Annotated in this window: 68 protein-coding genes and 1 pseudogene (1 of these 69 cut by a window edge); 14 read left to right on the forward strand and 55 right to left on the reverse strand. The window is 43.2% G+C overall.

All coding sequences use genetic code 11. The annotated features are described in order from the left end of the window. Nucleotides 1–400: 400 nt before the first annotated feature. The 8 genes from ubiB to ACH10T_RS00550 all read right to left on the reverse strand — a co-directional run bounded on the left by ubiB (nt 401) and on the right by ACH10T_RS00550 (nt 6,397). Nucleotides 401–1,915 carry a ubiquinone biosynthesis regulatory protein kinase UbiB gene (gene ubiB, locus ACH10T_RS00515; protein ID WP_394807392.1) on the reverse strand — a complete coding sequence of 505 codons (1,515 nt, stop codon included), beginning with the start codon at nt 1,913–1,915 and terminating at the stop codon, nt 401–403. A gap of 122 nt (nt 1,916–2,037) precedes the next feature. After that, on the reverse strand, nt 2,038–2,640 hold the full coding sequence (locus ACH10T_RS00520; RefSeq protein ID WP_394807393.1) for an SCP2 domain-containing protein: 603 nt from the start codon (nt 2,638–2,640) through the stop codon (nt 2,038–2,040). Between the two features lie 75 nt (nt 2,641–2,715). Next, nucleotides 2,716–2,925 carry a hypothetical protein gene (locus tag ACH10T_RS00525; protein WP_394807394.1) on the reverse strand — a complete coding sequence of 70 codons (210 nt, stop codon included), beginning with the start codon at nt 2,923–2,925 and terminating at the stop codon, nt 2,716–2,718. Next, nucleotides 2,900–3,754 (reverse strand): Hsp33 family molecular chaperone HslO, encoded by an 855-nt coding sequence (locus ACH10T_RS00530; RefSeq protein WP_394807395.1) that lies wholly within the window; start codon nt 3,752–3,754, stop codon nt 2,900–2,902. Before ACH10T_RS00530 ends, ACH10T_RS00525 begins: the two co-directional genes overlap by 26 nt. A 194-nt stretch (nt 3,755–3,948) precedes the next feature. Continuing rightward, entirely contained in the window at nt 3,949–4,149 is a 201-nt protein-coding gene (locus tag ACH10T_RS00535; RefSeq protein WP_394807396.1) for a hypothetical protein, read from the reverse strand. 173 nt (nt 4,150–4,322) lie between these two features. Further along, nucleotides 4,323–4,826 (reverse strand): TPM domain-containing protein, encoded by a 504-nt coding sequence (locus tag ACH10T_RS00540; RefSeq protein WP_394807397.1) that lies wholly within the window; start codon nt 4,824–4,826, stop codon nt 4,323–4,325. After that, the gene (locus ACH10T_RS00545) at nt 4,827–5,723 is read right to left on the reverse strand and encodes a TPM domain-containing protein (RefSeq protein ID WP_394807398.1); all 897 of its coding nucleotides are present in this window, start codon (nt 5,721–5,723) and stop codon (nt 4,827–4,829) included. Nucleotides 5,724–5,788: 65 nt separating this feature from the next. Then, complete coding sequence (locus tag ACH10T_RS00550; protein ID WP_394807399.1) at nt 5,789–6,397, reverse strand: LemA family protein; 609 nt, start codon at nt 6,395–6,397, stop codon at nt 5,789–5,791. 394 nt (nt 6,398–6,791) lie between these two features. Here ACH10T_RS00550 and ACH10T_RS00555 point away from each other — a divergent pair, with 394 nt between their 5' ends. Further along, the gene (locus tag ACH10T_RS00555; RefSeq protein WP_394807400.1) at nt 6,792–7,184 is read left to right on the forward strand and encodes a hypothetical protein; all 393 of its coding nucleotides are present in this window, start codon (nt 6,792–6,794) and stop codon (nt 7,182–7,184) included. 183 nt (nt 7,185–7,367) lie between these two features. On the opposite strand, the pseudogene ACH10T_RS00560 reads toward ACH10T_RS00555, so the two are convergent. Continuing rightward, nucleotides 7,368–7,893, reverse strand: a pseudogene (locus tag ACH10T_RS00560) (hypothetical protein); the annotation flags it as partial. A gap of 101 nt (nt 7,894–7,994) precedes the next feature. Next, a complete protein-coding gene (locus ACH10T_RS00565) occupies nt 7,995–8,126 on the reverse strand; it encodes a hypothetical protein (RefSeq protein WP_394807401.1) in 132 nt (43 codons plus the stop codon). 348 nt (nt 8,127–8,474) lie between these two features. Between ACH10T_RS00565 and ACH10T_RS00570 the strand changes: the two genes are divergently transcribed. Together ACH10T_RS00570 and ACH10T_RS00575 are read left to right on the forward strand one after the other, a co-directional pair. Beyond that, a complete protein-coding gene (locus tag ACH10T_RS00570; RefSeq protein ID WP_394807402.1) occupies nt 8,475–8,783 on the forward strand; it encodes a (2Fe-2S) ferredoxin domain-containing protein in 309 nt (102 codons plus the stop codon). A gap of 21 nt (nt 8,784–8,804) precedes the next feature. After that, a complete protein-coding gene (locus tag ACH10T_RS00575; protein WP_394807403.1) occupies nt 8,805–9,440 on the forward strand; it encodes an alpha/beta hydrolase in 636 nt (211 codons plus the stop codon). Between the two features lie 20 nt (nt 9,441–9,460). Here the strand turns inward: ACH10T_RS00575 and ACH10T_RS00580 are convergent, their stop codons facing one another. From ACH10T_RS00580 to ACH10T_RS00605, 6 genes are read right to left on the reverse strand one after another with little or no spacing between them, the layout of a single operon-like run. After that, entirely contained in the window at nt 9,461–10,093 is a 633-nt protein-coding gene (locus ACH10T_RS00580) for a response regulator (RefSeq protein WP_394807404.1), read from the reverse strand. Next, the gene (locus ACH10T_RS00585; RefSeq protein WP_394807405.1) at nt 10,086–11,543 is read right to left on the reverse strand and encodes a response regulator; all 1,458 of its coding nucleotides are present in this window, start codon (nt 11,541–11,543) and stop codon (nt 10,086–10,088) included. The genes ACH10T_RS00580 and ACH10T_RS00585 overlap by 8 nt, the downstream gene beginning before the upstream one ends. A 6-nt stretch (nt 11,544–11,549) precedes the next feature. Continuing rightward, on the reverse strand, nt 11,550–11,996 hold the full coding sequence (locus tag ACH10T_RS00590; protein ID WP_394807406.1) for a response regulator: 447 nt from the start codon (nt 11,994–11,996) through the stop codon (nt 11,550–11,552). Nucleotides 11,997–12,004: 8 nt separating this feature from the next. Next, the gene (locus ACH10T_RS00595) at nt 12,005–12,706 is read right to left on the reverse strand and encodes an ATP-binding protein (protein ID WP_394807407.1); all 702 of its coding nucleotides are present in this window, start codon (nt 12,704–12,706) and stop codon (nt 12,005–12,007) included. A gap of 6 nt (nt 12,707–12,712) precedes the next feature. Next, nucleotides 12,713–13,645, reverse strand: a complete 933-nt coding sequence (locus ACH10T_RS00600; protein WP_394807408.1) for a PAS domain-containing protein — start codon at nt 13,643–13,645, stop codon at nt 12,713–12,715. After that, nucleotides 13,642–13,785 carry a hypothetical protein gene (locus ACH10T_RS00605; protein ID WP_394807409.1) on the reverse strand — a complete coding sequence of 48 codons (144 nt, stop codon included), beginning with the start codon at nt 13,783–13,785 and terminating at the stop codon, nt 13,642–13,644. Before ACH10T_RS00605 ends, ACH10T_RS00600 begins: the two co-directional genes overlap by 4 nt. A gap of 268 nt (nt 13,786–14,053) precedes the next feature. Between ACH10T_RS00605 and ACH10T_RS00610 the strand changes: the two genes are divergently transcribed. The 7 genes from ACH10T_RS00610 (at nt 14,054) to ACH10T_RS00640 (ending at nt 25,124) form a co-directional block, all read left to right on the forward strand. Beyond that, nucleotides 14,054–15,799: a methyl-accepting chemotaxis protein gene (locus tag ACH10T_RS00610; RefSeq protein WP_394807410.1), complete on the forward strand. Its 1,746-nt coding sequence runs from the start codon at nt 14,054–14,056 to the stop codon at nt 15,797–15,799. Between the two features lie 159 nt (nt 15,800–15,958). Next, entirely contained in the window at nt 15,959–16,978 is a 1,020-nt protein-coding gene (locus ACH10T_RS00615) for a YheT family hydrolase (protein ID WP_394807411.1), read from the forward strand. A gap of 91 nt (nt 16,979–17,069) precedes the next feature. Beyond that, nucleotides 17,070–20,591 (forward strand): DNA polymerase III subunit alpha, encoded by a 3,522-nt coding sequence (gene dnaE / locus ACH10T_RS00620; RefSeq protein ID WP_394807412.1) that lies wholly within the window; start codon nt 17,070–17,072, stop codon nt 20,589–20,591. A 363-nt stretch (nt 20,592–20,954) separates the two neighbouring features. Further along, nucleotides 20,955–23,081, forward strand: a complete 2,127-nt coding sequence (locus ACH10T_RS00625) for a PAS domain S-box protein (protein ID WP_394807413.1) — start codon at nt 20,955–20,957, stop codon at nt 23,079–23,081. After that, complete coding sequence (locus ACH10T_RS00630) at nt 23,071–23,895, forward strand: response regulator (protein WP_394807414.1); 825 nt, start codon at nt 23,071–23,073, stop codon at nt 23,893–23,895. Before ACH10T_RS00625 ends, ACH10T_RS00630 begins: the two co-directional genes overlap by 11 nt. A 24-nt stretch (nt 23,896–23,919) precedes the next feature. Then, nucleotides 23,920–24,648, forward strand: coding sequence for a Crp/Fnr family transcriptional regulator (locus tag ACH10T_RS00635; RefSeq protein WP_394807415.1), 729 nt, complete (start codon nt 23,920–23,922; stop codon nt 24,646–24,648). A 176-nt stretch (nt 24,649–24,824) separates the two neighbouring features. Next, nucleotides 24,825–25,124, forward strand: a complete 300-nt coding sequence (locus ACH10T_RS00640) for a hypothetical protein (protein ID WP_394807416.1) — start codon at nt 24,825–24,827, stop codon at nt 25,122–25,124. 132 nt (nt 25,125–25,256) lie between these two features. Here the strand turns inward: ACH10T_RS00640 and ACH10T_RS00645 are convergent, their stop codons facing one another. The 11 genes from ACH10T_RS00645 to bioB all read right to left on the reverse strand — a co-directional run bounded on the left by ACH10T_RS00645 (nt 25,257) and on the right by bioB (nt 34,019). Then, nucleotides 25,257–25,781, reverse strand: a complete 525-nt coding sequence (locus ACH10T_RS00645) for a hypothetical protein (RefSeq protein ID WP_394807417.1) — start codon at nt 25,779–25,781, stop codon at nt 25,257–25,259. A gap of 201 nt (nt 25,782–25,982) precedes the next feature. Beyond that, nucleotides 25,983–26,366: a TM2 domain-containing protein gene (locus ACH10T_RS00650; protein WP_394807418.1), complete on the reverse strand. Its 384-nt coding sequence runs from the start codon at nt 26,364–26,366 to the stop codon at nt 25,983–25,985. A gap of 25 nt (nt 26,367–26,391) precedes the next feature. Further along, complete coding sequence (locus tag ACH10T_RS00655) at nt 26,392–26,604, reverse strand: DUF4177 domain-containing protein (RefSeq protein WP_292994962.1); 213 nt, start codon at nt 26,602–26,604, stop codon at nt 26,392–26,394. Between the two features lie 105 nt (nt 26,605–26,709). Then, entirely contained in the window at nt 26,710–27,309 is a 600-nt protein-coding gene (locus tag ACH10T_RS00660; RefSeq protein WP_394807419.1) for a hypothetical protein, read from the reverse strand. A 263-nt stretch (nt 27,310–27,572) separates the two neighbouring features. Next, complete coding sequence (locus ACH10T_RS00665) at nt 27,573–28,442, reverse strand: DUF4238 domain-containing protein (protein WP_394807420.1); 870 nt, start codon at nt 28,440–28,442, stop codon at nt 27,573–27,575. A gap of 273 nt (nt 28,443–28,715) precedes the next feature. Then, entirely contained in the window at nt 28,716–29,354 is a 639-nt protein-coding gene (locus tag ACH10T_RS00670; protein WP_394807421.1) for a hypothetical protein, read from the reverse strand. Nucleotides 29,355–29,530: 176 nt separating this feature from the next. After that, nucleotides 29,531–30,208: a dethiobiotin synthase gene (bioD, locus tag ACH10T_RS00675; RefSeq protein ID WP_394807422.1), complete on the reverse strand. Its 678-nt coding sequence runs from the start codon at nt 30,206–30,208 to the stop codon at nt 29,531–29,533. Between the two features lie 10 nt (nt 30,209–30,218). Beyond that, on the reverse strand, nt 30,219–31,100 hold the full coding sequence (gene bioC / locus ACH10T_RS00680; protein ID WP_394807423.1) for a malonyl-ACP O-methyltransferase BioC: 882 nt from the start codon (nt 31,098–31,100) through the stop codon (nt 30,219–30,221). Continuing rightward, a complete protein-coding gene (gene bioH / locus ACH10T_RS00685) occupies nt 31,078–31,848 on the reverse strand; it encodes a pimeloyl-ACP methyl ester esterase BioH (protein ID WP_394807424.1) in 771 nt (256 codons plus the stop codon). Before bioH ends, bioC begins: the two co-directional genes overlap by 23 nt. Beyond that, entirely contained in the window at nt 31,845–33,011 is a 1,167-nt protein-coding gene (gene bioF, locus ACH10T_RS00690; RefSeq protein ID WP_394807425.1) for an 8-amino-7-oxononanoate synthase, read from the reverse strand. Before bioF ends, bioH begins: the two co-directional genes overlap by 4 nt. Before the next feature lie 3 nt (nt 33,012–33,014). After that, complete coding sequence (gene bioB, locus ACH10T_RS00695) at nt 33,015–34,019, reverse strand: biotin synthase BioB (protein WP_394807426.1); 1,005 nt, start codon at nt 34,017–34,019, stop codon at nt 33,015–33,017. 131 nt (nt 34,020–34,150) lie between these two features. Here bioB and ACH10T_RS00700 point away from each other — a divergent pair, with 131 nt between their 5' ends. Further along, nucleotides 34,151–34,849 (forward strand): ComF family protein, encoded by a 699-nt coding sequence (locus tag ACH10T_RS00700; protein WP_394807427.1) that lies wholly within the window; start codon nt 34,151–34,153, stop codon nt 34,847–34,849. 25 nt (nt 34,850–34,874) lie between these two features. Continuing rightward, the gene (locus tag ACH10T_RS00705; protein WP_394807428.1) at nt 34,875–35,339 is read left to right on the forward strand and encodes a tRNA (cytidine(34)-2'-O)-methyltransferase; all 465 of its coding nucleotides are present in this window, start codon (nt 34,875–34,877) and stop codon (nt 35,337–35,339) included. A gap of 7 nt (nt 35,340–35,346) precedes the next feature. Here ACH10T_RS00705 and pilQ read toward each other — a convergent pair whose 3' ends face one another. From pilQ to ACH10T_RS00730, 5 genes are read right to left on the reverse strand one after another with little or no spacing between them, the layout of a single operon-like run. Continuing rightward, nucleotides 35,347–37,458: a type IV pilus secretin PilQ gene (pilQ, locus tag ACH10T_RS00710; protein ID WP_394807429.1), complete on the reverse strand. Its 2,112-nt coding sequence runs from the start codon at nt 37,456–37,458 to the stop codon at nt 35,347–35,349. Nucleotides 37,459–37,468: 10 nt separating this feature from the next. Further along, nucleotides 37,469–37,987 (reverse strand): pilus assembly protein PilP, encoded by a 519-nt coding sequence (locus ACH10T_RS00715; RefSeq protein WP_394807430.1) that lies wholly within the window; start codon nt 37,985–37,987, stop codon nt 37,469–37,471. 3 nt (nt 37,988–37,990) lie between these two features. Continuing rightward, on the reverse strand, nt 37,991–38,605 hold the full coding sequence (locus ACH10T_RS00720) for a type 4a pilus biogenesis protein PilO (protein WP_394807431.1): 615 nt from the start codon (nt 38,603–38,605) through the stop codon (nt 37,991–37,993). A gap of 13 nt (nt 38,606–38,618) precedes the next feature. After that, nucleotides 38,619–39,209 (reverse strand): PilN domain-containing protein, encoded by a 591-nt coding sequence (locus ACH10T_RS00725; protein ID WP_394807432.1) that lies wholly within the window; start codon nt 39,207–39,209, stop codon nt 38,619–38,621. Next, entirely contained in the window at nt 39,206–40,267 is a 1,062-nt protein-coding gene (locus ACH10T_RS00730; protein WP_394807433.1) for a pilus assembly protein PilM, read from the reverse strand. Before ACH10T_RS00730 ends, ACH10T_RS00725 begins: the two co-directional genes overlap by 4 nt. Here ACH10T_RS00730 and ACH10T_RS00735 point away from each other — a divergent pair. Together ACH10T_RS00735 and ACH10T_RS00740 are read left to right on the forward strand one after the other, a co-directional pair. Continuing rightward, nucleotides 40,236–40,343 carry a winged-helix domain-containing protein gene (locus ACH10T_RS00735; RefSeq protein WP_394807434.1) on the forward strand — a complete coding sequence of 36 codons (108 nt, stop codon included), beginning with the start codon at nt 40,236–40,238 and terminating at the stop codon, nt 40,341–40,343. The two genes, ACH10T_RS00730 and ACH10T_RS00735, sit on opposite strands and share 32 nt — an antisense overlap. A 194-nt stretch (nt 40,344–40,537) precedes the next feature. Continuing rightward, nucleotides 40,538–42,856, forward strand: coding sequence for a penicillin-binding protein 1A (locus ACH10T_RS00740; protein ID WP_394807435.1), 2,319 nt, complete (start codon nt 40,538–40,540; stop codon nt 42,854–42,856). Nucleotides 42,857–42,879: 23 nt separating this feature from the next. On the opposite strand, the gene hemB is transcribed toward ACH10T_RS00740, so the two are convergent. The 23 genes from hemB to rpsQ form a co-directional block, all read right to left on the reverse strand. Continuing rightward, complete coding sequence (hemB, locus tag ACH10T_RS00745) at nt 42,880–43,887, reverse strand: porphobilinogen synthase (RefSeq protein ID WP_394807436.1); 1,008 nt, start codon at nt 43,885–43,887, stop codon at nt 42,880–42,882. 229 nt (nt 43,888–44,116) lie between these two features. Further along, nucleotides 44,117–44,713: a ribosome biogenesis GTP-binding protein YihA/YsxC gene (yihA, locus tag ACH10T_RS00750; protein WP_394807437.1), complete on the reverse strand. Its 597-nt coding sequence runs from the start codon at nt 44,711–44,713 to the stop codon at nt 44,117–44,119. Between the two features lie 30 nt (nt 44,714–44,743). Beyond that, nucleotides 44,744–45,481: a type III pantothenate kinase gene (locus ACH10T_RS00755; RefSeq protein ID WP_394807438.1), complete on the reverse strand. Its 738-nt coding sequence runs from the start codon at nt 45,479–45,481 to the stop codon at nt 44,744–44,746. Between the two features lie 7 nt (nt 45,482–45,488). Then, nucleotides 45,489–46,478, reverse strand: coding sequence for a biotin--[acetyl-CoA-carboxylase] ligase (locus ACH10T_RS00760; protein WP_394807439.1), 990 nt, complete (start codon nt 46,476–46,478; stop codon nt 45,489–45,491). Between the two features lie 99 nt (nt 46,479–46,577). Beyond that, nucleotides 46,578–46,976 carry a 50S ribosomal protein L17 gene (rplQ, locus tag ACH10T_RS00765; protein ID WP_394807440.1) on the reverse strand — a complete coding sequence of 133 codons (399 nt, stop codon included), beginning with the start codon at nt 46,974–46,976 and terminating at the stop codon, nt 46,578–46,580. Then, nucleotides 46,963–47,967 (reverse strand): DNA-directed RNA polymerase subunit alpha, encoded by a 1,005-nt coding sequence (locus tag ACH10T_RS00770; protein WP_394807441.1) that lies wholly within the window; start codon nt 47,965–47,967, stop codon nt 46,963–46,965. The genes rplQ and ACH10T_RS00770 overlap by 14 nt, the downstream gene beginning before the upstream one ends. Before the next feature lie 39 nt (nt 47,968–48,006). After that, a complete protein-coding gene (gene rpsD / locus ACH10T_RS00775; protein ID WP_394807442.1) occupies nt 48,007–48,633 on the reverse strand; it encodes a 30S ribosomal protein S4 in 627 nt (208 codons plus the stop codon). 10 nt (nt 48,634–48,643) lie between these two features. After that, nucleotides 48,644–49,033: a 30S ribosomal protein S11 gene (gene rpsK / locus ACH10T_RS00780; protein ID WP_394807443.1), complete on the reverse strand. Its 390-nt coding sequence runs from the start codon at nt 49,031–49,033 to the stop codon at nt 48,644–48,646. Nucleotides 49,034–49,081: 48 nt separating this feature from the next. After that, the gene (rpsM, locus tag ACH10T_RS00785; protein ID WP_394807444.1) at nt 49,082–49,441 is read right to left on the reverse strand and encodes a 30S ribosomal protein S13; all 360 of its coding nucleotides are present in this window, start codon (nt 49,439–49,441) and stop codon (nt 49,082–49,084) included. Nucleotides 49,442–49,480: 39 nt separating this feature from the next. Next, nucleotides 49,481–49,594 carry a 50S ribosomal protein L36 gene (gene rpmJ / locus ACH10T_RS00790; RefSeq protein WP_292994911.1) on the reverse strand — a complete coding sequence of 38 codons (114 nt, stop codon included), beginning with the start codon at nt 49,592–49,594 and terminating at the stop codon, nt 49,481–49,483. A gap of 58 nt (nt 49,595–49,652) precedes the next feature. Continuing rightward, the gene (gene infA / locus ACH10T_RS00795) at nt 49,653–49,871 is read right to left on the reverse strand and encodes a translation initiation factor IF-1 (protein ID WP_292994909.1); all 219 of its coding nucleotides are present in this window, start codon (nt 49,869–49,871) and stop codon (nt 49,653–49,655) included. A gap of 17 nt (nt 49,872–49,888) precedes the next feature. After that, complete coding sequence (gene secY / locus ACH10T_RS00800) at nt 49,889–51,220, reverse strand: preprotein translocase subunit SecY (RefSeq protein WP_394807445.1); 1,332 nt, start codon at nt 51,218–51,220, stop codon at nt 49,889–49,891. A 17-nt stretch (nt 51,221–51,237) separates the two neighbouring features. Further along, the gene (rplO, locus tag ACH10T_RS00805) at nt 51,238–51,669 is read right to left on the reverse strand and encodes a 50S ribosomal protein L15 (protein WP_394807446.1); all 432 of its coding nucleotides are present in this window, start codon (nt 51,667–51,669) and stop codon (nt 51,238–51,240) included. A 9-nt stretch (nt 51,670–51,678) separates the two neighbouring features. Then, on the reverse strand, nt 51,679–51,870 hold the full coding sequence (gene rpmD, locus ACH10T_RS00810) for a 50S ribosomal protein L30 (protein ID WP_394807447.1): 192 nt from the start codon (nt 51,868–51,870) through the stop codon (nt 51,679–51,681). After that, entirely contained in the window at nt 51,863–52,405 is a 543-nt protein-coding gene (gene rpsE, locus ACH10T_RS00815) for a 30S ribosomal protein S5 (RefSeq protein ID WP_394807448.1), read from the reverse strand. The genes rpmD and rpsE overlap by 8 nt, the downstream gene beginning before the upstream one ends. Nucleotides 52,406–52,419: 14 nt before the next feature. Next, complete coding sequence (gene rplR / locus ACH10T_RS00820; protein WP_394807449.1) at nt 52,420–52,776, reverse strand: 50S ribosomal protein L18; 357 nt, start codon at nt 52,774–52,776, stop codon at nt 52,420–52,422. Between the two features lie 11 nt (nt 52,777–52,787). Next, nucleotides 52,788–53,321: a 50S ribosomal protein L6 gene (gene rplF, locus ACH10T_RS00825; RefSeq protein ID WP_394807450.1), complete on the reverse strand. Its 534-nt coding sequence runs from the start codon at nt 53,319–53,321 to the stop codon at nt 52,788–52,790. A gap of 17 nt (nt 53,322–53,338) precedes the next feature. Continuing rightward, on the reverse strand, nt 53,339–53,734 hold the full coding sequence (gene rpsH / locus ACH10T_RS00830; protein WP_394807451.1) for a 30S ribosomal protein S8: 396 nt from the start codon (nt 53,732–53,734) through the stop codon (nt 53,339–53,341). A gap of 82 nt (nt 53,735–53,816) precedes the next feature. Then, a complete protein-coding gene (gene rpsN / locus ACH10T_RS00835) occupies nt 53,817–54,122 on the reverse strand; it encodes a 30S ribosomal protein S14 (protein ID WP_394807452.1) in 306 nt (101 codons plus the stop codon). A 7-nt stretch (nt 54,123–54,129) separates the two neighbouring features. Beyond that, entirely contained in the window at nt 54,130–54,669 is a 540-nt protein-coding gene (gene rplE / locus ACH10T_RS00840; RefSeq protein ID WP_394807453.1) for a 50S ribosomal protein L5, read from the reverse strand. A gap of 16 nt (nt 54,670–54,685) precedes the next feature. After that, nucleotides 54,686–55,003: a 50S ribosomal protein L24 gene (gene rplX, locus ACH10T_RS00845; protein WP_394807454.1), complete on the reverse strand. Its 318-nt coding sequence runs from the start codon at nt 55,001–55,003 to the stop codon at nt 54,686–54,688. Between the two features lie 18 nt (nt 55,004–55,021). After that, a complete protein-coding gene (rplN, locus tag ACH10T_RS00850; protein WP_394807455.1) occupies nt 55,022–55,390 on the reverse strand; it encodes a 50S ribosomal protein L14 in 369 nt (122 codons plus the stop codon). Between the two features lie 180 nt (nt 55,391–55,570). Further along, nucleotides 55,571–55,615, reverse strand: partial view of a 30S ribosomal protein S17 gene (gene rpsQ / locus ACH10T_RS00855; RefSeq protein WP_394807456.1) — the 3' end only. It continues 219 nt past the right edge of the window; 45 of the gene's 264 nt are visible here — the last part of the coding sequence; its start codon lies beyond the right edge, outside the window — the gene reads right to left on this strand; the stop codon is at nt 55,571–55,573.

The raw sequence follows: 55,615 nt of genomic DNA on the forward strand, positions 1-55,615 counted from the left end.
CGGCAGAATTTGAAAAGGCGTATTATCGCGAACAGGAAGAGTCAGCTGATGCAACTTGACTCAAGAAAACATGTCTCCGGAAAATCCGGGGCGATTCAATTCAGGTGCGGGTTTTTATTTGCCTGAGGAATCTTGCTGCCAAAATAGCATTTTGGGTGACAAAAAAGTGCATGCCCAGAGAAATTGGGTTTGCGCGTGCCTGCCAATTAATCTAAAACCAAAATTCTTACTTGGCAGCGCATATCTGACCGCTGAATTTCTGAGTATGCTCTAACTAAAGAACGGTCCCGTCATTAATTAATAAATGCCTATGGAACTTCGTTGTCAGGTTCCGAATAAAGAATTAAGGACCGCTGTCAGGTTCTTAAATTTACCCAGAAATAGGTGTGCAATTTGTAAATTACTGGAATATTTGCCAAGCCAGCAATCCAGCCAATAAGATAGCGATGAGTGCCAACAAGCGGTTCTGACGCTTCTCTTCGATGACCAGATCAGTCATTTTTCTTTCCAGCATATCATTGCGATTTTCAGCAAGCGCCTGATGGATCAGGCGGGGAAATTCCGGCAGGATGATTGCCCAATTGGGGGCTTCTTTTTGTATCCGGCTGGCTAATCCGCGGAAACCGAGTTGTTCGGCCATCCAGTTCTCTAAAAAGGGCTTGGCTGTTTTCCACAGATCCAGATCGGGATCCAGATCACGGCCAAGTCCCTCGATATTCAGCAGTGTTTTTTGCAGTAAAACCAATTGTGGCTGGATTTCTACATTAAATTGCCGTGACGCTTGAAATAACTGCAGCAGGACTCGTCCGAAAGAAATTTCTTTCAACGGTTTGTCAAAAATCGGTTCACAGACAGCGCGTATGGCGGATTCAAAATCGTCTACCCGGGTATCTTTGGGTGCCCATCCAGCCTCCACGTGTGCCTGCGCAACTCGTCCATAATCACGGCGGAAAAAAGCCAGAAAGTTTTGTGCCAGATAATTTTTGTCTTCATCGCTGAGTGTTCCCATAATGCCAAAATCAACCGCGATATACTGGCCAGTTGCGCCAACAAAAATATTTCCCGGATGCATGTCGGCATGGAAATAGCCATCTCTGAACACCTGCGTAAAGAATATTTCAACGCCGACACGCGCCAGTTGCGGGATATCAATACCTTGTTCGCGCAACGTATCGACATGGCTGATCGGCGTGCCTTTGACGCGTTCCATGACCATCACACTGCTGCGGCAGTAATCCCAGTAGACTTCAGGGACAAATAATAGGGGAGAGTCGAGAAAATTACGGCGTAACTGGCTGCAATTAGCCGCTTCACGCATTAAATCCAGTTCATCGTCCAAGTGCCGGGCAAACTCCGAGACAACTTGGCGTAATTTCAAACGCTTTCCGTCCATCCAAAGCGCTTCAGCTAACCATGCGCCGGTATCCATCAGTGCAACGTCGTGCATAATGATCGGCGCTAGGTTAGGACGTAATATTTTTACCGCCGCTTCGGTGCCATCATGTAGCACGGCAAAATGGACTTGTGCTACCGATGCGCTGGCTTCGGGTGTTTCATCAAACTTAAGGAATATTTCACTGATCTTCTTGCCATATACTTTTTCCAATGATGATATGACAACTTCTGAAGAGAAAGGTGGAACCTGATCTTGAAGCTTGGCTAATTCATCAGCAATATCACGGGGTAAAAGATCGCGCCGGGTAGACAACATTTGACCGAATTTAACAAAGATAGGTCCCAATGTTTCCAAAGCCAGCCGTAATCTTTCTCCACGCGGTTTGTCCAAGTTTCGCCAGAAAGTTAACATTTTGACAGTCACTCGTAAAAATTGCAACCGGCTATGGCTCAGAACAAATTCGTCTAATCCGAATTTGAAGGCAATGTGTAGTATTTTTAAAAGGCGAAATAGGCGCATGGATTATCTAAATTTGGTAACGAGCGGAGAGCCTAAGGGACTCAGTTAAAACAGCACATGTTTATTTGTCGACAAGTATTCATTGGTTCTACACTTTGAGAGAAAAGATATGTCGCGTTCAATTATTCACTCGCTAAGGTGCTTTGCTGAGTTAATCGTTTTAGACGTTGTTCCAGTTGCTTGGTGCTATGCTGCAAATCCTTTATTTCTTCGTTGAACTGATCGACAGTCGCTGGTTTTGTCAAAAAACGATTTTCTTCTGTCCAGTATTCGGCTAATGCTTGAGCAATGCGGTGAACATTTTCTACCTGCCAGTGCAGCAGATGTTCGCCGGCTTGTGTGATGCGATGTGCCGGTATATCGCCAATGGCTGTGCTCAGATCATGCTCAAAGACCGCGTTCAAATTAAGTTGCTTGCCAATATTGATTAATTCATCAGCAAGCAATTGATCGCCGATGATTTCTATCTGCTCGAGCGCGCTGGATTCCCGCGCAAGTAGCTGGGGCAGAGCCAACGGTGATAGCGTGAGTGTCGTATCAGCATCCATTTCACTACTATTCACTTGTTGTACCTCACCCTCCGCATCAATCAGCAGACTGAAATTAACCAGAGGCGGTATCCGGATACACACTGTCTTCCCGGTAAAAGATTGCAATCGTTGGCATGCCCAGTTCTCTCCGCGTAGAACATGATTGATGGGTGTGGTCACAACAGATTTCAGCATTATATTTTCGGTTTGAAGATTGTAATAACAGGAATAGAAGAAATAGTTGAACCTATTTTTTGGGGGTGTCCGGTATTACCCATGTGTGCCGGAATTTAACCTCAGATACTGAATCAGCCGTTCCTTCCAAGCATGCAACAGGCTTGCGAGTATAACACTATAATTTGAGTCAGTTATACCTCTGCATGTCTGCTTGCCCGGTACAGGCCGTGCCAGTGCATCGGCGATCATTTCTGCCTGCTTCAACGCGATGGCTAACTCAATGAATAGTTGGATTGGCTTCACAGAAGATGGCATCAATCGCCAATGCATCTAGGCGGTATTCGCGGTTACAGATATCATCACTGACAACGACTTCGCCAAATTCTTGCAGAATTGAATAAACTTCCTCTCGTCCCAAAGCGTGCAGCATGGCATAAATTCTAGCCGGGTTTTCCTCGCAACCATATTGGATAGTTTGTGCGTCAAAGATACGTATGGTTTCTTCGTAAAACAGTCGAGTCAGTATTTCTTCCGCAGTCAGATCAAATAGCATCTGGTCGTGGACTGTTGCTGCCAGAGCTTCGGCACGAGTCCAGCCATCGGAATCTTGTTGATCGGCGGCAGGTAGTTTTTGTAACAGTAAACCGAAAATGGCAGTGTTTGTGGTGATCAGAAAAAGGCGTGAAGGCAGTTGTTCGGATTGTTTGAAATAATGTTCAAACAGTTCAGCGATGTTGTCGCCATCGAGCGGTACGATACTTTGGTAGGATTCGCGCATGGAGGGCATATCCAAGGTCAGTAGCAGTTGTCCATGTCCGAGTAAATCGGGTAGTGGCTGCACTTCGATATTTTGCGCACATTTGACCATGCCGCGTATGTGCAAGCTGTCATTACAGTCGATGACCAGCATGGAAACCGGGCCACTGCCATTCATTTGGACGGTTAGGCGCCCGGCTTGCTTGAGGTTTTCACCTAGGAGTAACGTGACTGCGCTCATTTCTCCCAGTAATTGGGTTACGGGTTGCGGGTAATTACGGCCCGATAACATTTGTTGCCAGACCGAATCAAGATGCACCACTGCACCCCGGATGTCCAGGTTTTCCAGAAGGAAGCGCTGTACGTAATTACTCATTTATAAGCCTCGGATGAATTGATCAATCGAAAATACAGTTGGTATTATTATAGCTTAGAGCTACCCATGCTTAACCTAACGCAATGATGCTGTTATCCGGCTGCTGGCGTGGAATCGGATTTTTCATACGTGTTGTAAATGCCATTTTTGTATTCGCTTGATTGCTGTTTCTGAAATTACACTTGATCGTGCACTTAATGGATCCCCAGTTCAAAATGATAGCCACGAATAAGCAGTAATGCGTCAGGCGTTAATGTGTGGCTGGTATAACGACTATTTTTTCCGGCATGCACAGCCAAGAATTCAAAGGGTTCGTCGCACGTCATATCTGTGTCAACAAATAATATCTGATCAAGTCCCACCAAATTGGGAGCATGCTCGATCAGTAATTGCATGTCAACGAGACAAGTAACATCCGTTTATTTCAAGCGATTTGTGTATTCAATCAATAAAATCCTAATGCATCATCCTCACGCCATGGATTCCCATATTCGAATAACAGTAATTTGAACATGAGCTGAGTACTATTGATTTATTCTTTAAAACAAGTGTTTAAGTCAAATCCCTATCATTCTAGTACCACCGGTTTATTAGTAAGCTCATTTTCTTTGTGATTGGGGCCAGATGGGAAATATTCCCGTAAATGACCACCAACCACGTTGATTCCATTAATCACACCGGCTTCAAATTGCTGTCTCTGGAATGCGATTTCCATCGTATGGCAAATAGCTTCCCATTCCTCACTGGAAACTTTGGTATGGATACCGCGATCCGCAATGATTTCTACGTCATGGTCGGCAAGCAGCAAATAAATCAATACGCCATTGTTGTGTTCGGTGTCCCATATTCGTAATTGTGAAAATACTTCAATTGCCCGCTCCCGCGCTGTTTGGTTTTTGAAGAGAGGAATTGTATCGAGTGCAGCTTCCACGGCAAAACAAATTTGACCACCATGGTTGATTTCCGACTGTTGGATAGCTTGTTCAATAGTACTCAGCGAAGCTGCGGGGAATATGCGATGCAATGCGAGTTTTCCGGTTAAAAGATGACGGACAATGCGGGCGCAATTCATTTACCATCTCCCCGATGCGCCGCCACCACCAAAGCCACCTCCGCCTCCACTAAAGCTTCCCCCAGAACTACCGCTTCCAAAACCACCATTCCTGAAACCATTACCTGACCAGCTACTACGTCCGTTTCTATAGATTCCACTGCCTGTATTCTGAAAAAGGCTCAATAAGAATATAACAACGGCGATGAGTATGGCTGCAACGATCGAGGAAAAAAACAACCAGCCAATGAATCCCAGACCGATACTCGTTATAGCAGCTCCGACAAGACGTCCTAGTAGTGCTTGCAGAATTCTTCCGAGTACAATAAATCCGATTAAAAGGGGAATGAAATTATCAAGAAGGATGTGCATGCCGGAAGAGTTTTCGGGGCCGTTTTTGGTTGATGGTAGTGGAAGTGATTCTCCTTTAAGTAAGCTTAAAATCGCATCGATGCCCGCATCAATGCCGGCGACAAAGTTCCCTTCTTTAAATTGCGGCACGATAATTTCTGCGATGATCCGTTTTGCCATTGCGTCAGGCAATACCCCCTCCATACCATAACCGACTTCGATGCGTAGTGTTCTGTCATTTTTAGCAATGAGCAACAGTACGCCATTATCAACTCCTTTACGACCTAATTTCCAAGTTTCAGCAACCCGCAGTGCATATTGTTCAATGGTTTCGGGCTGCGTGGTGGGTACTATCAACACAGCAACCTGACTGCCTTTTGCTTTCTCGAATGCCGCTAATTTTTGTTCCAGCTGTGTGACTTCACTAACGGATAGTGTCGCAGTCAGATCGATTACATGTGACTTGAGCAATGGAATCGCTACCTCTGCTCTGGAGAGTGTGGCGGCAAGAAGTAAAACGGCAAGCGCCAGGATTTTTACCCAAGTCTGGGTCATTTTGGCAGGCATCATGTTGCTCTCTGATTAAACTTTAAAGGAAGCATTGAAACTGGGTATTCATATAAAGGGTGCCTTTATTTTGTTGCCGGATTGGGAGCATTAAAATCAACCTTGGGAGCAGAGGAAATTTCTTGCTCATTTTCTACCGTGAAACTGAGTTTTGTATGAAAACCAAATAGCATCGCCGTCAGATTACTGGGAAAAGAACGTACCACGATATTATATTCTTGCACTGCTTTAATATAACGGTTGCGGGCCACAGTAATGCGGTTCTCAGTGCCTTCCAATTGTGCCTGCAAGTCCCGAAAATTAGCATCCGATTTTAACTCCGGATAATTTTCTACCACTACTAACAGCCTTGAAAGGGCACTAGACAATTCTCCCTGAGCATTCTGGAATTTTGAGAATGCTTCCGCATCATTAATCAGCTCGGGTGTTGCTTGAATACCGCCAACCCTGGAGCGGGCGTTGGTTACTCCCAGCAATACATCCTTTTCCTGGGAAGCAAATCCCTTTACCGTATTAACCAGATTGGGAATCAAGTCAGCTCGCCGCTTGTACTGATTCAACACTTCTGCCCAGCTGGCCTTAATCTGTTCATCCGTTGATTGAAGCGTATTGTAGCCACAGCCGCTCAAAGAAAAAGTACAGAGAATCGCCACGATCAATAGCAAGTTGCGCATAAGCTTCTCCTGATAAGAATCACAATTATTTATTAAATAGAGATGTAAATGGTATTTTCAAGAACATTAGATTATTGTTTTATAATAAAAAAGCATCCCTCATCATTACATATTTTTTCGGTACGTTGTGTGATATGAAGAATATGTTTTTTTAATTCATTTATTTTTATATAAGTTCTGTAAAATAAATAGGCTGCATACAATGATAATAATCAAAATTGATTTGATTTTAATTATCAGGCTCTGAGCAGGCTGGATATAAGATTATCATCAACTTGAGTACGCATACGCTTATTTTGAGAGCTTAAGGGTATAGATTAAACAAGTTTTATGATGTTGTGCACATGGCGATTTTTTTACTTTATACAGTTTTAATTTAAAAGGGAGAGATTTTATGAGTATGGAAAGTGAGATGAGAATGAGATTTGGAGGTTTTTGGAACTCCCTCATTCTGCTCTTTGTAATTATTGTTTGTCTTCGCTTTTCAAGCATTGAGCTTGCAGATGCGGATTTGACCAAAAGAGTTCTTTGTGCATTACATTTATTCTTTGGTTGTGTCGCTACAGGCGTATTGCTTGGTATATTAAGAATATTTTTGGCATTCTCCAATCAGACCTACACGCGTGCGCCAGCATCAGCCAATTTTGTGTTAGGTCTTAAATATGGAATTATTGCTGGTGGTTTAATGATTCTTATTGTCGGCGTTCTACAGTTGAATAATTTCTTGGGCGTGTTTCAACCCATGATTAATGGATTGTTAGCAAAACTTACGGGTATTTTTGTGTAGACCCTAATCGGGGCTAGTTAACGGTTACTTGATAACTGGCCCCAAACAGTTAGTACAAATAATGGATTGTCTTTTTAGAAGCACACTGTTTCCGTTATAAATTGCTGAGAAGAAAGTATTTAGCTTTCTATTTTCTCATCAAGTTATTTCTATTTAACTACCTACTTCTGAGTCATATCTAATTTAGTCAGCTCTGCAAAATTCACTTAACCGTGGTGGTGGCTTTGTATGCAAGCAAGCTTCGCCAATATATGGTTGTTTTGCGCGGAAGCGGTTGATCAACTGAAGCAACGCAAGGCGTAATAAAACACCCTTTAGCTCCAAGCGGAGTACTGCCCTCATCAGCCACAGCGCAGGTTGCAGCCTATTGCACACAGCACAGCGTGCAGCGCATCTCCCAATTTGCCCTGTAACCAGCAGCGATCCATTCGGTGATCCGATTTTAGATGTCCAATCGCAGGCTCCACGGCCTGTCGACGTTTGAGCCAGCGCCGCTGCGGCATTGTCAGTGATTTGTACTTGCCGCGATGGATGATTTCCACTTCTGGATTATCAGCATCCACCCCGCGAAATCCAAGATCAACAATGACCTGCTTTGGCGTTGATCCTGCGTTTTTGAGTAAAATCTGCCCTTGCCGATGCATTCGACTTCCGGGGCATGCAGTGCGTAGCGTTTGTTTTTGTCTTTCGGTTGCTGCTGGTGAATCCGCTACGCTCGATCGACCAAGCAAAAACAGTATCATAGCCACGCCTAAACTTCCTTTTGTGTCACTGACCGTAAATTGCATGTCGTAAGGCATAAGGAAGTGATCAATCGGCTTTAAAAATCAGCTCGCACAATTGCTGATAACTGGTGTTAAAAGTGATGGCTAAACGGGTATCCATTTTTTCCATGGTCACGTCGCTGTTATCCAGTAATCCCAGAAATTTTACCCTGAACACCCCTGGCACATCTTCATAATCTTGTTCGATTAATTTTTTCTCGACTTTTAATGTTGCAAAATCGATATCCGAGACACCCTCCTTATCTTCGAATGAGGTATGCTGGGTGGCAAAAATTCCGCTGAGCTGATCAAGCTGATTGGATCAGACAATCCAAACATAGTAGCGAAACCGTTCATCCAGACAGAACTGGTGAAGAATCAAGTAATATTCTCAGATGAGGATATGTTATTCCGTCTGGAAATGATCACGAACTTAAATCACAAACAATGCCAGATATTCAGCCGCATTTGGACAGCGGTCAAATCACGCTAAACTAATGGTCTATCAATTTTTTATCGAGTACCTATGAGCTATTATCAATATCATGTCTTTTTCTGCACCAATCAACGCGAAGGCGACGCCAAATGTTGTAACAATTTCTGCGCTCAGGAGTTGCGTGACTACGCCAAGCAGCGGATTAAATCGTTACAGTTGAATGGCAAGAAAAAAATCCGTATCAATAATGCCGGTTGTCTCGACCGTTGCGAGGAAGGGCCAATCATCGTCATTTATCCCGATGAAACCTGGTACACCTATATCGATAAAGACGACATCGATGAAATCATCGATGAACATCTGATTAAAGGCAATATCGTTGAGCGCCTGAAAATTTGATCCACTTTTAAGGTAAGAAACTTGTCTGCTGTTACGCAAAAATTTTTCATTGATGGGCCTGCTGGAAAACTTGAGGTCATTCTGGGGGAACCAGAATCCTTTCCGAAAGGAATTGCCATCATCGCACATCCGCATCCGTTACATGGCGGAACAATGGATAACAAGGTTATTCATACATTATTTACTACCTTGTTAGCGCTTGGATTTATCGCGGCTAAATTTAATTTTCGTGGCGTGGGCAAAAGCGAAGGTACTTTTGATCATGGCATCGGCGAGATAGAGGATGTCATGGCTGTCACGCAAACAATCCGCGATCAATTCAATGCGCATTCAGCGGATCTGCCGCTGCTCCTGGCAGGCTTCTCATTTGGTGGCGCAATTCAGTTACATGCTGCTGAGCAACTGGTTCCAGAATTTCTCATTCTGGTTGCGCCATCGGTTGTTAACTTAAATGCACCGGCAGTCCCGGAAGCAACGAAGTTAGCTTTGATTATTCAAGGTGATCAAGATGATATCGTAATACCAGACGATTTACTGGCATGGGCAACTCCTAAATCTCAACCCATTGTTTTCATACCCGGCGCGGAACATTTCTTTCATGGAAAACTGGCATTACTCAAACAGGTGATATTACAATCCTTTTCCCCGCAAATATAATGCAGCTATTGCATACGATCTCATTCAACCAGCCGGTGTTGAATCGCATACTTGACCAATTGCGCATTATTCTTCATGTTCATTTTTTCCAGAATACGCGATCGATAAGTACTGACTGTTTTAACACTGAGTGACAGTTTATTGGCGATGGATGTTAAAGATTCCCCGGAAACAATGAGTTTAAAAACATGGAACTCCCGGTCTGAGAATGACGTATGTGTCAAATTCTCCGAATCTGAGACAGGATTAAACAAAAGCTTCTCTGCCAGTTCAGGATTTACATACTTCCCTCCCTTGGCAAGTCGGCGAATCACACTAATGAGCTGATCGGTCGGGCTATCTTTCGTCAAATACCCAGATGCTCCGGAACGAATTGCCCGAATCGCGTATTCTTCTTCCGGGTACATGCTTAAAACCAGAACACGTGAAGCAGCATTCGCTGATAACATTTTTTTCAGAATATCCAGCCCATTGCTATCGGGCAAATTAATATCCAACAGCGCAACATCCCAATCGCATTCCTTCGCCTTCTTTAAAATATCCTTTCCATCAATGGCTTCCGCAACAACATCGATATCGTCTGTTTCATTGATAATTCGTTTAAGTCCGTCACGAAATAACGCATGGTCATCTGCAATCAGAACTTTAATCATTGATTAATTCCCCAACATTTGTTGTTGCAATGGTAAGCGGTATTTTAAGTGTGACAACACTACCCTGTGAAGGTGTACCAGTTATTTCCAGTTTACCGCCGAATTGCTGTATCCGCTCATTCATGCCGATTATTCCAAATGACTCAGGATTCAGCATTTGTGATTCGGTGATCCCGATACCATTATCTTTAATGGCAATCAAAATATCATCCTCATCTTCAGAGAGCTCAATATCGACTCTGGTAGCTTGTGAGTGCCGGACTATATTGATAAACACTTCCTGTATAATTCTAAAAATACTGGTTTCAAAGTTCTTATTATTAAAAGATAAGCTTGATATCGTTGATTCTAATGCGCATCGAATATTGGTACGTTGCTCAAATTCACGTATTTGCCATTCAATGGCACCATACAATCCTAAATTGTCCAGTACATTGGGACGCAGATTCATTGAAACCCTTCGTGCTGTTTCGATGGCTTCACCCGTTAATTCATAAAGCGATCTGATCCGCTCATGCATTGGATTCGCACTTATTTTCTTTGAAAGCCAATCCAGATCCATCTTCAGAACAGTTAAGGTTCCACCCAGAACATCGTGTATTTCTCGGCCAATCCGGGTTCTTTCTTCTTCCCTGACATCCCGCAAATGTGTCGTTAACTGGCGGAGATTTTCGATCATCCGCTTACTTTCTGTAATGTCTTCAATCATACATAAATGGCATACTTCCCCATTACCCATGATCTCAAACGGCACGATAGAAATTTCAATCCAGATAATGGACATATCCGGGCGCAGGACTCTTTTTGCTAGCTTGCAATCATACGACTGATGATTAACGAATTTCTCGATATCATTCCGGTAGGAGGATACATCATCCAAATGAAGAATATCCGCCTGATTGATACCAAGAAGTTCATCCACACGCCTTCCGACAATGAATGCATACTTTGGATTTACATCGTAATATTTTCCCGTTGACAAATCAATCAACGCAATGCCCAGAGGTGCTTTTTCAAAGATAGTCTGAAACCGTTTTTGTGCTTTCCGGTTACTCTCCTCTATGCGCTTTCTTTCGATTGAATAACGAATAACCCGCGCCAGAACACCCTCGGTCAAACTTCCCTTAACGAGATAATCCTGCGCACCGGCTTTAATCGCTTTGATTGCAAGTTTCTCATCATCCCTGAAAGATAAAACTGCGATAGGTATACTGGCAGCGCTTTCACGCAATCGATTAATCGTTGTAATTCCATCGCTATCGGGTAGCGTAAGATCCGACAAGATGAGATCAAATGACTGCTGTTGAATTAATTGCAGCGCAGAATCTAATCGTTCCGTATGAACCACAGAAATCTGATCGCCCATCGCATGTTGTAAGTCACTTTGCACAAGTATTGCGTCAGTTTCATTATCTTCAATTAATAAAATATGAGTCTTAGTCGGGGTCATGGCAGATTATGGCTCATATAATATTGCAGTAGAAAACCAGAAATCTTTAATTGATTTTGCTGTTTTTATACATTCATCAAAATCCACCGATTTTCTAATATAGCCATTCGCATGACTATTATAGGCAGCTTTGATATCTTCCTTTGCCACCGAAGATGTATAGACAATGACAGGAATGCTATTTAATTCAGAATCCGCTTTCAATTCCGCCAAAACTTCGAGTCCATTTTTTCTCGGCATATTTAAATCCAGCAAGATGAGATCTGGACGAGGTGCGTGAATATTTTGGCCTTGTTGCTTTAGAAACTCTAATGCATACACGCCATCTTCTGCCACATAAACTTCACTACCCGCTTCACAGAATGCAAAAGCCTCTTTAATCAACAAGACATCTGTAGGATTGTCATCAATCATCAGAATTACGCTGGGATGAGTATTATTTTTATAGCGCATCACAGTACTTAATTAATTTTTGGAATTGAAAAATAAAATGAGGAGCCTATATTAGGTTCTGATTTGACCCATATGCTCCCCCCGTGATGTTCGACAACTTTCTTACAAATTGCCAAACCGATACCCGTACCTGCATATTCTCTACGGCTATGCAACCGTTTAAATACCCGGAAAATCCGCTCTAAATATTGTGCTTCTATACCAATTCCGTTATCGCTCACCGAAAAAACCCATTCATCCAGATTCTCTTCCACACCGACATGTATTCGTGGTGGCTGCTCTCTTTGAAATTTAAATGCATTATTGATTAAATTGCTAAATAATTGAATAAGCTGAAAAGGAATACCTCTAACCACGGGAAGCTTATCATGAGTGATTATCGCGTTACACTCGCCACTCGTGACAGACAAATCAGCCAGGACATTGTTTAATAAACATTCACAATCTATTTCTTTCGGGGTTTGACTCGCATTGACTTGTGCATAAGTTAACAGATCATCAATCAGCATCTGCATGCGACTTGTACCGTCTATCACGTGCGAGATTAAGTCATTTGCGCGCTCATCCAATTGGTCGTTACAGTATTTCTTCAGTAACTGAACAAAGCTGCCAATCGTACGGAGCGGCTCTTGCAAGTCGTGCGTAACGACATACGCAAATTGCTCGAGCTCATCGTTAGAACGCGCTAATTCAGCTACTTGCTCCTCCATCTTTTGTTACAATCGCTTGTATTCCGTCACCTCGGTGCGTATTGCAACATATTGATACGGAGAGCCGGCATGATCGAGACATGGAACAATTGTGGTATCAACCCAGTAATAAGTACCATCCTTAGCGCGATTCTTGATTTCCCCCTTCCAGGTTTCATCCTTCGCAATGGTAGTCCATAAGTTACGTATAAATTCTTTGGAATGATAACCAGAGCTAATAATTCGATGATCTTGCCCGATTAATTCTTCGCTGGAGTATTTCGAAACAGAGCAAAATTTTTGATTAGCATATTTTATTTTTCCCTGTCTGTTGGTTATTGCTATGATGGAATGCTCATCAAGCACCCTTTCAATCATTCTGACTTCGCTAAACGAAGCTGTTTGTCCATCAACAAGCTGTTTTTGTTCCAGCCATAAGCCGAGATCATTGGCTATATTTTGTAGAAATACAGAATCCTCATCTTGCGACCACCGTATTAGATTGCTATCTTCATAAAAAACGCAGACTTGTCCGCGAACCTTTTCCCTAACAATGACTGGGGCAGAAAACTGATGTTCTAAAACGTGCACAAATTCCTTGGATGTAAAGCATTGATTATCAATTTCGATGAAAGGAAAAAAGTCACCCGAGCAGCGCCATGCTAATCCCATATGTTCAATGAGTTTTTGACATAAATCATCAATAGAACGAATAGTCAGCATGTCACGTGAAATTTCATATAAGCATGCCAATTTATTCAATTTCTCGTGCGTTTCAGTCTCATTCACACTTGAAAGATTGTCTCTATCAAGCACCGGGTTGGAAATGAACTGCGCTTTGTGCGCTGTGATTCTTGGATTCGACTTTCCGCCAGGATCCCCTAATGGATTTTTTGCCGGATCCAAAAACTTATCGCGAGTAAATTTCTTAATCCAGCCGGATTCTTTATGTAAGCTCATTTTGCTTTTAATCGAGGATCACGTTTATGTGCCTGTTTCTCATGGATGTCTTGATTGATTGATTGATTGATTGATTGATAGCTACCTACTTCTGTTCTGATGCTTATGCCAAAAGAAATTGTAACTTCAATAATATCCATCTGAACCATTTAAAACCATAGGAATATTCTGATTGTTCTTCAATTTGACTCCGTGAACGCTGATCATTTCGAACTGAGATTAACTCGAAATTCACACATATATATCCGGCACAATCGCAGAAAAATAGTTCCTACAATTTTTTGGCTTAGTTTCTTATATTGGAATACATGATTTCCTATTTTCAAATAAGAATTTACCGACAAAACATAATTACTCGTATGCCGTAAAACTCAACTTCAATTTTGATAAATTATGAAAGGATACAATATGAGAGTAAATCTTCCAGTTACCAATACAGAATATCCCATTACCGAAGATACGTTAATCGTATCAACCACCGATACGAAGGGAAGAATCACTTATATTAATCCAACCTTTATTGAAGTCAGCGGTTTCTCCGAAGAAGAATTGATCGGTAAAGCGCATAATGTTGTGCGTCATCCGGATATGCCCCCCGAAGCATTTGAGGATCTATGGAACACGTTGAAACAGGGTTTACCCTGGACAGGATTGGTTAAGAATCGCCGTAAGAATGGCGATTTCTACTGGATCAATGCAAATGCAACCCCCTTGCTGGAAAATGGGAAAATCACCGGTTATTTATCAGTTCGCACCAAGGCCCCTCGTGCAGTCATTGAGCAAGCTGCACCGATCTATCACAAAATTCTGGAAGGCAAAGCACCCAACCTGAAGATTGAGAAAGGTCAGGTGATACGCACTGACTTGATTGGAAAATTCTCTGCACTTTTTAAAATGACCATTCGTAAACGAATTGCCCTTTTCATGGCCATTCCCGCTTTATTTTTATTGACTGCCGGTGGTATTGGCTGGTGGGGTCTTACACAAGCCCAGATTCCCGCATCACTGAGCAGCATGATTGCCGGAATAACTTTAACCGGCGTAGCTGTGATGTTCTATCTTGCTTTTAGTATGATAAGAAATACACTGTCTCCACTAGAACAAGCAACTGATATTGCAAACAAACTGGCCGCCGGAGATTTAACGCATCAATTTTCCATTAACCGTAACGATGAATTTGGTGAATTATTAAAAGCACTCATTCAGACGGGAATCAACCTGAGAGCCACGGTGCTGGATGTGCAAAAAAACGCCCTATCCGTGCGCCAGGCAACAGGGGAAATTGCTTCCGGTAATCTGGATTTATCACAACGCACAGAGGAGCAAGCATCTTCGCTAGAAGAAACAGCCTCAAGCATGGAAGAATTAACCTCAGCCGTGCGTCAGAACACGGATAACTCTGTCAGTGCCAATCAACTCGCCTTGACAGCCAGTGACATTACCGCCAAAGGCGGAATCATGATGAAAGAAGTTGTCACCACGATGTCGTCAATCAGTGAAAGCTCAAAAAAGATCGCAGACATCATTAATGTCATTGATGGCATTGCCTTCCAAACAAATATCCTGGCACTCAATGCAGCCGTTGAAGCAGCTCGCGCTGGTGAGCAAGGTCGTGGATTTGCGGTCGTAGCAACAGAAGTTCGTAACCTCGCGCAACGCAGCGCCACAGCAGCTAAGGAAATTAAAACATTAATTGATGATTCTGTACAAAAAGTTGATGAAGGCACCGCATTAGTTAATCGGGCAGGTAAAACAATGGATGAAATAGTTGGGTCTATTAAACATGTGACTGAAATCATGTCAGACATCACTTCAGCCTCCAAAGAACAAAGCACCGGTATCGAACAAGTCAATCAAGCGGTAACGCAAATGGATGAAGTCACACAACAAAATGCAGCGTTGGTAGAACAGGCAGCCGCTGCCGCCGCTTCGTTGGAACAGCAGGCGCACGAGTTAGTCGGCGCCATTTCCATATTCAATGTTGCACAGAATACTGCAAAACATCCAGCAGCCGTAGTTCAGTTGAACGACAAAAGAACCGCAGAAAAAACTGGATTAACGGTAAGAAGCAATCTTCACAATAACAACAGTCATTTAAAGAAAAGAAGTAAAATTGCTGTCGGCGATAACAGTAACCAATGGAATGAATTTTAGTAAGGAATCATAACCATTCTCTGATGCACCTTAAATCTCAATTAAAATGGCCAGCAAAAATAGCTGGCCATTTTTATATTAGAATCTACGTAAATTAGTCTATTGACGGCAATTGAATACCTAAAAATAACCCGGATGTCTCAGTGAAAAATAGCAAATATGTCTGAAAGCACCATTCCTTTATACACAGAACGTTATACAGCGCCATCCTGGCTACCCGGCGGAAATATACAAACACTTTATCCTTATTTTAATAAGCCCGCGCAGCTGTTCATGTACCGGCGCGAACGCTGGGAGCTGAATGATGGTGATTTTATCGATGTGGATTGGATGGACGAATCTGCCGATTCGCCTTTAGTAATATTCTTCCATGGACTCGAAGGCGACTCATCCAGTCATTATATTTTGAGTATGATTAATAGCCTGAGAACTTACCACTGGCGTAGCGCCGTTATCCATTTCCGCGGATGTTCCGGGGTACCCAACCGATTGGCGCGCGCCTATCACGCCGGCGATTCCGCTGAAATCGACTGGATGTTGCGGCGTGTTATCAATCAGATGCCGGCGGCATGTGCAACGCAACCCGTTTATGTGATGGGTGTCTCCTTGGGCGGCAATGCGCTATTGAAATGGCTGGGTGAAAAAGGGGAACAAGCAAAAGAACTCGTGGCAGGGGTTGCTGCGGTATCCGTTCCGCTCGATCTGGCTGCTGCCGGCACAGCTTTGGATAACGGATTCAATCAAGTGTATACCCGTCATTTCCTAACAACGCTCAAGACCAAAGCATTTGAAAAACTGGAGCAGTTTCCTGGCTTATTTGACGCCCAAGCGCTCAAAAGATGTGCATCAATTTATGATTTTGACAATCTGGTCACGGCGCCCTTGCATGGTTTTCTCGATACCGATGATTATTGGCGACAGTCAAGCAGCAAACAATGGCTCGGACATATCAAAGTCCCCACTCTGTTGATTAATGCGCGGAATGATCCGTTCATGCCAGCATCGGCACTGCCAGTTCAACAAGCGGTATCCCCCGCTGTCACTTTGGAATTTCCGGAGCAAGGCGGTCACGTCGGATTCATGCAAGGCCCATTTCCAGGAAAATTGAATTGGCTACCGCAAAAGATACTCAGTTTCTTTCACTACCAATGTCAGCAAAGCGAGCGCGAACGATCCTAAATTTTAAAAAGCTCTGGTGATTTCAACATAATGTAGAATAGCGCTCGATTGTATTAATTTCAGAGTTTCCGCAGACTCGAATTGTAACTTCATGCCAACCAGCCCCGCTTTTATCCATTTGCGATTGCACAGCGAATACTCCATTCTGGATAGTACCATCCGTATTCCCGAGGTTGTTGCCAAAGCAGTGGCCGACCAAATGCCCGCATTGGCACTGACTGACCTCTCCAATTTTTTCGGTCTGGTCAAATTTTACCAAAGTGCCTATAAAAATGGCATCAAACCGATATTCGGCTGTGATGTCTGGATCACCAATGAATCCGATCGCAACAAGGCGATCCGGCTTTTGCTGCTATGCCAATCGCACGCTGGATATCTGCTGTTATCCCGCCTGTTATCACGCGCCTACCGGGAAAACCAGTATCATGGCAGAGCCGAGATCAAGGAATCATGGTTGCATTCAAATGAATCGGGTACGCAAGGATTAATCGCTTTATCAGGCGCCCGCTTTGGTGACATCGGATTGTCCATGTTGCAAAATAATCTGCAACAAGCGGAAATTCTGACGCAAAAATGGGCTGCTTTGTTTCCTGATCGATTTTATATTGAAATCCAGCGGGATGGCCATGCCAATGAGATCATGCTGGTCCAGCAATCGCTGGTATTGGCCAAAAAATTCAATCTGCCTGTCGTTGCCACGCAATCAATACAATTTCTGAACGCAGAAGATTACCGGGCGCATGAAGCGCGGGTTTGTATCGCAGAAGGTCATACCTTGGATGACAAGCGCCGCCCGAAAAATTTTACGGAACAGCAATATTTCAAGTCACAAGCCGAGATAGCCCAACTGTTTGCCGATATTCCCAGCGCATTGGTGAATTCGATAGAAATTGCCAAGCGTTGTAATTTGGTATTGGAACTGGGTATAAACCGGCTGCCTTTGTTTCCCACACCGAATAATGAGAGTCTGGAGCAATATTTACTCGACCAGGCTGCAACCGGTCTGGCACAACGTATGGTCAGCCTGTTTCCGGATGAAACCTTGCGCAATGACAAAATGCTCAAGTATCAATCGCGCCTTGAGTTTGAAGTGAATACCATTGTCCAGATGGGGTTTGCCGGTTATTTCTTGATCGTTGCCGATTTCATCAACTGGGCTAAGCACAACAATGTGCCGGTCGGTCCCGGGCGCGGCTCCGGAGCTGGCTCATTAGTAGCCTATTCATTGGGAATTACTGATCTCGACCCATTACGTTATGATTTACTGTTTGAGCGCTTTCTGAATCCGGAACGCGTATCCATGCCCGATTTTGATATCGATTTCTGCCAAGACCGGCGCGAATTGGTCATCGAATACGTGAAGCAACGCTACGGCACGGAAAAAGTTTCCCAAATCGTCACGTTTGGCACGATGGCGGCCAAAGCAGTGATTCGCGATATCGGCCGGGTACTGGATCTACCGTATAACTTTGTCGATCAGCTCGCCAAACTGATCCCTTTTGAGATTGGTATGACGTTAAAAAAAGCGCGCCAAATCGAGCCGCAACTCAATCAACGCGCCGAGGAGGAAGAAGATGTACGCAATTTGCTCGAATTGGCGGAAAGCCTGGAAGGCATCACGCGCAATGTCGGCATGCATGCCGGCGGTGTATTGATCGCTTCCGGCGAAATCACGGATTTTTGCCCGATCTATTGTACGGAATCCGGTGATTCGGTCGTCAGCCAGTTGGATAAGGATGATGTTGAGAAAGTTGGTTTGGTCAAATTCGACTTTCTTGGATTACGCACGCTAACCACACTGGATCGCGCCGTTGGCTATATCCGGCAATCGCGCAAAAGAACCGAGTCTTCTACTGAAATTGACCCCACAGCCCAGCCTTTTTCATTGGAAACACTGCCACTTGAGGATGAGCGCACCTACGCGCTGATGCGAAAAGGCAATGCGGTCGGCATCTTCCAGTTTGAATCGCGCGGCATGATCGATTTATTGCAGAAAGCAAAACCGGATTGTTTTGAAGATATCATCGCGCTGGTTGCGTTGTACCGCCCCGGTCCGATGGATCTGATTCCAGAATTTATTGACCGCAAGCACGGCAAGAAAACGATAGATTATCTCGATCCCCGCCTAGAACCGATTCTGGGTCCAACGTATGGGATCATGATTTATCAGGAACAGGTCATGCAGATTGCGCAAGTGATCGGTGGCTACAGTCTCGGCAGTGCTGATTTATTGCGTCGCGCGATGGGCAAGAAGAAAGTTGAGGAAATGGCGCAACAACGCGATATTTTCGTGAGTGGCGCAATCAACAATGGCTTAAGCAAAGATAAAGCCACCGAACTGTTCGGCTTGATGGAAAAATTCGCTGGTTACGGTTTTAACAAATCCCATGCCGCCGCGTATGCGTTGATTGCTTTTCAGACCGCTTATCTGAAAGCACACTCCCCGGCTGAGTTCATGGCTGCGTGTTTGTCCGCCGATATGGATGACACCGACAAAGTGCACACCTTTGTTGAGGACACCATCGCCAACGGATTAACGATACTGCCGCCGGACATCAATCGTTCCGGCTACCGTTTTATCCCGGTGGACGACAAAACCATCCGCTTCGGGATCGGTGCGGTGAAAGGCACCGGGGAATCCGCGATTAGCTCGATCATTGGGGTGCGCGAACAAACCGGGCCGTTTACTGATTTATTCGATTTCTGTAACCGTGTCGACCGACGTATCGCCAATCGCCGTGTAATGGAATCACTGATCCGTGTGGGTGCATTTGACGCCATCAACTCAAACCGTGCCAGCCTGTTGGCTTCTGTCGGTCTGGTGATCGAATCCGCCGAACAAGTGAGCCGGTCCTCCAGTCAGGCCAATTTATTCGGTGGTGAAGGAGATCAATCCCATATGCAGCCACAACTGATTCATGCAGAATCATGGTCCGACCGGGAAAAACTGCGCCATGAAAAGATCGGTCTGGGCTATTATTTTAGCGGGCACCCATTTGATACTTACGCCGCAGAGCTAAAACGATTCATCCGTACCCGGCTGGATCGGCTGAGTCCAAGCCGCGAACCACAACTGCTCGCCGGAATCATCCATTCCATCCGCGTGCAAATGACGCGCCGCGGCAGAATGGGCGTCATCAATCTGGACGATGGCAAAACGCGTGTTGAATTGGTTATTTTCAGCGAATTATTCGATGCCAATCGCGCGTGGTTAAAAGAAGACCAACTGCTAATCGCCGAAGCGAAAGTCAGTAACCGTGGATACAATGGCGAAGAAGGCGACGAACTCAGAATTACCGCCGAACAGCTCTATAATTTCGCCGGAATACGCTCGCGCTTTGCCAAACAAATCAGGATTCATTGCGACCCCTCGACACTCAGCCAGGTTTCCAATCTCAAAACATTGCTGGCACCCTTCGCCAATCAAATTCAGAAATCCGGCTTATCCGGCAATAATAATCACCCAGCCTGCCCGGTCGCTGTCATCTATCACAATGACTTTGCCAGTGGCGAGCTTGAATTGGGAAATGATTGGCGGGTTAATCTGCACGATGATTTGTTGCAATCGTTAACCGCTCACTTTAAAGCAGAGAATATTGAGATTGTGTACTGAACATTAAGAATCAATCATGATTGATTCCTTTGGTTCCCATTCTGTTCAATGCACTAGCTGTTCCATTTACTACTAGAATCTTTGAGAAAAGCATTTATTTCTCCCATAAGTTTACATATGCTCGGTACCGCACAGACATAGCCATACAGAAGATATATGTACATAGCTTTAGCGTATAGTAGATGCTATGTTACCATATTCACTAAGTGTTAATCCACCAGCACCGATGCAGCCAGGCTATGTTAGGTGTTATTGACAGTAATTCAAAAAATACACTTCTTAACGATTTTCCTGCATTCGTCTTCTATTCCAATACACGAAATCTGAACGCATGCAGTTGTACTTTTTATACGGAGATTGGCTTTGTTTGAAACAGGAATCGACACAATAATCCCAGATGGTGATGCTAAGGCAGACAGCGCTGCCGGAATGCGGCATCAGGAGACTTTACATAGAACAAGAGCATTGCAAAACGCAATTTTCAATAGCGCTAACTTTTCGAGTATCGCGACTGATGCCAAAGGCGTGATTCAGATTTTTAACGTGGGTGCCGAGCGCATGCTGGGTTATACAGCCGCTGAAGTAATGGACAAAATCACGGTAGCAGATATCTCTGATCCTGAAGAGTTAATCGCGCGTGCCAAGGCTTTAAGCATAGAACTCTCCACACCGATTACGCCAGGCCTTGAAGCGCTGGTGTTCAAAGCCTCACGAGGTATCGAGGATATTTACGAACTTACCTATATCCGCAAGGATGACAGCCGATTCTCAGCAGTAGTTTCCGTCACGGCACTCCGCGATGCCCAGGACGAAATCATCGGCTTTCTGCTGATTGGTACTGATAATACACTGCGGAGACAGGCTGAGGCGGAACAGAAGAAACTCGATCAGCGCTTGCGCGACCAGCAGTTCTACACACGCTCTCTCATCGAATCCAATATTGATGCGCTAATAACGACCGATCCGTCCGGCATAATTTCGGATGTCAACAAGCAAATGGAAGCGCTCACTGGCTGCACGCGGGATGAGCTGATCGGTGCACCGTTCAAGAATTACTTTACCGATCCGGAACGAGCGGAAGCAGGCATCAAACGGGTGCTGGCTGAAAATCGGATTACCAATTATGAGCTAACTGCTCACGCCAGAGACGGCAAGGAAACCGTCGTGTCTTATAACGCAACGACTTTTCACGACCGTGACCGAACACTGCAAGGTGTGTTCGCAGCAGCGCGCGATATCACGGAGCGCAAACTGCTTGATCAGGCACTGCATGAAACAAACATCAAGCTCGAAAGTGCCAAGTCTATCGCGGAAAAAGCCAATCTCGCAAAATCAGATTTCTTGTCCAGCATGAGCCATGAGCTACGTTCTCCGCTTAATGCGATCCTTGGCTTCGCCCAGTTGATCGATTCCGGTTCACCACCGCTCACTCCCCGCCAGAAGAGCAATATTGACCAGATTCTTTTAGCAGGCTGGTATTTGTTGGATTTGATCAACGAAATCCTTGATCTCGCGTTGATCGAATCCGGCAAGCTGTTGGTGTCACTGGAACCCATATCGTTAAGCGAGGTAATAAGCGATTGCCAAGCCATGATTGAGCCTCAAGCGCAAAAAAGCGGCATCAAACTGACATTTCCTCAGTTCAATTGCACCTACTTTGTCAAAGCGGACCGGACAAGAGTAAAACAAATTCTCATCAACCTGCTTTCTAATTCGATCAAATACAATAAAGCAGGTGGCACGGTGGTGGTGAGCTACAGCACAGGTACTGCAAATCGTATCCGCATTAGCATTACTGATACTGGAGAAGGCTTGAGTGTGGAAAATCTCTCACAACTGTTCCAGCCATTCAACCGGCTTGGACGTGAGATCGGCACAGAGGAAGGCACGGGCATTGGTCTGGTAGTCAGCAAACGGTTGGTAGAATTAATGGGCGGTACAATTGGGGTGGAAAGCACTATCGGAAAAGGTAGTGTGTTCTGGATTAAATTAAATCTGACAGATACGCCACAATTAGCGCTTGATGACGATCAATCCATGGTTATCGTCCCGCGAAAGATTTCAGCTGACACTCCTTTACGCACCTTACTCTATGTCGAGGATAATCCGGCCAATCTGCTGTTAGTAGAAAACCTGCTCGAACGTCGACCTGATATCCACTTGCTGAGCGCTCAGGATGGTCTTCGTGGCATCGAAATTGCACGCGCTTCGCGGCCGGATGTAATTCTCATGGACATCAATCTGCCTGGCATTAGCGGGGTCCATGCGCTGGAAATTCTGCACAAAGATCCAGAGACAGCCCATATACCGGTTATCGCGCTCAGTGCCAATGCGATGCCGCGAGACATCGTAAGAGGTCTTGAGGTCGGATTCTTTCGTTACCTCACAAAACCCATCAAGCTAAACGAATTTTTCGACACCCTGGACGCAGCACTAAAATTTTCCGAGACGCAATCAGCCGGCACAAATATGGAAAATCATGACAATTAGTACCCCCGACATTCTTAATGCCAGCATCCTCATTGTTGATGATCAAGAACCCAATATCAGTATGCTTGAGCAGTTACTGAGCGAAGCCGGTTATACGCAAGTGGAATCAACCATGAATCCGCAGGAGGTTTGTGCACGTCATCGTAATATCGGCTATGACCTCATTCTGCTCGACTTACAAATGCCCAATATGGATGGATTTCAGGTGATGGAAGGCTTAAAGACCAACGGGTCGGATGCCTATCTGTCAGTGATCGTACTTACGGCGCAGCCTGGTCACAAGCTGCGTGCGTTGCAGGCTGGCGCCAAGGATTTCATCAGCAAACCGTTTGATCTGATTGAAGTGAAGACGCGCATCCATAACATACTCGAAGTGCGGTTGCTCTATAAGTTACTTCAGCAACACAATCTATTACTGGAAAAGACTGTGCAGGGACGTACGGCCGAACTACGCGAAAGCGAGGCGCGCTATCGCAGTCTTACTGAATTAGCCTCCGATTGGTACTGGGAGCAAGACGAGGGCGGTAATTTTACCAAAGTCTCCGGCCCTGTTCTGGAAATGCTCGGCATTCGAGTTGATTCTTTGACGGATGAATCAAATAACGACAAGCCATCCGGGTGGAATGCCGCGGAGCATGCAGAATTACAAGCAAAGATTGCTGCGCGACAACCCTTTTTGGATTTTGAATTTAACCGCATTAATGACGATGGCTCGCATCAAAGGTTTCACGTCAGCGGGGAGCCCATGTTCAACCGGTTTTCTGGCTACATCGGTTATCGCGGCATCGGATTGGAGGTCACATCCAAGAAATAGGACACCTATTTCGGATACTCTGCCATGCTCTTAACCCATAGCCCCAATCAAAACCACCTCCTCGCCGCGCTTCCTACAACCGACTTCGAGCGCATAGCGGCGCACCTGGAATTGGTCGAAATGCCGCTCGGAGAGTACCTTTATGAACCTGACGAACAATTACGGCACGCTTATTTCCCCACCACCGCCATTGTCTCGTTGCACTATGTAACGGAGTCTGGCGCATCCGCAGAAACCGCAGGGGTCGGCAATGAAGGTGTCGTCGGTATTGCACTCTTTATGGGTGGCGATACCACACCCAGTTCAGCCATGGTGCAAACTGCCGGTCACGCTTACCGCCTCGAAAGCAGCTTCCTCAAAGAGGAATTCAACCGGGCCGGATTGATGCAAGGCTTGTTATTGCGCTACACCCAGGCACTCATGACACAAATGAGCCTGGGAGCGGCCTGTAATCGGCATCACTCGATAGAGCAACGGCTGTGCCGTTGGCTATTGTTGACACTCGATCGCGCACCCGCTCAAGAACTCGTCATCACACAGGAGCAAATCGCCATTATGCTTGGCGTACGCCGCGAAGGCATTACCGAGGCAGCCGGAAATTTGCAGCGCGCGGGCAATATTCACTACCGCCGCGGCCACATTACAGTACTCGATCGTTCCGGACTAGAGGCCTCCGTTTGCGAGTGCTACGGTGTAGTCAAGAAAGAATTTGGTCGCCTACTGTGCGATGTGCAATACCGCGAAGGACTGTAAATCAATATAAAAACTTATTACTTTCAGCCCTGTTAAACAAATTGTTTATTTGGGGAAGCTTGAATAACACGACTGATATGCTCCCTCACGCCGGGATATCCTACAGTACTCAATCTGGCTCCAAATGACGCGCTGCGGCAGAATGGACGTCATCAATCTGGACGATAGCAAAGCGCATGTTGAACTGGTCATTGAAAGTTAGCAACCGCGGATACAATGGTGAAGAACTCAGAATGACCGCCGAGCAGCGCTATGATTTCTCCGGAATTCGCTCACGGTTCGCCAAGCAAATCAGAATTCACTACGATCCATCCACGCTCAATCAGGTTTCCAATCTCAAGACAGCGTTGGCGCCCTTTTCCAACCAAACTCAGAAACCCTATTTATCCGGTAATCATAGTCATCCGGCCTGTCCGATCACAGTTATCTATCACAATGAACTTGCCAGCGGCGAGCTTGAATTAGGAAATGATTAGCGGGTTAATCTGCACGACGACCTGCTGCAATCGTTAAATGCACAATTCAAAATAGAGAATGTTGAGATCATTGATTGAACATCCCTATTCGAAATCAATAACGTCACATCTTATAACGCTATTGCTTCGATTCTATTGGCCCGTATTCCTTGATTGCCCGGTTGGCGGATCCACACTGACTTCAGGTTCTGTTACCGGCGTGGCTAAGAATTTGACCGGTAGTTCACTAAAGGTTGATACCGTTGTAAACACTTCCCTATAGCCCGGTGTTGCGAGAGAATCGGAATAAAAGGTGTTGACATAGTTGCCTGATGCGGTAGAAAAACCGAATCCATGCACGGTAATCTGACCTTGCGGATCAATACGGATCAAATTATCCAGCGTATGGGGCTCGTTACCTGGAATCACGCTACCGGTTGGATGCAATTTTTTAATGGGGTCACCGTTGCGGTGACCGGCGATGTGGGTAATTTGATAAAAACCCAGAGAATCCACGTTCTCAGACGTCGTAAACGTTCCGCTGGCAACAATGCTGCCTCCCCTATAGGTCCAGTTCCATATCTTCTCGGCTTCGGCATTTTGCGCGAATAGCGTACCGGCAACGAACAGTGCGACATAAGTGCCTTTGGAGAGAATTAAGCATAACAACTCTTGCATTTGATGTTTCCTAAGATGCAGTCTTTTATATTAACAACCAGGTTAGCAGACACATACAGCGCGATCACGAACGAAACTTAAGAAAATTCTGATTAAGTTGATTACATTCATGGTTCGACAAGCTCACCACGAACGTAATCAATATATTACCGTTCGTCCTGAGCCTGTCGAAGGACTTAGTCAGAGCTTCCTTAAGTTTAATCAATCTTTGATCACCTCACGATAGATTCTTTCCATCACCGCGTTGTTGTAATCCTGAACCACGATCTGCGCGGCAAACAAAGCCTTGAGCTCAACTAGGCTGATCGCGATCAGTAATCCGATTCCAATAGCCACCTGCCCAGCAAACAAAAAAACCATCCCAGCCACAAAGATGAATAAATTAATCGAACCACGAACCCATTGACCCAGATAAAAATGATGAAGCCCGGCGACAAACAGAGCGTTTAACGCCGCGTAGGTATCCGGATCTTTCAGATCTTTTTCTGCTTGCTGGAAAAACAGTAATCTTTTTTCATCGGGCAATTCGCGCACCAGATTTCGGATTTGCTCTTCTGCTTCCTGAACTGCCTCTTTCGTTTTCATTATTTTTGCATACCCGCTTTGAAAATCAGCGGGCCAGCGTAATAATGACCGCTTCCCTTTTCCAGAACAGCATAAACCGCTTCTGTTCGACAAACTGGAATACCAGCGTCCAGCCATCCGCCGCCTCTTTATTCAATGTCGTTTCCAGCCGCTTGATCGGGATCCCCGATGCGCCCAGAAAAATCGTTCCGATTCCGCCTTCTGTCACATGTAACACTTTGTATTCCTTATAAGCCATCTTTTAATCTCCTGCGGTTTAATCAGAATGAAATCCATTCAAAAAGTGAGCTCGCCGAACCATGCGTATCATTAACTGGCACAGCATTCCAGAAATTTCTCAAAACTATACCGCTCCCATTCCTTGAGCTGCGAAAACCCGCCTTCGATACGCGACCATCGCCATTAACAATACACACATTGCCGCGATGACGGCTGGAAATAATAAGGTTGTCACCGAATAATTCTCAAACGCCATCATGACGAGCAGATTACGCACCGTGAACAGGCCAAAAAACAGCAACGATTCTGAATATGGGAAATGATAGGCTTTCCTAATCGTAGGTCCGAATCCGATTGCATCGACAGTAGTCAGCAAAACGACCGCCCATAACGGATCTGACGTAAAGTACCACAGCGGCAAAGAAGACAGCGCCGCGACAAAAAACAGCCAATCGGTTTTCGTAATGGTCACATCGGCACGTTTCAAGTAAGCCAGAAATGCAATAAATATCGTAATGCTACCTGAAACGCCGATCGGCCACGCGCCCACACCGCCTTTGTCCTCCAACTGCGCCAGAAAAGCCAGAAAGGTGGTCGCACCCCAAATGACCCAGGAAAAGACATGCGGTCTGATGGCTCCATTAAAGATTGCGCGGATATACGGAATAAACGCCATCAATGTCAGTACGATGGCGAGAAAACTTAAGATTTCTTTGTAAAACATAACTCCTTTGTTCTTCTTCGCTGACGGAAACCCTGAATAACTGTCATTTCGAGCATAGCGAGAAATCTATCTTGCTGATTACCAAAGATTCCTCACTATATTTGGAGTGACAAATACGGATTATTCAACTCGCAATCTACATTCATTAGTAGAGCGTAATAGGCGATAGCCGTATTACGCCACATGTAACTCATACGGTGCAATACGCGGAAGACCGCTATTGTGCACCCTACAGCCCTCAGCGGCGTGGCTGCAGCGAAATGTTAGGTTGCATCGTCCGGTCGGTGGCTGGTCGAAGTACATGCCTCCAGCAACTCTTTGCTCTCGCCTACGATAAGTCGGTCGGAAAGCTGCATCATTTTCCAATTGAAATTGTTGACGACCTTTGCGTTCCATACAACTCCGTGAGTAATCGAGATCTGCACATCGTCCGCGGGCGGTTCCGGCAACACCGCTAACCGTGAAATATCTGGGTATGTTCGAATCTCGGGGTGGCGCATCAGTAGTGCATGACACGAGCTAAGAGGAAAGAACACAATGGTTCCCGCAAGGGCGAGACCCGGCTCCGCTGGTGGCGGGGTCATTGCGTTATAGAAGGATACAGGACTATCCGTGGTAACGAATGCTGCGCCCTTCACAGCCTCAACAACTTCCCATTCCATTCGAGCAAACCAAGGAAAGAGCTTCCCATTGACTATCCGCATGTACTCAAAGCGAGCAGAATCCTTGATCTCTAACAGTACTTCTCCAGCACGGATGGTGGCCACAACATCAGGCGGAGCCAGTCGCAGAAGAGTTTGTCGCATTAGATCCTTTGCCGCTTCAGCTTGTCTTGGGACTCTAATACGTTGCAACTCAATGTAATTCAGTAGCGTTGCATCTTCTCCTGTAAGTCTAGCGGGGGAGTGAGTCAAACGATCAATGGAATCCTTTGCGGCGGATTCCAACCATTCGCCCAACGATTTTTCAAAAATATTTGGATCGATCCCGGGTGGCGCCCACTCTTGGCGATAGTAGGAATTGATCTTCATAACTTCCTTTGGCCGCTGTCTTCTAAATGAGCGAGACAAACGATCGAAAACGTGCAGAAATCCTTCGGTGTCACTGAATCTTGCTAAGTACGACCGAGGCACGAAGTGGTGCATCTTTGGATTGCTGGCACTCTGTGTCATGTGCAGCCTAACAAGAATTAGACCTTCGAAATGACGCAATATATTACGTCATAGGCCCGATCTATCCACGTCATCCTCATGATATCTCTTTATTTTTCAGGCCAATGGTTGATTTACATATCATCATAACATACCGATTTAGATCCATTTATGACATAACCTGATACGACTCGCTATGCCCCCCATGCATCCCGGCAGATATCTCTCAATAATTTGTCTCAAATCCAGAGTCTCCTACTCCCAAATCACCATCTTAAATCGCTCTTTAACGATCCCAAAGTAATTACACTTCCAATCGCTCTGCGCAAAAAAATCCAGGTGATGCCATTGGTCTTTTTGTTTCAGGATTCGGGTTGCGGCATCGTCCCAATCGGTGGCCGCAAATTTTACCTCTAGCTGGCGCTTACGTTCCGCCACTTCCTCAAAATCAAAACCATCATATTCCCAGTGTAGTACTTCAAAGACATTGCCTGCGCGATCCGCATAGTCCATGCTGAAATCCAGTCCCCACTTGGGGCGCATTTTGATGATTTTGTAGACCAAAGGATTTGTTTGCGCCCAGCGTTCAAGCTGTTCAAGCGCTTCTTCGGCATACCCTTTACGTTCGAATAACAAACTGTGGTTAAGCACCGCGCCTTCCACCCTGTCCGGTTGTGTGAACCAAGGCGCCTTTAAAGCATGCCGATGTTCTCGATGCGCGTGAAAAGGCATTAAGTTAGCCACTGCAAAACATTGCTCCAAATCCGTTAAGTCGTAGCCGTTTTGATCAAAAAGCGCCAGATCGCAGGCCAAAGGCGGACACAACCGGTCAAGCGGTTGATCCCAACATCCGATGGGGTTGAGTTGATTGTCTGTTAGATCTAAGTAACTCATTGTGGTATAGGAAAGATTATCCTTTATAAAAACCAAATCGACTGGACGGCCTATTTACTATAACGCTCACTCATGAGCGATCAGCCGTTAAAAAGATAGACAAGGATATCTATAAAACAGCATTCCCGGATATGACAATTCGCACAATTGAATGGCCGATACTATAATTGATGCGATCATATATGATCATTTGTCAAAATCTGAGTATCCAATAACCTAATACTGTGTGCAATATCAGTTTCTCCGAGGAACGGCAGAGTCCCCAGCAACGGGCAATCCAACCGCTGCTCCAATGCCGCAATATTTTGCTCCAAAGCCAGCATCTGCGGATCCACACAATTCGCCACCCAGCCTGCCAATGTCAATCCGGCAGCCTGTATTGCCTGAGCCGTTAGCAATGCATGATTCAGACAACCCAGGCACATGCCAACCACCAATATCACCGGCAGATTCAACATTTTCGCCAGATCCGCGCCATTCTGCCTGTCATTGATCGGCACCAGAAACCCGCCCGCACCTTCGACGATGACAAGATCCGCTTTTGCACTGAGTTGCTGATAAGCGTGATGAATCACCGACAGATCAATTTCCGTTCCCGATTGTTGTGCGGCAAGGTGCGGGGAAATGGGCGGATCGAATGCGTAGGGGTTAATTTGCTGGCGGGTAACGTTCACGTTGCTGGCGGTGAGCAATTGTTCCACATCCAGCCACTGACCATTTTCGCTACCGGCTACAATCGGCTTCATACCGGCAACTTTCTTGCCTTGCGCGGCAAACGCATAGAGTAATGCGCAACTCACAGTGGTTTTGCCGATGCCGGTGTCGGTACCGGTAACAAAGAAACCTGTAGCCATAGAAAGCTGATTACCCCATTAAACCCAGTTGCCTGCGCGTTTCCGGCGTCAACACAGATTGGCGCGATTGCGGTTTCCAGGCGTGGCCATACACCACTTCATACGTGGCGGGCAATTTGCCGTCGCGGCGTAATTTTTCATATTCCGTGATGGCTTTCTGCCACTTGTTTTTCCCCATCATCCCCTGATTCCGGCCTTGTGTCACGTTATGCGCACCGATGGCTTTTAAATCGCGCATCACACTCGTGACATCCGGATAAGTCAGGGTGATATATTCCATGTCCATTACTGGCGTGGAAAAACCATTGTGCACCAGCAGATCACCAATATCATGCATATCAATAAAGCGGTTAACGTGACTGAACGCATCCACTTGCGCAAAAGACTGGCGCAATTCCTTCAGGGTATCCGGGCCAAAGGTGCTGAACATCACCAGACCATCGGTACGCAAAATGCGATGCATCTCGGCAAATGTGTGTTCCAGATCATTACACCATTGCAGCGCGAGATTCGACCATATCATACCGACACTTTCATTTTTAATCGGAATTTGCTCAATATCGGCGCACACATAATAGGCATGTTGTTGCAGTAACGGCAGCAAGCGCTGCCACCAGGCCGTGTTCGGCCGGGCGTGCAACAGCATTGTCCTGGCAATATCCATGGCAATCAGTTGACTGGCGGGATAGCGTTTGGCCAGTTGCTGACTGCCATAGCCCGTACCACTGCCGGCATCGAGAATCACATCCGGTTGGTATTTGATGTATTCCAGGCGCGACAGCATGCGGTTGCTGATTTCACGTTGCAGCACAGCCGCTTGGTCGTAGCTGTTCGCTGCGCGTTCAAACGCAATACGCAATTGTTTTTTATCAAGCGTGTGTTCGGAATTCATTGAGACAAGTCACAAATTGATCGGGGTAAGATAAAAACGGTGCGTGCCCGCAATGCGGAAACATCACCCGTTGCGATTGTACTAATTGCTGATGCATCCAGTCGGCAGCGGCGGGATGCGTAATCACGTCATTTTCACCATGCAATAATAAAACCGGTTGTTTGATAGCCCCCATGCGGTCGCGTAAGTCACTATCCTGCAAAATTCTGAGTCCCTTTTGCAATGCATCCGGATCGGGTTCGGCGCGCTGAAAAAAGTGCTTGCGCAATTGCAGCAGAATCTTGCTTGCATCCCGGTCGCCGCTCATTTGCAGCGTCAGGAAGCGGTTAATAGTGGTCGCATAATTCAGTTTCAGATTTTCCAAAAACAGTTGCAACAATTTGTGCTCCATGCCCCATTCCCAATCGTCGCGTTTGGCGAAACAGGGCGTAGTCGAAATCAGAATCAGTTGCTGCACACGGCCCGGTTCACGCAGCGCCAATTCCATCGCAATCTGTCCACCCAATGACCAACCGCCGATCATGCAATGCTCGGGCAGAATTTCAGTGATGACCTCAACGAGGTGATTCAGTGTTCCCGGATCACACGCGGGACTCAATCCATGTCCGGGCAAATCCACCAAATGCAAACGGAATTGTTGCGCCAATTGATCGCGAACGCCGTTCCAGATACCACTGTGCATGGCCCAGCCGTGCAATAAAACGAGATCAGGACCGTTTCCTATCGATTCGACATGCAGATACGTCATGAATCGAGTGTCAATTCATTCAATGCCTGTGTCAAGCGCAGAATATCATGTGACTGATGCGCAGCGGACAACGAAATACGTAATCGCGCTTTACCTCGTGGCACCGTCGGCGGGCGAATCGCCGGAACCAAAATTCCGCGTTCACGTAATGCCTGACTGACCCGTACTGCCTCATGGCTTTCACCAATCAACAAGGGTTGAATCGGCGTGCTGGAAGGCAGTAATTTCCAGGACGAAAACAGTAAGTCTTTTTTCAATTGTGCAATATTTTGCAGCAAAGCGTCACGCCGCCATTCGTCTAGTTCAATCAGTTTCAGACTCGTTAATAGTGCGTGCGAGAGCAATGGCGGCGAAGCTGTCGTGTAAATATAACTGCGCGCAGACTGGATCAAAGTTTCGATCACATCTGCTTGTGCGGCAACAAATGCACCAAATACACCGGCGGCTTTACCCAGCGTTGCCATATACACGATGTTCGGTGAATGAATTCTGTCGCTATCCGGCAGGAACAAACTGCCTCGCCCCTGCTGCCCTAATACACCGAAACCATGGGCATCGTCCAACAGTAACAGCGCATGATATTTCTCACACAGTGCAATCAGCTGCTTGATCGGTGCGATATCGCCTTCCATACTGAACACGGCATCAGAAATAACCAGCTTGCGCCGGGCATTGGAATCCGCCAAGCGTTGTTCCAAAGCAGCAAGATCCCGATGCGGAAATCGAATAAATTTAGCCCGTGACAGTAAAGCCGCATCGTTCAGCGAAGCGTGGTTCAGTTTATCTGCAAAAATAGCATCTTCACGTCCAACTAAAGCTGTGACCACGCCGATATTTGCCATATACCCGGTAGAAAATAGTAGTGCTCTTGGAAAACCGGCAAACTGCGCCAGAGATTCTTCCAGAATATGATGCGCGGCAGAATGGCCATGGATGAGATGCGATGCGCCGGCTCCCACACCGTAGCACTGCGCACCTTCGCAAGCCGACTGAATCAAGTCCGGATGATTGGCCAACCCCAGATAATCATTACTGCTAAATGCCAGATAGTCATGGCCATCAATGGTGATATGGCTTGCTTGCGGGCTTTCCACGACTTGCCGGAAACGCTGCAGCCCTTGCTGCTCGCGGGCACGCAGTTGTTCAGCCAAATCTGGAAACATGCGTTAAAGCGCGTGTAGCCCCAGTTTGTCCAATAACGCCCGGTCACGATCTGTTTCCGGATTTCCCGTCGTCAACAATTTGTCGCCATAAAAAATCGAATTGGCGCCAGCCAGAAAACACAACGCTTGGACGGCTTCTGACATGTCCTGCCTGCCAGCAGACAATCGCACCATAGCTTTCGGCATGGTAATCCGCGCTGCTGCAATCGTACGCACAAACTCCAGCGGATCCAGCGCCGCAGTGCCATACAGTGGCGTACCCTGAACTTGGACCAGATGATTGATCGGAACGGATTCCGGATATGGATTTAAATTGGCCAATTGCGCGATCAGTCCGGCACGCGACAGACGCGTTTCTCCCATGCCGACAATACCGCCGCAACACACATTGATTCCGGCATCACGCACTTGCTGCAGCGTGTTCAAGCGATCCTCATACTGTCGCGTGGTGATGATTTCTTCATAAAATTCCGGCGCTGTATCGAGATTGTGATTGTAATAATCCAAACCGGCATCACCGAGTTGTTGCGCCTGTCCGGGTTTTAACAATCCCAATGTCGCACAAGTTTCCATCCCTAGCGATTTAACCGCGCGCACCATTTCGGTCATTTTATCCATATCCCGTTGTTTCGGTCCGCGCCACGCCGCACCCATGCAAAACCGCGATGCGCCGTTAGCTTTCGCTGCAGCCGCTGCCGACACGACTTCATCCAATGACAACATGTCTTGATTATCAACACCAGTATGATACCGCGCCGCTTGCGGGCAGTAACCGCAGTCTTCCGGGCAACCACCTGTTTTGACCGAAATCAATGTGGATAACTGCACACCGTTGGCATCGTGATGCTGGCGATGAATACATTGTGCGCGGTAAATCAGCTCGTTAAATGGCGTATCCAGTAACAACTGAACTTCAGCCACATTCCAATAGACTGAATCATCTGATTTCCCGGTTATACTGCTTGAATCATTTTGTATTTCGCTGATTGTGAGAGAATCTAAATTCATACCGATTTACCTGTCTTTTTGTTTAAGTGGCGCATCATTCGCGCCAGTTGCCGATAAATTTGGATGATCAAGGATTCAATGGACATTGTCAATTTTTCCACACCCCATTTTTAAACAATGGATTAATTATCGTGCAGATCTTGAACCAGAAGAATTGTGTGTTGTGTGCTATCCCTGCAAAACAGGATTTATGCGAGCCTTGTTATAATCACTTACCGCAGCTGCCGCTTAACCATTGTCCTATTTGCCTGTGGCCGGTACCAACAGCGGAAATCTGTGGCGCTTGTTTGATAAAACCGCCCGCATTCACACGCACCATTGCAGCACTTCGCTATACCTTTCCTGTCGATGCAATGATTCATGCGTTAAAATATCAAACTGATCTCGCTATCGCACCGATTCTCGCCAACTTCTTCATTACACGATTTAAGGCAACAGAGAAGAGAATACCGGATGTCATCATACCGATGCCGCTACATCCGATCCGGTTGCGTGAGCGCGGATTCAATCAGGCTATGGAAATCAGTCGATATATCTCGAAACATATGAGGATTGTTTTATTACCCGATAGTTGTCAGCGTATTAAACATACACCGCCACAAACCGGATTAGCTTGGAAGGATCGCCAGAAAAATATCCGTAAGGCTTTTAGTTGTAGTATAAATTTGTCGGGCAAACATGTCGCACTGATCGATGACGTGATGACAACTGGTGCTACATTAAATGAATTGGCTAAAATTTTACGTAAGCAAGGTGCTGCTGAAATCAGTAACTGGGTTATCGCCAGAACTTTACCAGAGATAAATCAGATCGGCTCCCATAGGCTGTGACAATTCCTTAATCAACACTATCCGCATGTTTAACATCATACTTCACCAACCGGAAATCCCGCCCAATACGGGCAATATCATCCGCCTCTGCGCCAACACCGGCATGCAATTGCATCTGGTTAAACCTTTAGGTTTTCCACTACAAGACAAGCAGTTATTACGTGCCGGGCTGGATTACCATGAATTTGCACAAATAAAAGTGCATGAGAATTGGGCAGATTGCTGTCAGAGTTTGCCAGGATATCGCATGTTTGCGATCACTACGAAGGGAAAACAGCGTTATGACAAAGTGACATACAAAGCCGGAGATGCTTTTGTGTTTGGCGCAGAAAGTTGCGGATTGCCTATCCACATCATGGAATCTTTCCCGAGACCACACCTTATTCGAGTACCGATGATCGCGACCAGCCGCAGTTTGAACTTATCCAATGCCGTTGCCATTGTTGCTTATGAGGCATGGCGCCAAGCTGAATTCCCATCGGGACAATAGAAGATCGTTACTGTAGATTAAGATTCTCGCTTAAGATACGCGGCGTCACAAAAATCAACAATTCGCGTTTATTATCCACTTTAACCGTATTACGAAAAATACTGCCCAGCACAGGAATATCACCCAAAAGCGGCACTTTATTAACCACTTGATTCTCAGTTCTATCAAAAATACCACCAATCACCACGGTTCCGCCATTTTCTACCAGAACTTTGGTCGTTACTTGTTTGGTATTAATCGGTGGCGGTAGAAATTGATTGATAGGTGTGCCAATCTTATCTTGATTAACATTTAATTCCATATCGATCTGACCATTGTAGGTAATCAATGGCTTAACCTTTAGCCTGAGTGTCGCATCCATAAAACGTATGCTTGTAGCACCGCTACTGGTCGCTTGTTGAAAGGGTACTCGATCACCTTGTTCAATAGTGGCCTCTATTCCATGTGCGGTCACCACACGAGGGCTGGCAATCACTCTTCCTTTGTTATCCGTTTCTAATGCAGATAATTCGAGGTTGATTAACCGGCCATTATTAAACTTCATCAAACTGAGCCCCAGTGCAGCTGGTCCGCCTAGTAATCCAGTCGCAGCCGCGGCTGGCAAATTGACATTTAGATTGTTAGCGCCTGCCGTACCACCGCCGCCAGCTAAAGCACTTGAACCAGTCAGATTACCTGAAACTCCCAGTCCCTGACCACCCAGACCAGTTGAATTTTGTATACCAAAACGCGCGCCCAAGCTACGACTAAATGTATCAATCGCTTCTACAATACGCGCCTCAATCATAACCTGCCTTTCAAAAACATCTAACCGCTGTATCCGCTTTTTAATCTCACTTAATCTAACGGGAATATCTGTAACCGTTACGGTATTGCTTATCTCATCCAAATTGATCGTACCGCGCTTGCTCAGCATCCCTTCAAACGATAAAGAATTAACCCTGCGATGATTCAATTGAAAAATTTCTGAACGCACAGGCTCCATTTCAGTTACCTGCAATTGCGCTTCTAAGTCCAGTAACTCTCTGTCGGCCATTTCTTTACGCGGCGCCACAAAAATAACATTGCCTGTTTTCCGCTTATCCAAACCATGTGCCTGCAGCACAATATCAAGCGCCTGATCCCAAGGAACATCTTTTAATCGTAAGGTGAGATTTCCTGCAACGGAATCGCTGGCGATGATATTAAAATTGGTGAAATCAGCAATCACTTGTAGTACTGCTCGCACTTCCACGTCCTGGAAATTAAGCGAAAGTCTATCGCCCGTATATCCACCGTCGACACGTTTCTTTCTCGCCAGTTCTTCCTCATCTTCAGTCAGGGCCCTTACTTCCAGGATAAACCGTTTACCCGTCTGACGTGCAGAATGCTCCCAGCGGCCTTTGGATTTCACCACCATCCGTACATTATCACCCTTCTTGGAAGTTTCAATGGTATGCACTGGCGTGGCGAAATCTACCACATCGAATCGTCTTCTCAAGCTATCAGGCAATAACGTGTCCACAAATTCGACAAAAATATCATCGCCCTGCTGCTGTACATCAACAGCTGTACCCGCTTTTGTCATATCAACTTCTACGCGGCCTTCACCATTCGCACCACGCCGAAAATCAATATCCTGCAGACTACTCAATTTTTTATTGGGCGTCTCTTCAGCAAAACGAACAACTGTGTTGACTGCTTGATTCTCAACCACACTAACCAAATTGATTAACAGTAAATTCTCTTGCGCCCGGATATCGTGCCGCATTAATTTCGATAAATTCAACACCAGTCGGGTTCTATCCTCGACCTGCACGATATTGATACTGCGTAAATCTCCATCTGCAGCTTCTTGAATGTTCTTACCCAGACCATTAGAAACCTGATAGAAGTCAAAATAAATACGATAGGGATTATCCATTGCAACACCCGTTGGAAGAGTGCCTAATGGGTGATCTAAAGTTAATTTGGCGATTACTTGGCCATTCCGGAAGGTAGAAATATCAATAGAGCGGATACTGTTCTGTGCTGTTACTGCAGTTACAGTTGGTTCAGCAAAAACTGCTGTTGCAAAACAAACTGACAGTGCTGCTATAACCACGATTAGGCTATATTTTCTCATTATTAGTAGCTTCATAGCTTTAGTCCTAATTTTTCAGCATAAGCGCACTAGTCCGTTCAGTCCATTCATTCACACCATCCTGCACAATTTCCGACAATTTTACTTCTGCATCTGAAATATGGTTAATTTTCCCAAAGTTCTGACCTAAGTGATTGCCAATTTTCACTCGATGCAATGTACCATCCGGAGATTTAATTAAAGCAAATATTATATCGTGTTGTTGCAGCGAACCAACCATTGATAAACTTTCCAGCGGATAAGATTCCAATACTTCCTTATACCGGTTTAAATCAGGCTGAATACCATTCGTAATAGGTTGTACTTGATCATTTTTACGCGGAACAAATGGACTGGATATATCAAAGGCCTCATAAGTAAAGTACTGTTGTGGTCTAACTTCCGGCAATGGATCAATCTGTCCATGCAAGCCGTCCCCGGAACTATGAATGAATGCTTTCAAGTCAGCATAGTCATTCTGTGTACAAGCAGTCATCATGGCTAGAGTAATCACAAACAATGCTAGCAGGAATATATCTCTTATCATAATTCATTTGCCTCCGGCCTGCTTTGTTATTTCTTCTTCATCCAGATAGCGGAATGTTTTTGCAACAGCATCCAATACTAATTTTCCATCAGTTCCAGGTGTTATGCTGATGTCATTTAATGTCACGATACGTGATAACTGTGCAACATCGCTGGTAAAAGCCCCAATATCATGATAACCGCCTATCACACGGATAGAAACGGGAAGTTCGGCATAAAATGCGTGTATCGTTTCCTTCGCCGCTGGTTTAAATAACTCAAATTGTAATCCACGGCCTAAGCCAGCCTGATTGATATCGACTAATAATGCTTCCATTTCTGACTTATCTGGCAGCTGTTTCAACAAGGCACTGAGAGATTGTTCAATATCCTTTAATTGCAAGCGCATAGCAGACAAATTAACAGCATTTCTTTTTTTAGCCAGGTAAGTATTTTTAAGAGTTTCTTCTTGCGCTTGAATATTCTCCAGTGTTTCAATTTGCTCCTGCCAAACCAGGAGATGACCTGCAACGATAATAGCAACAAATAAAATTGCCAAAGCAGTACACTTAAATGCTACTGGCCAGTTTCCTACCTGGTGGATATCGAGCTGACGCAATTCAAGAAGTAGATTATTCATCGCAAGCGCAGTCTCAAGATTTCGCAGCAGTACCAGGGATTGAATTTTGCACAGCGTCCATAGTTACCCGCTTGAGCTTTATTTTCATGTTAAATTCATTTTGGCGCACATTATTAACTGTCATCGCCTTAATTTCTATCAATAAGGGTGATTCAAGCCACTGAGATGATTCAAGTTTACGCATCAACACTGAAACCCAAGCATTGGATTGCGCATACCCAACTAAAGTAATGTTGTGGCCTTCTTGTTTGACACTCTGTAAATACACACCATCCGGAAGTAACCTGACCAACTGATCCAGCAAATGAACGACTTCAGCTCGGCTGTTCTGTAATGTCTCAACAACTTGCTTGCGCGCTAGCAATTCCTGAGTTTGCGTCTTTATTTCTCTGATTTCTGTAATCTCTTTATCCAGAATAGCAATCTGGTCAGTTAAGTATTGATTGCGGCCATTCTGGTAATCTATTTTCCCAGCGCTAATTGTATGAATGCTCATAACAACAGCGATCGCTAGCAAACCAACCAGATTTGCCAGAACTGCAATCTGCTGCTGTCTCGCTTTACGCTTAAGTTCGCGATGAGGTAATAGATTAATTCGAATCATGATGGATCAAAACTACGCAGCGCCAAACCACAGGCAATCAGCAGAGAAGGTGCATCCAGATTAAGTTGCCTTGGAATGATACGACTTGACAACTCCATGGTTGAGAAAGGATTCACAACGAGTGTGCTTACTTGCATACGTGCTGCGATGATTGCATCTAACCCGGGAATAGCTGCGGATCCCCCCGCAATAAAAATATAATTAACTTCGGTATATTGCGTTGATGTGCAAAAAAACTGAATCGCACGCATTACTTCAATAGCCAACGTTTCGCAGAATGGCTGCAAAACATCCGCCTGATAGTTTTCAGGTAGCCCGCCATTTCTTTTAGCAGTCTCTGAATCTTCCAGCGAGAGATTAAATTGATTATGAATCTCCTGAGTCAGTTGATTACCACCAAATGGCTGATCTCGCGTATATAATGACTCACCGTTAATAAGTACATTAATTTTCATGATTGTCGCGCCAATATCAACCAGTGCCATTATCTGATCTTTTCCACCTCCAGGTAATTGACTCAGCGTTAATTCGAATGCAGCCTGCGCCGCATAGGGCTCAACATCCATAATGACTGTTTTAAGACCTGCTGCAAGCGCAACAGCCACACGGTCTTCCACCTTTTCTTTACGCGATGCAGCGATCAGCACTTCAACTTCTGCTGGGTTATCAGGCACTGGCCTGGTTACTTGAAAATCCAAATCAACTTCATCTAAAGGAAAAGGAATATATTGACTGGCTTCATTCTCGACTTGAAAAACCAGGTCATCCTCGCGTTGCCCATCAGGAACCACAATCTTTTTGGTAATAACATCTGTCGCAGGTAGTGCAAGTACCACATTCTTTTGGCGTGTTCCCATGCGTTTCCATCCACGCCGTAGGCATTCACTGACTGCTTCCATGTTTCCGATTGCACCATCCAACATCGCATCCGCTGGCATAGATTCAATTGCATAACGCTCAATCCGATAGGTTTGACTTTCTTTATCAACCAATGATAATTCGACCATTTTTACAGATGAAGAACTAATGTCCACACCTATTAATGGCGGTGACTTCATCTTAAAGAAGTCTAAATTGATAGCAAAATTTTCCTTGAACATTGTCTTATTAGAAGCGATACTCGCAAATTATTAATTACCCTACATAATGCTGAATATATGTAAACTACTCTTTATCTGCATTAATTCAATATAGTTACTCAGAAAAATAAATAACTGGCATTGATTCTGACAGAATCCAAGAAATCTTATTCAATGAAAAACAATAGATATACCCCCTATAACTGTGCACTTTAACGATAGCAGTACTTAATAAATAAATCCAAATTCATGTTAGCACGTTGGCTGTATTACTTTTTTGTCACATTTTCTGCATTAGGTTTGATTGGCGTATTGTTGGCTGGGTTTGCTGCACTGGTCATACATTCCAATTTACCATCATTAGATACACTGACAGATTATCGCCCTAAAATACCGTTACGCATTTATAGCGATGAGGGTCTATTAATAGGGGAATTTGGTGCGGAGCGTAGAAATATTGTCAATATTTCTGAAGTACCGGAACATCTTAAACAGGCAATCCTTGCTGCAGAAGATGATCGCTTTTATGAACATGGTGGTGTTGATTACATGGGTGTATTACGTGCTGCTTATTCAAATTTTTCTGCGGGCAGTGTACGCCAGGGCGCCAGTACCATAACGATGCAGGTGGCTCGGAATTTTTTCCTGACCAGAGAAAAAACATTGACGAGAAAATTCAGCGAAGCGCTTTTGGCTTTCAAGATTGAGAGCAATCTCAGCAAAGACAACATCCTAGAACTTTACGTCAACCAAATTTACCTCGGCCAGCGCAGTTATGGTTTTGCAGCGGCAGCACAAACATATTTTGGTAAATCACTGCAAGAAATTAATATTGTTGAAGCAGCCATGTTAGCAGGATTACCCAAAGCCCCTTCAAGCTATAACCCTATCAGTAATCCTAAGCGCGCTAAAAGCAGACAACTTTATGTACTGGGCCGATTACATAAACTTAACTACATCTCAAGTGAAGAATTAGGTGAATTAGAAAAACAATCTATTTCGGTTAAGAAGCAATCGACTGCCTTAGCAATGCCTGCTGATTATGTTGCTGAAATGGTTCGCCAGGTGATATATGATCGATACCAAGAAGAAACTTATAGCAAAGGTATCAAAGTCTATACAACTATCCGTCAGTTAGATCAGAAAGCTGCTTATCAGGCGCTACGTAAAAATATCATTGAATATGATAAGCGTCGTGGTTATCGTGGCCCGGAAGCGCATATTAATTTACTAAAACATGGCAGTAATCAGGAAAAAACGCTTGATGATGCATTGGAAGAAATCAATGAAAGTGATGATATTTATGCAGCCATCGTATTAAGTGTTAAACCCAATACAGTGCAAGCTTATCGTAAGGGTGGAGAAATCATTGAAATTACCGGTGAAGGGCTCAAGTTTGCACAGAAATTTCTGGCTGATAAAAAAGAGGCTGGGAAGAAATACATTACTCCGGGTACATTAATTCGTATACAAAAAGACCAAAAGAACAGTTGGCATATCGCCCAGCTTCCCGAAATAGAAGCTGCACTTGTTTCCCTTGATCCCAATGATGGCGCTATCCGTGCTTTAATCGGTGGATTTGATTTTCATAAAAATCAATTTAATCATGTCACTCAAGCTTGGCGGCAACCTGGTTCCAGTTTTAAACCTTTTATTTATTCCGCGGCTTTGGAAAAAGGTTTCACGCCAGCCACAATCATTAATGATGCACCGCTATCATTCAGTGCTGCTCAAACGGGTAGTCAATTATGGGAACCGAAGAATTTTGATGGGAAATTTGAAGGACCTATGCGCTTGCGAACAGCACTAGTAAAATCAAAAAATCTTGTGTCTATCCGCATATTACAGGCTATCGGCATACGTTATGCGCAAGATTACATTACCCGATTTGGTTTTGATGCAAACCGTCACCCACCCTATTTGCCCATGGCATTAGGGTCTGGTTCGGTTACACCAATGCAAATGGCCGCTGGGTATGCGATTTTTGCAAATGGTGGTTTCCGTGTTGCCCCCTACTTTATAAAGCGAATAGAAGATGAAAAAGGTAACACGATCGAACAATTCCAGCCCGTAACAGCTTTAAATGGCGCCAAACGCGTCATTGATCCCCGTAATGCCTACATCATGACAAGCATGATGCAAGATGTCATCAATCACGGCACAGCCATTAAAGCTAAACAACTAGGACGTAGTGATTTGGCAGGAAAAACCGGAACCACCAGTAATTTTATTGATGCCTGGTTTTGTGGTTTCCAAAAAGACTTGGTCACAATCGCCTGGATAGGATACGACGAACCTCGATCACTTGGAAATAATGAAACAGGAGGGCGTGTCGCATTGCCTATTTGGATGGATTATATGGGCCCAATCCTAAAAGGTATTCCCATGGCAGAATACAAACCTCCCAATGGTGTTCTTGCAACCAGAATTAATTCAACGACAGGATTCAGAGAACCAACCGGAGATGTTACAGAATATTTCTTTAATGAACAGCTACCACCGGTCGCTGACAATTCTGCTGATGATGCACCCAAAGTAACAAGAGATTTAAAAGACCAATTATTCTAGTATCAATCCTACTCGTTAATGCATTATAAATTCTTCTTTAGCCAATTCGCTGCTTCTACTGCATAGTATGTTAGTATTCCATCAGCACCCGCGCGTTTAAAAGCAAGCAAAGATTCCAACACGCAGGCTTCTTCATTTAACCATCCGTTCATTGCGGCAGCTTTGAGCATTGCATACTCGCCACTGACCTGATATACAAATGTAGGTGCGCCATATTGATCCTTCACCCGACGAACAATATCCAAATAGGGCATTCCAGGTTTAATCATCACCATGTCGGCGCCTTCATTCAGATCCAATCCAACTTCCCATAATGCTTCATCTGAATTTGCAGGATCCATTTGATACGTATATTTATTTCCAGTACCAAGGCTTGCTGCCGACCCAACTGCATCACGAAATGGTCCATAAAAACTTGAGGCATATTTTGCAGAATAAGCCAAAATTCTTGTATGAATAAACTGTTGGTTATCCAAACTATTTCGAATCGCTGCAATGCGTCCGTCCATCATATCAGATGGCGCTACAATATCAGCGCCAGCTTGTGCATATACCAATGCTTGCTGACAAAGAACATTTACTGTTTCATCGTTCAATACATAGCCAAGTTGATCAATCAAGCCATCTTGACCATGACTTGTATAGGGATCCAACGCTATATCTGTAATCACTCCCAATTCAGGGAAATTCTTCTTTAATTGTCGGACCACTCTAGGCACCAAGCCATCAGGATTGTATGCTTCACTCGCTGTCAGATTCTTAAGTTTAGCTTCTATCACCGGGAAAATAGCAATCGCTGGAATACCTAATTGTAAACAATTCTCCGCCTGAGTCATTAAGAGATCAGCGCTCTGTCTTACTACACCCGGCATAGACTCGACATTCTCAGTACGGTTTTTTCCATCCAAAACAAAAACTGGATAAATCAGATCACTGATCTGAAGATGAGTTTCTTGCATAAGACGACGGGAAAACATGTCGCGACGCATACGTCTCATTCGTCTTTGAGGAAATTGGCTAAAAGAAAACATAATAAATAGGATAGAAAAAATAAATTAAAAAAAACAATACTATTCGGGAACTAACTCAGTCATTGCGCTCTCTTACAAACGGACATTTTAATTGTCCCTCTGTCTTTCCTCCCTGAAGCAAAGCCTTAAGTGATATTAAGGCGCCCCCCCCGGTTTTTTTCCCCTTTAACCGGGGGCTTTTTTTCTCTAGGAACCCATAGAGCGAAGTAAAATATTTATCACTTAGCTACTAATTAGTTTCTAACCATTCACTAATGACAGTAGTTGCATCATCAACGCCTGTGGCTGATAAGCTGGAAAATAACTGAACACTGCATTGCGGGTAAGCGCCATTTAAATATAGAGTTACGTCCTTTAAGGTAATATTTGCCCGTTGCGTGCTCAATTTATCAGATTTTGTTAGCAAAATATGAATTGCTTTCCCAGTAGGTGCAAACCAATCAAGCATTTTGATATCAAGCGGTTTTAAGGGATGCCGAATATCCATTATTAGCACTAAGCCTTTGAGTGGCTCACGTGTTTGCAAATAGCTACTCAATAAACTTTGCCAGTGTTGTCGTATGGAATCTGGAACCTTCGCATATCCATAGCCGGGTAAATCGACAAAGAATTGATCTGAATTTAATTGAAAATAATTAATTAATTGTGTGCGTCCAGGTGTTTTACTAACAAAAGCCAAACGACTTCGATTTGTAAGTGTATTAATAGCGCTAGATTTTCCAGCATTAGATCGCCCGGCAAAAGCAATCTCAACACCTGTATGTAGTGGTAAATCTCGAACATCATTGACTGATGTGTAGAAGGTTATATTGTTAAATCGAGACATAAGCTTTTCATAAGATAATAACCCTATGTATCAGAAAGAATCTTCAGCGATCAAAACAAGCCCTTTCAGCACCAAATTATCAATCGTTTTGATTGGAATCTTGATAAAAGGAGATAATAAAGATACTCCACCCCCGCTGATAATACTTGTTTTCACAGGGTGATTTATCTTTATTGACAGTAAATTATACATGCGTTCAATAGCACCTATCACAGAATGTATCATACCGCTTTGTATCGCACTGTCCGTGCTAATAGGAAAGTCTTCATAAGCACTCATACCAGCTTTAAATAATTGAGTACCACGTTGGAGACTATTTAGCATCAAGTGAAAACCAGGTAGAATGATACCACCAAGAAATTCTCCAGACTCAGATAGCGCATCTATTGTCACTGCAGTACCTACATTAATGACTAAACAAGCTTGCTGTTGCATTTCCCAAGCAGCTATTAAAGAGGCCCAGCGATCACAACCTAATTGAGTAGGATCGGAATAGCTACTAGAGACTCCACATTGGAATGCGCAGGAACAAATCCAGTGAGGTTTTACCGGCCAACTTGAAATTTGCTCACAGATTTGATTTTTTGTTGCCGCACGAGCAACATGAGAAATAATTATTGATGCTGGTGCTTGCAGTTCTTTGAAATCGTTTTTAACATTTTGTATCTTATCGTACTCTACCTTGCCCTGTTTTAAACATCGTCCATTATTGAACAATCCCCATTTTACGAATGAATTGCCAGAGTCAATCGCAAGGATGTACGGCATCAGTCACTCAAAGGGAATTCCGACGGATAGAAATATCGCCTACATGATAGGAGTTTCTTCCCGAAGGAGTCATTAAACAAATAGAACCATCTTCCATCACGCCATCAACCGTGCCTACAATAATATTGCCATTTGGTAATATCAAACTAACCGCCTGTCTTTCAAAAGCATGATAACTGATCCATTCCTTCTTGAAATATGCGAAACCGTAATCTCCAAATACAGGCAAAATACTTAGAAATTCAGTGAGTAGCGCGCTTAAGATTTGATTACGATCAAGATATTCATCAGAGATTGCTGATAAATCAGCAATCTCTTGATTTATAGAAGATTTAATAATATCAGAGGATTTAAAGTTAATGCCAATACCAATTATCGCATAAGAAGAGCCAAATATATCACTACGAAGTTCAATTAATATGCCGGCAAGCTTTTTATTATCGAACAATATATCATTAGGCCATTTAATACTGACACAATTAATTGAGAATGATCGTAAAACACGTATTATAGCAATCCCGATTATTAAACTTAACCCCGATAGCGCGGATACGCCTTTATCGAACCGCCAACCGAAAGAGAAGGTAAGACTATCGCCAAATCCACTATGCCATAATCTTCCTGCACGACCACGTCCATTTGTTTGATACTCCGTCGCAACAACTGGTATACAGCTATTATCTATCATTCCACTGCTGAAATTATTTAATAGAAAAGTATTAGTAGAATCGAGAGCATCAAAAAGAGTTATCTTGAAATTGCTGGGATCTATTGAGGAAAAACCAAGTATTAAATCTTTGTTCAGATACGAAATTGGATTAATCCAACGGTAACCTCGTCCACGGGTCTTAACAATTTTAATTCCATAAGAGTCAAGATTTTTTAGTGAATTTGATATTGTTGCACGTTTACAAAAAATCTTTCTCGCTAAAGATTCACCACTCTGATATTGTCCGTCATTTAAAAGCCTAAGAATAGATAATGCTCTCTGATTCATACATAGCGCACAAAATCTGATAATAACTATATTCCAACTAAATTATTATACGTTCAAACTATTAAATATTCTTCTATTAATTAAACTAAGAAATAATTATTAATTTTCTATTCCATCGGGGCTATCTGTTAGCTTTTCTATCGGTCTATCAACAAGCTCTACAAGCGCCATAGGCGCATTATCACCTTTTCTATATCCGTATTTTAGAATTCTAATATATCCACCTGGCCTTGCGATATAGCGAGGGCCTAATTCGATAAAAAGTTTTGTAACATTCTCACGATCACGAAGCCTATTAAAAGCCAAACGACGATTGGAAAGTGATGGATTTTTACCTAAGGTAATAACAGGCTCAACATATCTTCTTAACTCTTTAGCTTTTGGGAGAGTTGTTTTAATAATTTCATGTCGCAAAAGAGAATTACTCATATTGCGAAACATAGCCGCCCTGTGGCTGCTAGAACGATTTAATTTCCTTAATGCGTTATTGTGGCGCATGATTTGAATCCTTAGCAAGATTATCGAGATTTGCCGGCGGCCAATTGTCCAGTTTCATTCCTAGAGTTAGCTCACGAGAAGCAAGAACCTCTTTTATTTCATTTAATGATTTTCTTCCCAAATTAGGTGTTCGTAAAAGCTCAGCTTCCGTACGCTGTATTAGATCTCCAATATAATAAATATTCTCAACTTTTAGACAGTTAGCTGATCTTACAGTGAGTTCTAAATCGTCAACAGGACGCAACAATATCGGGTCAATTTGTGGTACTTGTGGCTGCTCTTTAGGAATAGGTGTGCTCTCTAAATCAGCAAAAACAGATAACTGCTGTACTAAAACTCGTGCAGCAAAACGAATAGCCTCTTCGGGTTCGACAACACCATTAGTTTCCAAATCCATAACTAATTTATCAAGGTCAGTACGTTGTTCAACACGCGCGCTTTCGACCGTATAACTAACGCGCCTAATAGGACTAAATGAAGCATCTAGTAAGATTGTCCCAATGCTAGTCTCGATATTTTTATTCTTTCTTACTGTAGCTGGAACGTATCCTATTCCTCTTTCTACTTTGAGTTGAATATCAATCTTTCCGTCAGATGTTAGATGTGCTATGACATGATCAGGGTTAAGTATCTCTACATCGTGACCCACATCAATATCGCCAGCTGTTACAACACATTTTCCGGATTTCCTTAATAAAATGATAGCTTCATCTTTATTATGAAGTTTTAATACTATTCCTTTAATATTCAACAGTATATCGACAACATCTTCCTGCACTCCATCTAGTGCAGAGTATTCATGGACTACACCAGCAATTTTAACTTCGGTAGGTGCAAATCCAGTCATAGAGGACAGAAGTATCCGTCTTAGCGCATTTCCTAAGGTATGGCCATATCCTCTTTCAAAAGGCTCCATAATTACTTTAGCATGTAGAGGCGATATATTTTGAACATCAATAATACGTGGTGTTAATAATTCATTACCTTGCATAGTAATGTCCTTTAGGTGATAGCCAGCCAATAATTTACTTTATTTAGAATATAATTCCACAACTAAGGACTCATTAATTGTTGCAGGTAGTTCAGATCGCTCAGGTTTAGATTTGAAAATCCCCTTCATTTCTTTAACGTTCATATCAATCCAAGCCGGAAAATTTCGCCTGTCCGCTGCCTCTATTGAAAATTTTATTCGTAGTTGTTCTTTAGCGTTCTTGGCAATCTCGATAGAATCTCCTGCCTTAACTAAATAAGCTGGAATATTTACACGCTGTCCATTCACAAGAATACAGTTGTGCCTAACAATTTGCCTCGCTTCTGATCGAGATGAGCCAAAACCCATATGAAATGCAACATTGTCAAGACGGCTTTCCAATAATTGCAACAAATTATCTCCAGTTACACCACGTTGCTGGTCAGCTGATTTATAGATATTACGGAATTGCCTTTCTAGAATCCCATATATCCTTCTGATTTTCTGTTTCTCACGTAACTGACCTCCATAATCCGATAGTCTACCTTTCTTCTGACCATGCTGACCTGGAGGATAATTCCTCCTTTCAATTGCACACTTATCAGTAAAACATTTTTCGCCTTTTAAGAAAAGCTTTTCGCCTTCGCGTCGACATTGTTTACATTTTGGTTCAAGATTTCTAGCCAACGTATTCTCCTCAGATACGACGTTTTTTTGGTGGACGACAGCCATTGTGTGGAACTGGCGTTACATCCGAAATACTTGTAATTTTAAATCCAGCTGAATTTAAGGCCCTTACTGCAGAATCACGTCCAGGTCCGGGTCCCTTAACTCTAACCTCAAGATTCTTCACGCCGCATTCTATTGCAATTTTACTTGCATTTTCTGCTGCAACTTGAGCAGCAAAAGGTGTACTTTTTCGTGATCCTTTAAAACCGGCTCCACCAGAAGTAGCCCATGATAATGCATTACCTTGCCGATCAGTTATAGTAATAATAGTATTATTAAATGAAGCATGAATATGCGCTATTCCTTCCGACACATTTTTCTTTATTTTCTTACGAACTTTTGTAGCGACCTTGACCATGGAAAATGAATTCCTTTTTAATATTACATTTCTAAATTAAACTAAAAATTATCTTGCACGTACTGCTTTACGTGGTCCCTTCCTTGTTCTTGCATTAGTTCGAGTACGTTGACCTCGTACCGGCAAACCTCGTCTGTGTCGCAATCCTCTATAACAACCAAGATCCATTAATCTCTTAATATTCATCGATATTTCTCGACGCAAATCACCTTCGATTGTAATCTTTGAAATATGATCTCGCAATTGGTCAATCTGATCCTCAGATAAATCTTTCAATTTTTTATCAGTTTCGATGCCAACTGCACTACATATATTTTTAGAACTGGATCTACCGATACCATAAATTGCTGTAAGAGCAATTCCTACATGCTGATGATTTGGTATATTTACGCCAGCTATACGCGCCATTTAATTTCCCTGTCTCTGTATATACAAAATTTATTACAATTATCCTTGTCTTTGCTTATGTCTAGGATCAGTACAAATTACTCGAACAACCCGATTACGTCGTATTATTTTGCAGTTTCTACAAAATTTCTTTACAGATGCATTTACTTTCATTATATAAATTCCATAAATCGATACTGATTATCTTTCTAATGCGAACTAATAATTGAATTTATTTCGCTCTAAATGTTATTCTTGCTCTTGTTAAATCATATGGTGTAAGGTCTACTGTAACTTTATCACCCGGCAATATTCTTATATAGTGCATACGCATTTTTCCTGATATATGGCCAAGTACAATATGTCCATTCTCTAACTTTACTTTAAATGTTGCATTAGGGAGCGTTTCAAGTATCTCACCTTGCATCTGTATCGTGTCTTCTTTAGCCATTAACTATCACAAATAAATTATCTAGTAGGTAGTTTTCCACTACCCGTTTTAAAATTAGCTTTTTTCAATAAGCTATCATATTGTGAAGACATCACATGCGATTGAACTTGTGACATAAAATCCATAGTTACGATTACAATAATTAATAATGAAGTACCACCAAAATAGAAAGGTACATTCCATTTAAGAATTAAAAATTCGGGCAACAAACATACAAGTGTTACATATATTGAACCAGTAAGAGTTAAGCGTAACATTATTCTTTCTATATATCTCGCAGTCTGTTCGCCGGGTCTGATACCTGGTATAAATGCTCCGCTTTTCTTAAGATTATCAGCTGTTTCTTTTGGATTAAAAACAAGCGCTGTGTAAAAAAAACAGAAGAATATAATCATTACAGCATAAAGAATCACATATATAGGTTGACCGGGAGATAGTGCACCACTAATGTCCTTTAACCACATCATGGATTCCCCACTTGCGAACCATCCTGCTAAAGTGGCAGGAAATAAAATGATACTTGAAGCGAAAATTGGAGGTATAACACCTGCCATATTAAGCTTTAACGGCAAATGTGAACTCTGCCCACCATATACCTTCTGCCCAACCTGGCGCTTGGCGTAATTAACTAAAATTCGTCTTTGTCCTTTCTCAACAAAAACAACAAAAGCAGTAACCAATGCAGCTGCAAGAAAAATACCTAAAGCAACAAGAAAATGCATAGACCCAGTGCTCACCAGATCTAAAGTTCCACCTATTGCACTTGGTAATCCAGCCGCAATTCCTGCAAAGATAATTAACGAGATGCCATTGCCTATACCACGCTCTGTAATCTGTTCACCTAGCCACATTAAAAAAATTGTACCTGTAACCAATGTAATAACAGTAGTAAGCACAAACATTCCACCAGGTTGGATAACTAAACCAGGTTGGGATTGAAGGGCAACAGAAATTCCATAACTTTGTACTAATGCTAATGCTAATGTGCCATAACGAGTATATTGTGTTATCTTTCTTCGCCCGCCTTCCCCCTCTTTCTTTAGCGCCTCAAGATAAGGAATTGCCACTGTTCCTAACTGCATAATGATAGAAGCCGATATATACGGCATTATACCAAGTGCAAAGATAGAAAACCTTGAAAGTGCTCCTCCAGAAAACATATTAAACATTCCCAACACACTACTTTCCTGCGAATCAAATAGTTCTTTAAGAGTGATTGGGTCTATGCCAGGCACGGGGACATGCGCTCCTATTCTATAAACAATCAATGCTAGCAATAGAAACCACAAACGACGTTTCAGATCAGAAAATTTATCAACTGGTTTAGCTGTTGTTCCTTTTATAGACAATTTATATCCTTATACTTCTATGTAATAGAGCCGCCATTTTCTTCTATTGCCATTTTGGCTTTACCGGTAACAAGTAATCCATTTATATTAAATAACTTATTACAAACTCCGCTATTTAAGATCTTTACTTTTGTTATTCTATTTGAGATTAAATTATATTTCTTCAATGTAGCAAGAGAAATATCATTTTCTGACAAAGTATTCAGAGCAGAGAGTTTCAATTCAGAAGCTTTATATCCATTTATTATACAAAAGCCTCGTTTTGGCAGCCTTCTTTGAATTGGCATTTGGCCTCCTTCAAAGCCTACTTTATGAAAACCACCAGCTCGTGATTTCTGGCCCTTATGACCTCTACCACAAGTTTTACCAATTCCTGAACCCATGCCTCTTCCAACTCTTAACTTGGTTTTTTTAGATCCCGCTGCTGCTTTAATTGAATTTAAATACATAATATTTTATTATTCACACTTTAGTAAGTAATTAATTTTATGAATCATACCGCGAGTTTCAGGGGTATCAAGAAGCATTGAAAAACTATTCACTTTACGTAATCCTAAACCACGAACAGTCGCTTGATGTGATTGTTTAGTTCCAATTGGACTTCTAACAAGGGTAATTTTTATTATTTTTAATTTCTTATTATTATCCATTATCATGCCCAAGGATCTCTTTTATTGTTTTGCCTCTTTTAGCAGCAATATTTGCTGGCGTATTCATAGAATTAAGGCCCTTAAGTGTCGCTCTAACAACATTATATGGATTTGTAGAACCAATACATTTAGCCAGAATGTTTGTCATGCCCATGACTTCAAAAATCGCACGCATCGGTCCTCCTGCTATAATTCCGGTGCCTTCTGGAGCAGGGTGCATATATACTTTTGCTGCTCCATGCGAAGCAGTTATAGGGTGATAAATGGTACCGCTCTTTATTTTAATTTTAGTCATTCTTCTTCGCGCTTCATCCATTGCTTTCTGTACAGCAACTGGCACTTCTCGAGATTTTCCCTTGCCCATACCAACACTGCCGTCACCATCACCAACTACTGTGAGCGCTGCAAAACCAAGAATACGGCCTCCTTTAACGACTTTTGTAACTCTATTAATCGCAACCATTTTTTCGCGCAAATCATCGCCGCTTTCTTCTATACCCGCTGCCTTACCATTAGTTTTGCCGATTTTTGCCATTGTCAAACCTTAAATTAAAATTTTAATCCATTCTCACGCGCAGCTTCTGCTAATGCCTTAACACGGCCATGGTATCTATAACCCGATCTATCAAAAGCAATATCTGATATACCGCAATCCTTACCTTTCTCAGCAATTCTTTTACCAATAAAAGCAGCTGCCGCTATATTACCCCCAGAAGTAAACGACTTACGTACGTCAGGCTCTAAAGTAGATGCACAGGTAATTACTTTATTATTCCTATCATCAATGAGCTGAGCATAAATATGAGAATTAGTACGATGTACCGACAATCGTATTACATCCAATTCTGCAATTTTAATTCGCGTTTTTAGTGAGCGTCTAATTCTTTTTTCTTTTAAATTCAACATTTTTATCTCAATTATTTTTTCTTCGTTTCTTTGAGAAGAATAACTTCATCATGATATCTCACACCTTTACCTTTGTATGGCTCTGGCTTTCTATAAGCTCGAATATCTGCAGCAGTTTGACCTACCTTCTGCTTGTCTATACCTTTAATTATTATTTCAGTTTGAGATGGAGTCTCAATCGTTATGCCATTCGGAATGACATGATCAACCGGATGCGAAAAACCTAAAGTTAAATTAACCTTACTTAATCCCGCTTGCGCTCTATATCCTACACCAACCAATTGCAATTTTTTTACAAAACCAACTGATACGCCATGAACCATATTAGCAATAAGTGCACGTATTGTTCCTGATAGCGCATTAGCATGCTTTGAGTCGTTAGTTGTTTGAATCTTCAAAATATTCTGATTAAGCTCTAATAGAATATCATTAGTTAACTCCTGCTTCAGTGTACCTAGGGGCCCCTTAACAGAAACACTAAATGGTAATATGCTAATTTCGACATTATCTGGTATTGTGATCGGGTTCTTGCTTACTCGTGACATTTAAAAAATCCTTTAAGCTAAACAACAGTACACAAAAGTTCACCACCGACACCAACTGCTCGCGCCTTTTGTACGGTCATTACACCTTTAGAAGTGGAAACTATTGCTACTCCTAGTCCATTCATAATATCTGGTAGATCTTTACTAGATTTGTATATTCTAAGCCCAGGTTTACTGATACGAATTATTTGTTCAATTACAGGATCGCCAGAATAATACTTGAGAGATATTTCTAAAGTATTTTTACTGTAATTACTCATTACACTAAAATCATTAATATATCCTTCATCTTTAAGAACGTCCGCTATCGATATTTTAATATTTGAACTAGGCATTTTTACAGATCTTTTTTTTGCCAATTGCGCATTTCTGATTCGAGTTAACATATCTGCAATTGGATCGCTCATACTCATGTCGGTACCTACTTATTTATAAAAAAAATATTATTGTACTTATTAAGCTAATTCTATTGATAATTGGATCTGTATAACCCGGTTACCAGCTCGCTTTGATAATTCCGGGTATTTTTCCGCTCATCGCAATCTCTCTTAACTTATTCCTTCCCAAACCAAATTTTGAGTAAACCCCACGAGGTCTACCAGTTAGAGTGCATCTATTTCTTAGACGTACAGGACTTGAATCTCTAGGAAGATTTTGCAAAATTATTCGCGCATTGAAACGATCTTCATCATTGATTTTATTGTCATTTATTATTTTAAATAATGCTAGTCGTTGCTCTGCAAATTTTTTTACTATCTTTTTTCTTTTTAAATTTCTATTAATAATTGAAAGCTTTGCCATTCTAACCTCAACTCTTAAATGGAAAATTAAACGCAGACAATAAAGCTTTTGCCTCAATATCGTTCTTTGCTGTGGTAGTAATCGATATATTCATGCCACGCAAAGCGTCAATTTTATCGTAATCAATTTCTGGAAAAATAATTTGCTCTTTTATGCCCATATTGTAATTACCTCTTCCGTCGAATGATTTTCCAGAGATCCCTCGAAAGTCCCGAATCCTCGGTATTGCAACAGTGATTAACCTATCCAAAAACTCGTACATTTTTACTCGACGGAGCGTAACCATGCATCCGATAGGATAATCCTGCCTTACCTTAAAAGTTGCTATTGATTTCTTTGCCTTAGTAATAACAGGTTGTTGTCCGCAAATTTTCTTCATATCGGAAATTGCATGCTCAACAATTTTCTTATCAACAGTTGCTTCACCTAATCCGATATTTAGAGTTATTTTGCTAATGCAAGGTACCTCCATGATGGACTCGTAACTAAATTGATCGATCAACTGCTTAGTGACAGTTTTACGATAATATTCTTGCAAACGCGCCATAAATTACGATCCCATATTAAGTTTTAATTAAATCGCCAGTAGATTTAAATATACGAATTTTATTATTATCATTATCTACTTTAAATCCTACTCTATCCGATTTTTTAGAGGAAAAATTATATATAGCAACATTTGAAATGTGAATTGACATTTCTAAATCTATAATTCCACCTGCATTGCCAATTGTGGGATTAGGTTTCTGATGTTTTTTTACAGAATTAATACCTTGAACTACAATACGATCAATTCCATCTATTCTAAGAACGGATCCTCTTTTCCCTTTATCCCTTCCTGAAATAACTATAATGTCATCGCCTTTTCTAATTTTTCGCATAATTGTTCCTTTTTACTACTACAAAACCTCTGGTGCCAGTGAAACAATTTTCATAAATCGCGCATTACGTAATTCCCGAGTTACCGGGCCAAAAATACGTGTTCCTATAGGTTCAAATTTATTATTCAGCAAAACTGCTGCATTTTCATCGAATTTCAATAAGGATCCGTCTATACGTCTCACGCCTTTCGCAGTACGAACTACGACCGCATTATATACTTCACCTTTTTTTACGCGTCCCCTAGGAGCTGCGTCTTTGATACTAACTTTGATTATGTCACCAATTCCGGCATATTGTCTTTTTGAACCGCCAAGAACTTTAATGCACATAAGTGATCGAGCACCAGTATTATCCGCCACTTTTAATATTGACTGCATTTGAATCATTTTTATTCGCTTTTGATATTAATTTAAATAACAGGTGTCTTTAAAACTTTCTCACTAGTAATCAGCGCTTAAACTATCAAGTTTAAGCAATCCATTGGATTCATTTTTAAATTAGATAAACCAGTAATTATACCTAATGAATCGCTGTAAGAAAACTTAATTATATATTACAGTTACATTTCAGGTATTTGTTTCTTCATTTAAAATTCTAGTTACTTTCCAATT

The sequence above is a fragment of the Nitrosomonas sp. genome (assembly GCF_043753625.1).
In the GTDB taxonomy this organism is placed as follows: domain Bacteria; phylum Pseudomonadota; class Gammaproteobacteria; order Burkholderiales; family Nitrosomonadaceae; genus Nitrosomonas.

Bases quoted from the DNA above. Each gene is read 5' to 3' on its own strand.
- ubiB (WP_394807392.1), bottom strand. From the start codon at position 1,915: ATGCGCCTATTTCGCCTTTTAAAAATACTACACATTGCCTTCAAATTC.
- ACH10T_RS00520 (WP_394807393.1), bottom strand. From the start codon at position 2,640: ATGCTGAAATCTGTTGTGACCACACCCATCAATCATGTTCTACGCGGA.
- ACH10T_RS00530 (WP_394807395.1), bottom strand. From the start codon at position 3,754: ATGAGTAATTACGTACAGCGCTTCCTTCTGGAAAACCTGGACATCCGG.
- ACH10T_RS00535 (WP_394807396.1), bottom strand. From the start codon at position 4,149: ATGCAATTACTGATCGAGCATGCTCCCAATTTGGTGGGACTTGATCAG.
- ACH10T_RS00540 (WP_394807397.1), bottom strand. From the start codon at position 4,826: ATGAATTGCGCCCGCATTGTCCGTCATCTTTTAACCGGAAAACTCGCA.
- ACH10T_RS00545 (WP_394807398.1), bottom strand. From the start codon at position 5,723: ATGCCTGCCAAAATGACCCAGACTTGGGTAAAAATCCTGGCGCTTGCC.
- ACH10T_RS00550 (WP_394807399.1), bottom strand. From the start codon at position 6,397: ATGCGCAACTTGCTATTGATCGTGGCGATTCTCTGTACTTTTTCTTTG.
- ACH10T_RS00555 (WP_394807400.1), top strand. From the start codon at position 6,792: ATGAGTATGGAAAGTGAGATGAGAATGAGATTTGGAGGTTTTTGGAAC.
- ACH10T_RS00570 (WP_394807402.1), top strand. From the start codon at position 8,475: ATGAGCTATTATCAATATCATGTCTTTTTCTGCACCAATCAACGCGAA.
- ACH10T_RS00580 (WP_394807404.1), bottom strand. From the start codon at position 10,093: ATGATTAAAGTTCTGATTGCAGATGACCATGCGTTATTTCGTGACGGA.
- ACH10T_RS00585 (WP_394807405.1), bottom strand. From the start codon at position 11,543: ATGACCCCGACTAAGACTCATATTTTATTAATTGAAGATAATGAAACT.
- ACH10T_RS00590 (WP_394807406.1), bottom strand. From the start codon at position 11,996: ATGCGCTATAAAAATAATACTCATCCCAGCGTAATTCTGATGATTGAT.
- ACH10T_RS00595 (WP_394807407.1), bottom strand. From the start codon at position 12,706: ATGGAGGAGCAAGTAGCTGAATTAGCGCGTTCTAACGATGAGCTCGAG.
- ACH10T_RS00600 (WP_394807408.1), bottom strand. From the start codon at position 13,645: ATGAGCTTACATAAAGAATCCGGCTGGATTAAGAAATTTACTCGCGAT.
- ACH10T_RS00605 (WP_394807409.1), bottom strand. From the start codon at position 13,785: ATGGATATTATTGAAGTTACAATTTCTTTTGGCATAAGCATCAGAACA.
- ACH10T_RS00610 (WP_394807410.1), top strand. From the start codon at position 14,054: ATGAGAGTAAATCTTCCAGTTACCAATACAGAATATCCCATTACCGAA.
- ACH10T_RS00615 (WP_394807411.1), top strand. From the start codon at position 15,959: ATGTCTGAAAGCACCATTCCTTTATACACAGAACGTTATACAGCGCCA.
- dnaE (WP_394807412.1), top strand. From the start codon at position 17,070: ATGCCAACCAGCCCCGCTTTTATCCATTTGCGATTGCACAGCGAATAC.
- ACH10T_RS00630 (WP_394807414.1), top strand. From the start codon at position 23,071: ATGACAATTAGTACCCCCGACATTCTTAATGCCAGCATCCTCATTGTT.
- ACH10T_RS00635 (WP_394807415.1), top strand. From the start codon at position 23,920: ATGCTCTTAACCCATAGCCCCAATCAAAACCACCTCCTCGCCGCGCTT.
- ACH10T_RS00640 (WP_394807416.1), top strand. From the start codon at position 24,825: ATGTTGAACTGGTCATTGAAAGTTAGCAACCGCGGATACAATGGTGAA.
- ACH10T_RS00645 (WP_394807417.1), bottom strand. From the start codon at position 25,781: ATGCAAGAGTTGTTATGCTTAATTCTCTCCAAAGGCACTTATGTCGCA.
- ACH10T_RS00650 (WP_394807418.1), bottom strand. From the start codon at position 26,366: ATGAAAACGAAAGAGGCAGTTCAGGAAGCAGAAGAGCAAATCCGAAAT.
- ACH10T_RS00655 (WP_292994962.1), bottom strand. From the start codon at position 26,604: ATGGCTTATAAGGAATACAAAGTGTTACATGTGACAGAAGGCGGAATC.
- ACH10T_RS00660 (WP_394807419.1), bottom strand. From the start codon at position 27,309: ATGTTTTACAAAGAAATCTTAAGTTTTCTCGCCATCGTACTGACATTG.
- ACH10T_RS00670 (WP_394807421.1), bottom strand. From the start codon at position 29,354: ATGAGTTACTTAGATCTAACAGACAATCAACTCAACCCCATCGGATGT.
- bioD (WP_394807422.1), bottom strand. From the start codon at position 30,208: ATGGCTACAGGTTTCTTTGTTACCGGTACCGACACCGGCATCGGCAAA.
- bioC (WP_394807423.1), bottom strand. From the start codon at position 31,100: ATGAATTCCGAACACACGCTTGATAAAAAACAATTGCGTATTGCGTTT.
- bioH (WP_394807424.1), bottom strand. From the start codon at position 31,848: ATGACGTATCTGCATGTCGAATCGATAGGAAACGGTCCTGATCTCGTT.
- bioF (WP_394807425.1), bottom strand. From the start codon at position 33,011: ATGTTTCCAGATTTGGCTGAACAACTGCGTGCCCGCGAGCAGCAAGGG.
- bioB (WP_394807426.1), bottom strand. From the start codon at position 34,019: ATGAATTTAGATTCTCTCACAATCAGCGAAATACAAAATGATTCAAGC.
- ACH10T_RS00705 (WP_394807428.1), top strand. From the start codon at position 34,875: ATGTTTAACATCATACTTCACCAACCGGAAATCCCGCCCAATACGGGC.
- pilQ (WP_394807429.1), bottom strand. From the start codon at position 37,458: ATGAAGCTACTAATAATGAGAAAATATAGCCTAATCGTGGTTATAGCA.
- ACH10T_RS00715 (WP_394807430.1), bottom strand. From the start codon at position 37,987: ATGATAAGAGATATATTCCTGCTAGCATTGTTTGTGATTACTCTAGCC.
- ACH10T_RS00720 (WP_394807431.1), bottom strand. From the start codon at position 38,605: ATGAATAATCTACTTCTTGAATTGCGTCAGCTCGATATCCACCAGGTA.
- ACH10T_RS00725 (WP_394807432.1), bottom strand. From the start codon at position 39,209: ATGATTCGAATTAATCTATTACCTCATCGCGAACTTAAGCGTAAAGCG.
- ACH10T_RS00735 (WP_394807434.1), top strand. From the start codon at position 40,236: ATGTCCACACCTATTAATGGCGGTGACTTCATCTTAAAGAAGTCTAAA.
- ACH10T_RS00730 (WP_394807433.1), bottom strand. From the start codon at position 40,267: ATGAAGTCACCGCCATTAATAGGTGTGGACATTAGTTCTTCATCTGTA.
- ACH10T_RS00740 (WP_394807435.1), top strand. From the start codon at position 40,538: ATGTTAGCACGTTGGCTGTATTACTTTTTTGTCACATTTTCTGCATTA.
- hemB (WP_394807436.1), bottom strand. From the start codon at position 43,887: ATGTTTTCTTTTAGCCAATTTCCTCAAAGACGAATGAGACGTATGCGT.
- yihA (WP_394807437.1), bottom strand. From the start codon at position 44,713: ATGTCTCGATTTAACAATATAACCTTCTACACATCAGTCAATGATGTT.
- ACH10T_RS00755 (WP_394807438.1), bottom strand. From the start codon at position 45,481: ATGCCGTACATCCTTGCGATTGACTCTGGCAATTCATTCGTAAAATGG.
- ACH10T_RS00760 (WP_394807439.1), bottom strand. From the start codon at position 46,478: ATGAATCAGAGAGCATTATCTATTCTTAGGCTTTTAAATGACGGACAA.
- rplQ (WP_394807440.1), bottom strand. From the start codon at position 46,976: ATGCGCCACAATAACGCATTAAGGAAATTAAATCGTTCTAGCAGCCAC.
- ACH10T_RS00770 (WP_394807441.1), bottom strand. From the start codon at position 47,967: ATGCAAGGTAATGAATTATTAACACCACGTATTATTGATGTTCAAAAT.
- rpsK (WP_394807443.1), bottom strand. From the start codon at position 49,033: ATGGTCAAGGTCGCTACAAAAGTTCGTAAGAAAATAAAGAAAAATGTG.
- rpsM (WP_394807444.1), bottom strand. From the start codon at position 49,441: ATGGCGCGTATAGCTGGCGTAAATATACCAAATCATCAGCATGTAGGA.
- rpmJ (WP_292994911.1), bottom strand. From the start codon at position 49,594: ATGAAAGTAAATGCATCTGTAAAGAAATTTTGTAGAAACTGCAAAATA.
- infA (WP_292994909.1), bottom strand. From the start codon at position 49,871: ATGGCTAAAGAAGACACGATACAGATGCAAGGTGAGATACTTGAAACG.
- rplO (WP_394807446.1), bottom strand. From the start codon at position 51,669: ATGTATTTAAATTCAATTAAAGCAGCAGCGGGATCTAAAAAAACCAAG.
- rpmD (WP_394807447.1), bottom strand. From the start codon at position 51,870: ATGGATAATAATAAGAAATTAAAAATAATAAAAATTACCCTTGTTAGA.
- rpsE (WP_394807448.1), bottom strand. From the start codon at position 52,405: ATGGCAAAAATCGGCAAAACTAATGGTAAGGCAGCGGGTATAGAAGAA.
- rplR (WP_394807449.1), bottom strand. From the start codon at position 52,776: ATGTTGAATTTAAAAGAAAAAAGAATTAGACGCTCACTAAAAACGCGA.
- rplF (WP_394807450.1), bottom strand. From the start codon at position 53,321: ATGTCACGAGTAAGCAAGAACCCGATCACAATACCAGATAATGTCGAA.
- rpsH (WP_394807451.1), bottom strand. From the start codon at position 53,734: ATGAGTATGAGCGATCCAATTGCAGATATGTTAACTCGAATCAGAAAT.
- rpsN (WP_394807452.1), bottom strand. From the start codon at position 54,122: ATGGCAAAGCTTTCAATTATTAATAGAAATTTAAAAAGAAAAAAGATA.
- rplE (WP_394807453.1), bottom strand. From the start codon at position 54,669: ATGGCGCGTTTGCAAGAATATTATCGTAAAACTGTCACTAAGCAGTTG.
- rplX (WP_394807454.1), bottom strand. From the start codon at position 55,003: ATGCGAAAAATTAGAAAAGGCGATGACATTATAGTTATTTCAGGAAGG.
- rplN (WP_394807455.1), bottom strand. From the start codon at position 55,390: ATGATTCAAATGCAGTCAATATTAAAAGTGGCGGATAATACTGGTGCT.